This is a genomic window from Alkalibacterium gilvum (assembly GCF_900109085.1).
GTDB lineage: Bacteria > Bacillota > Bacilli > Lactobacillales > Carnobacteriaceae_A > Alkalibacterium > Alkalibacterium gilvum.
This window is the reverse complement of sequence record NZ_FNYW01000016.1, coordinates 1-40,404: the sequence shown is the minus strand read 5'-3', so window position 1 is coordinate 40,404 and position 40,404 is coordinate 1. Positions and strand designations below refer to the sequence as shown.

Genomic DNA, 40,404 nt, shown 5'->3' with positions numbered 1-40,404 from the left:
GACTACTACGATAAAAAGTACAATGAAGTACCAAAAGCCCAGCACAAGCGAGCCCTCGTCTTAACAGCACGAAAATTTGTGCGTCTGGTGTTTGCACTCCTAAGCAATCACCAACTCTATATCGCCAGATCGGAGGCGATAGAGTCTTAAGAAAAGTGTTTTCTTAAGGGCGGATATCCGGAAGTTAAACCGAACGTATTTTCGGATACGTGACGGTTTAGTTGAGTGCGGCTTTTTTTATCGAATATTACTGAAATCTCTTAATCTTTGTTCTTGACTTACCACCATAATGCTTTTAGTAAACAGTTGGCTGTTTGGGTATGATTTCAACATTATCAATTCGATACTCATTATTTCTTTCAATAAGAGTAAATTGATAGAAATAATCAATGACAACAGGGTCATTCTCTTCTACTTGATAACTAACTTCTGATACATATATAAATTGGTCGTCACCTTGCAGGCTTTGATAGACTTGTTCGTTTGAAGTAGAGCTTTGAATAGCAATACTAGGGTCTTCGTCAGTCCCTACTCCCTGCAACAATTCGGTACTTTCGACTGTAAAGTAATTTTCCGCTTCTTCTAACCGTTTGTTGTAAGTTTCGTTTGTGTAATTCAACATATTCTTAAATGCTGTTTGAATGAATTGGACTTTCTCTTCTACATTCGGTACTTCTTGAACTTCTTCACTTTCATAGTCTTGTTGAGTTGTGAGTGCAGACACTTCTTCTTTTAATTCAGTGTTTTCAGAATATAAGCCAACTACTGAAACAACACTTAACAATAGTAAAATTGACAAACCAATCAACCCGATATTCTTATTCAATAATTATCACTTCCCTTTCTTTCAAGGTAAAAGGTCAGTATGATTTTTTACCTTGAAACGTTTAATGCGGGGAAAAATCTACAAAATGACGAGGGTTTACTTGGTTACCTTCTCCGTTATGCACTTCAAAATGCAAGTGAACACCGGTGGAACGTCCAGTTGTTCCTGTCAGGCCTATAATTTGACCTTTATCAACGAGTTCCCCAATATTCACACTTGGCGGTTGTGAAAGGTGCAAATATTGCGTGTGAAGAGTATTTCCACTGTCAGAAACATATTCATCATGGCGTATTCTTACCATAAATCCACCTGTAGGGCTAAACCCTGCATAGACAACTGTTCCTTCGCCTGCTGAAGCAACCGGCAAGTTAGTTGCTCCAAGTGGGGCTAAATCAATACCCTTGTGCATTCTTCCCCAACGCCACCCAATTTCTGACGTCACAACGTATTTGTCCTCTTGACCAAAGTAGGGGTTTTGGAGTTGACCAAATGCCGTATCCTTTCCGAGATTACCTAAAGATTCGCCTAAATATCTCTTTACATGAGCAACATAATTCGGATCGCCGTAAACAGACCATCCCAGTTGAGCTTTCATTTGATTGGAAAATTCTTGTGCAAGTTCACCCGAATGTTTGCCGCCGTTTTGCGCCACGAAGTTAATGTAGCCATTCCCCATGTTATAAGCTTGAATGGCGGTATCGACATCAACCCCTGCATTTTCTGCTTGTGTCATGACTTCATCAAAATACCGCACCCCTACTTCAATACTAAAGAGAGGATCTTGAATGGTATTCGGTGGCAATCCTAAACTTTCACTTGCCTGCATAATATCTAAAGAAGCTGTTCCGCCACTTTCTTGTGTGGTAATGGCCAACAAGACATGTAGATTGTCTGCTCGGCCATATTTGGCAAGTTCTTGTTCAATGTAAGGTTGCCACTGTAATACGGATTCTGGTACTTCTCCTGCACCATATGAGCCTAGATTATCTTGTCTTTGCTCTTCACGTTGAAAAAGTAGCGTGACGATAATGAGGAAAAAGAGAAAAAGAACCACAATTCCTATGCCTATCCATTTTCCAAAACGTGATAAGAAAGTGAGTTTTTTCATGAAATCAAACTCCTTTCTTTACTCTTCTTCATTAGTCAATTCATTTAGTTGCTTGTTTAGTTCGTCTATTCGTTTATTGATTTCATCAATTCTGTCTGTATCATCTTCTTCGTTCAGTCCGTCTTTTTCTTTGTTCAAATCATCAATTTCTTGTTGTAAGTCTTTTCTTTTTTTGTCTGCTTCTTCGCCTTGAGTTACTGCTTCAGCAATTACTGTGAGTTATTATGTATTCAGCATGTAATTGTGCGCTTCGGACAGTTCTCGATAGGATTATGGGCGCAGTGGTCGAAGTTTGCCGTCTTCGACACTTTCAAGTCATTTAATCTTGGGCAACCGTCGAACACGGGGGTAGTTCGGACAGTTCCCGATAGGATTATGGGCGTAGTGGTCGAAGTTTGCCGTCTTCGACACTTTCGAGTCATTTAATCTTGGGCAACCGTCGAACACGGGGGTAGTTCGGACAGTTCCCGATAGGATTACGGGCGTAGTGGTCGAAGTTTGCTGTCTTCGACACTTTCTGCTTTCCAAAACAATCAAATTGGCCGAACTTCTCATATTTTTAGATAAGCGTCTTAACTCCGAATATACTTAATGAGAAGATGTGAGTTTTAAACGACTCTTCTAAGTTAATCATTTTCTATCTGCCTTTAATGTTCGTGTTTTGGCGCATCCAAACAATGACAAAGCTCTTATAACTAGTTAAAGACCTATAAAAACTAACAATGAAAACAAAAACTTTTATTATATTTAGATTAGATTTTATAGGTCTATCTTTTAAAAACAATACTAAAAAAATGTCATTCTACATTAACATGTTAGCTTTTGTTTGCGCTATCTCTTTTTTTAAAAACAAAAAAATCTTTTCATTTAAATCTAATAATTGAAAAACACTAAAATATCCTTTGACCCCCATCGTTCGGTTTGATAGACTAATCCTTAAAATCAAATACCGATTCGATGTAAACCTTAAGGAGGACGATCACTAATGTCTAAATGGGAAACAAAATTTGCTAAAAAAGGACTTACCTTTGACGATGTCTTATTACTACCGCAAGAAAGTCATGTCTTACCGAATAATGTTGATTTAAGTGTTCAACTTACGGACAAAATAAAACTTTCAATGCCTATTCTTAGCGCTAGTATGGATACTGTGACAGATTCACGTATGGCTATAGCTATGGCCCGCCAAGGTGGTCTAGGAACCATCCACAAAAATATGTCCATCGAAGAACAAGCTATGGAAGTGCGTAAAGTAAAACGTTCAGAAAACGGCGTTATTATTGATCCCTTCTACTTAACACCAGAACATTTGATATCAGATGCAGAAGAATTAATGTCTCGTTACCGTATAAGTGGTGTTCCTCTAGTCAACTCCATGGATGACCGCGTTCTCGTTGGTATATTGACGAACCGTGATCTGCGCTTCTTAACTGATCACACACAGAAAATTAGTACTGAAATGACTGATACAAATCTCGTCACAGCGCCCGTAGGTACTTCTTTAGAAGAAGCTGAAAAAATTCTCCAAAAGCATAAAATTGAAAAATTGCCACTCGTTGATAAAGACGGCCGATTAAGTGGCTTGATTACAATAAAGGATATTGAAAAAGTTGTACAATTCCCAAATGCAGCTAAAGATGAACATGGACGTTTACTCGTTGGCGCAGCTATCGGTGTAACGAGTGATTCCTTCGAACGTGCGCAGGCACTCGTAGATGCTGAAGTGGATGCGATTATTATCGATACTGCTCACGGGCACAGCGCAGGTGTTATAAGAAAAATCAAAGAGCTACGTGAAACCTTCCCAGATGTTGCCTTGATAGCTGGAAATGTTGCGACGGGCGAAGGAACACGTGCTTTATTTGAAACAGGTGTGGATATGGTAAAAGTCGGGATCGGTCCTGGCTCTATCTGTACCACCCGCGTTGTTGCTGGTGTTGGTGTCCCACAAATCACAGCTATATACGATGCTGCAACAGTTGCTAAAGAATTCAATAAACCCATCATTGCAGACGGTGGAATCAAATATTCTGGCGATATCGTCAAAGCTCTTGCGGCAGGCGGACATGCTGTTATGCTTGGAAGCCTCTTAGCCGGTACAGACGAATCACCTGGCGAATTCGAACTTTTCCAAGGACGTCGCTTCAAAACGTACCGTGGCATGGGTAGCTTAGGCTCCATGCAAAAAGGGTCTAGTGACCGTTACTTCCAAACGTCAGTAAACGAAGCCAACAAACTTGTTCCAGAAGGTATCGAAGGTCGCATCGAATATAAAGGAAGCCTTCAAGAAGTTATTTTCCAGATGCTAGGTGGTCTACGTTCAGGCATGGGCTATGTTGGCGCAAAAGACATCAAAGCTTTACGTGAAGAAACGCAATTCGTTAAAATGAGCGGTGCCGGCCTTAAGGAATCGCATCCTCATGATGTCCAGATTACAAAAGAAGCACCCAACTATACTATGCGTTAAGCATTGATCGACTATCTGAAAGGTGGAAAACGAGTGGCTTCAATTATTGATACAACAACATTAGAAAAATTAGTGGTTTTAGATTTTGGAAGTCAATACAACCAACTGATCACACGTCGCATTCGAGAATTCGGCGTGTACTCGGAATTACTTCCGCATACAACAACAGCAGAAGAACTGAAAAATATGAACGTTAAAGGTATTATTTTTTCCGGTGGACCCATGAGTGTTTACGACGAGAACTCTTTCTCTGTTGACCCAGAAATATTTAATTTAGGTATTCCAATTTTAGGGATTTGCTACGGCATGCAGCTGATGACTTACATGCTTGGTGGCGAAGTGAAGCCAAGTAAGAACCGCGAATATGGGAAAGCAGAAATTTCAATTAGTGATCGCACCGCAGATTTATTTACATCTCTTGAAGCAGAAGAAAATGTCTGGATGAGTCATGGGGATTATGTGACTACTCCACCAGAAGGCTTTACAGTCACTGCATCCAATGATTACTGCCCCATCAGTGCGATAGAAAATAAAAACAAGAACTTTCATGCCGTTCAGTTTCATCCAGAAGTGCGTCATACTGAACACGGCAACGAACTACTGCGTAACTTTGCCTTCAACGTCTGTGAGTGTTCAGGCAACTGGAGCATGCAAAACTTTATCGATATGGAAGTTGAAAAAATCAGAGACTTAGTCGGCGATAAAAAGGTTTTACTTGGCTTGTCCGGTGGCGTTGATTCTAGCGTAGTCGGGGTACTCTTAAATAAAGCCATTGGCGACCAGTTGACGTGTATCTTCGTTGATCACGGCCTTCTCCGTAAAAATGAAGGCGATCAGGTCATGAAAAGTTTAGAAGGGAAATTCGGACTAAATATTATCCGTGTTGATGCCAAAGACCGCTTTTTAAGCAAACTGGAAGGTATTTCTGACCCTGAGCAAAAACGTAAAATTATCGGAAACGAGTTTATCTACGTCTTCAATGATGAAGCAGCCAAACTTGATGGCATCGACTATCTGGCTCAAGGAACCCTTTATACCGACGTCATCGAAAGCGGCACAGCGACTGCTCAAACGATCAAGTCCCACCACAACGTTGGCGGGTTACCAGAAGATATGACTTTCGAGCTCATTGAACCGTTGAACGCTTTATTCAAAGATGAAGTACGTGAACTGGGCCTCGAACTCGATATGCCTGAGTCCCTCGTTTGGCGCCAGCCTTTCCCGGGACCAGGCCTTGGCATCCGCGTCATTGGTGAAATCACTGAAGATAAACTGGAAATCGTCAGAGAAAGTGACGCAATTTTGCGCGACGAAATCAAAAAAGCCGGCTTAGACCGCGACATCTGGCAATACTTCACGGTCTTACCTGGCTTCAAGAGTGTGGGTGTGATGGGTGATGCGAGGACTTATGACTATACTATAGGTATCCGAGCTATCACCTCGATTGATGGCATGACTGCAGACTTTGCCCGCATACCGTGGGACATCCTGCAGAAGATCTCGGTCCGCATCGTCAACGAAGTCGAACACGTCAACCGAATCGTGTACGATATAACCAGTAAGCCACCTTCCACAGTGGAGTGGGAGTAGATTCATAAAACCTTACTCTTTATTAAGGATAATCTATAAATACAACTATCGCTATGCTATGCTTATCTATAAATAGGAGGTATTAGCGTGGCGATTATTCTAAAAAGAAGTTCAGATTTTTTTGCTTCATTTTTTAAATTAAGCGTAAGATTAAATGAGAATAAGGTAGGAAAAATAGCTCAAGGCGAGGAGAAAGAATTTCCTCTTACGAATGGCCGTTCCACCCTGCAAGTTAAACAACTTGGTAGTAAAAGTAACAAGCTGACTGTTACCGATGGCGACTATATTAAAATTAATTTAGCTTCTTGGGTGTTTTGGGAGTTCATCAGTTTATTTATCTTAGGTGTCATAGTGGGTAACCTTACCGGACCAAGTCAATGGATCAGCTTTTCTCTCATTATTATAGGCTTTTTCATATTCAATTATTTCGTTGATACTTTCAAGTTAACTAAAATTGATAACGACTAAAAAGAGACATCCTCTAAATTGAGGGATGTCTCTTTTTCACTATACATAATATCTCTAAAGTAGAATGATTAGTAAGTATCTTTTTCGGTAATACCTTTTAATCCTGTTTGAAAAATATGCTGAGCATGCATTACGCTTTTAAATATAATCTTTCTTCATTAAACGGAGTCATTAGAATCTTGTATCAAACGCAAGCGATCAGGAAAATCCGTGATAATTCCGTGGAGCCCTAGAGCGTTTGCTTTCTCTAAATCTTTCTGCTCGTTTACCGTCCAAGTATTGATACACAGGCCATGAGTATTGGCCGTTTCTATAATTTCCTCTGTAAGATTGTTGGCTTTTAAATGGACATAATCAAAACCCATTTCTTTTGCCATTTTGATGGAATCTTCATCATACTTAGAAAGAAGTAGACCTGTTTTTATTTCTGGGGCCAATATTTTCATACGATTCAAACTATTTTCAAGAAAAGAAGAAATGATTATTTGTTCACCAACTTTATGCGTCTGAATAAGTTCAGCTACACGAAGCTCCAACTGATAATTTTTTTTAATACTTTTAAGCTCGATATTTGTTATGATTGGTTTGTCTTTTGCCCATTCAAAGTATTCTAATAGGGTTGGAATAATTGTTTGTTCAGTCTTTCTTTCTAGGGTGTTATCACGCATTGGATAAGTTTTCAACTCTTCAAGCGTGTAATCATGAAGATTTCCTTTTGCACCAGTCATTCTTTTTAGTTTAGAATCGTGAAAAATAACGACTTCTCCATCTTTAGCCAAGCGAACATCCAACTCTATCCCATCGGCTCCTGCTTCATAAGCTTCTTTAAAAGCCCTCATTGTATTTTCTGTGTATAATGCGCTAAACCCTCTATGTGCAATATTTAAACTTTTCATATTATTCCCACCCTTCTACTCACTTAGCACTATATCAAACTTACAGATAAGTTTCACTTCATTTCACAGAAGATTTCTTAAGTAATTAAACGGGTCTTATTCATAAATGAAATTAGACACGCGTTGATCGGCTTTTCAAATAACGCGTAATCACTTCTTTGTCTGAATTCGGACAGTCCTGTGATTCCAACAGCTTTAACATGACGAACTTGGGCTTCTTCGGACACATTCTACCTTCACCAATGCTAATTAACGTCGAACATTAGCCACCTTCGGACAGTCCTGTGATTCCAACAGCTTTAACGTACCGAACTTGGGCTTCTTCGGACACATTCTACCTTCACCAATGCTAATTGACGTCAAACATTAGCCTCCTTCGGACAGTCCTACGATTCCAGCAGCTTTAACGTGCCGAACCTGTGTATCTTCGCTTAAAGGTAGACTTGACCTTAAATCACAAAACAGATTAAAAAAACTCTTGATTCATCATAATTTGATGAACCAAGAGTTTGACTATTTTTATTTTATTTGCGTGGTTTTAAATCTTCAACGGAGTCGATATCCATATATGCAGGGACAATAATAGTATTGGCAACACCTGACATGTTTGGTCCGAGATCTTCAAATTGGCCTTCAAATTTTTCGTAGTAAGCACCAAAACTTGTTGGTAACCAAGGTGAGAGACTGGCATCTCCTTCATCTTCAGAAATAGCCTGGAACATTACGACTGGGTCTACGTTTGTGAGATCCACTTCATAGCCTAAGTCTTGTAAAACGATTGCCATAACATTTGATGACGCACGTTCAGTATCCCAAGGTGTAGAAATCAGATGAAAGCTTTCACCGTCAACTTCTTCACTGCCTTCTGTCCATTCCGCAATTTTATCACCATTATCGTCTACCCAATTTTGAGCCGCTTCTTCAAAAGGTATCTCCTGGGCGTCAAGCATGACTTCCTGCATATCTTCTATATCCCAGTTGAATCGGTCCAAGATTTTGTATGCATTCGGCTTATCTTCTTCTAAGCCTTGACGAGCGATTGTTTTAATTGTTTCTTCTTCACCTAACGAATTCTTAGGGTCATCCAGTATTTTTAAATCGTGTTCCGCAAAAATATAATGAGGACTCCAGGCTGTAGCGATGATCGGCTCTTCATTTTCGATTGCACGATCAAGTGCTGTAATCATTCCTGCTGTAGAACTCTTATTAATTTCCCAGCCCTCTAAATTATCATAATCTTCAATCATACCGAGAGTTAATTCTGTTATTCCCGATCCTGCTTCAATTCCTGTAAAGGTGTATTCAACGGCTTCAGAAGCATTCTCTGCCTCATCTTGCGTTTCATCTCCTGATTCACACCCTAACAAAATGAATGAGATGGGTAACACAGTTAGTAATCTACGATATTTTGACTTCTTCATTCTTGACCTCCTAGTAATATCGCACGTTATAAGTTCAATAGACATATATTATTGAGTCATTTTTCATTTCGAAAAATGTTTACTTAAGACATGCACACGCATGATACTAACACATGTAAAATGTGCATTCAAATATTATTTTCTATTATTTAATATTAATTTTATGCACATTAAAAAGCTTCAGAATCAATATATATATACATATAAAACGCATACATGCATGTTCATTTTTTTTGTTTTTAATAATAAAAAACAGCCTCTCTCTATCATTTGAGAAGGCTGATTTCGTTCTTTATCTTTTACTATTATTAAAATAGCCACTTACATACATTTTTACAGTTGCTTCGTTAATGTCACACACGGTTCCCCGTCTTCTTCATAAACATCTGAGCTTACTGTATATCCCAATTTTTCATAAAATTTAGCCGCTGAAAGTTCACCATGTATCACTGATTTGCTGCATCCATTACTCTTCCCACGCGACTCAAGCTCCTTAACGATAACTTTCCCAAGTCCTCTTTTACGGTATTCTTTTAGTACTGCGATTCTCCCAGGACGTATAGTTTCAGTATTGATCTGGTGATACCGCCCTGTCGCTATGGGCTTTTCATCATCGTAAACAACTACATAAATTGTTTCATCTTGATCCAAAGAATCAAATTCTTCTTTTAGAGATATATTTCGTTCAATAACAAAGACTTGCATGCGTACATATAAAGCAGCTGCCTGATTCCAATTTTCACTTCCAACATGAGTATTCACTACCCCACACCCTTTTTTAGAAAATAGACTTCTTATTTTACCTGTACTCCCTCTTAAAATAGTATATCATAGAGGGCAGAAGGAATTACTTAAAAAGAATAGTTACAATAATAAGAAACAATAAAAAAAGTTAAAAGAGGGATACTATGCGAAATATAAAAATGACGATCGAATACGATGGTAGCCGCTATTTAGGCTGGCAGCGTCTGGGAGATTCAGATAAAACAATTCAGGGGAAAATTGAAAAGGTCCTTTCACAGTTACTTGGTACGGAGATTGAAATCGTGGGTTCAGGACGTACAGACGCCGGCACGCATGCAAGAGCACAGATCGCTAATTTTAAAACAGATAACACTTTGGGATTAAAAGCTATGCAGGAAGTCCTGATCAAAAACCTTCCCCAGGATATTATCGTAAAAAAACTGGAAGAAGTACCCGAACGCTTTCACTCCCGCTATCATACCAGCGGAAAACAGTACAGTTATTATGTCTGGAACCAGAGCATACCTTCAGCCTTTGAGCGCAACTATAGCTTTCACTATAGTGAAAAACTGGATATAGAAAAAATGCGAAAAGCTGCTAAAAAATTAACTGGACGACATGATTTCCTAGGTTTTTCAGCGCTTAGAAAGACAAAGAAATCAACCGTTCGTGCTCTAGAGAAAATCACGATCGAACAGGAAGAGGATTTGCTGCATTTTACCTTTATCGGCGAAGGTTTCTTGCATAAAATGGTCAGAATTTTGATTGGGACACTTTTGGAAATCGGTACCGGTACATTAGAGATGGATGCGATCGACGATATATTTCAAAGTGGTAAAAGACAAGATGCCGGTATGGCTGTCCCCGCACAAGGTTTATTTTTAGATGAAGTGTATTATGATTAACTTTTCTATTTGCATTCACACTATTTAGTGGTTGATAACAAAATGATATATATACAGTATTTACATTGCGTTTATGTATACACTAAGGTATAATATATCTACACAATGAGAAAAGAGGGATAATAATGCTTAATAAAGACGATATCAATACTATAGGATCCTATAAAATCAGAAAATCGGGAAACAGTGATATCACTACTGTACCAAAGGATGTAAAGGAAACCTTAGACCTTGAAACAGGCGATCAAATTGAATACATCATCGATTCAAAAGGATCTGTCTCACTAAGAAAAAAAATAGAAAAGCAAGATATTGATGCTCTTATAGCTGAAAGTGTAGCACAATACCATGAACTATTAGAAGAGCTTGTTGAAAAATGATGAATTATCTTACAGCTGAAGACATTATAAAAATAAATGTGTATGTCATTAAAACCTTTTCCCCCAAAGAACCTATCGGAGTAAAAGACGCCAATGCTCTGAAAATGGCAGTAGCTCAAACTAGACAAGTCGTCTTTGAACAAGAGTTATATCCTTCAGTAATAGAGAAAGCTGCTATCCTGATGATCAATCTAACTAAACGTCATCCTTTTCATAACGGCAATAAGCGAACAGCCTGGGTAGCAATGGATCTTTTTCTGAAAACAAACGGTTACACTACATCATTCCCAGCTAAGATAGGAATAGATTTTATCCTTCAGATCACAACATCTAATGAACCTTTTGAAAAATTAAAAAAAGATACTGTTGATTATTTAAGAAACAGTGGATATGTAAATAAAAACTAGAACTTACTATATAATAAATTCAGGCTATCTTTTAATAAAGATAGCCTTTATAACTATCATTATGTATGATATATTTTACATTAGGTTATATAAATCTTACTGAACGGAGTATGCTTATGGCCAAAAACTTAAAACTTAAAGCGGCCAGAGCCAGACTGGATCTGTCTCAACAGGACTTGGCTGACATGGTGGACGTCACGCGTCAGACAATAAGCGCTATTGAACGTGGAGACTATAATCCCACCATCAATCTATGTAGACGAATATGTAGGGCACTAAACGTCACACTTAACGACTTATTCTGGGAGGATAGTTAATATGAACGATTTTGATGAATATCAGAAATTAATACGCTATCAATACGGTACTTATTCTTTTATACTTTTATTGGTACTCACTTTTGTAAATTATTTCCTGAGTTTTATTTTTGAAATTCAGTGGGCTGAAACGAAAGAACTTGAATTTATGTTACTCGCATTTATTTCAGTATTATACTTCACAGCCATGAGTGTGTATAAAGGTGCTTATTTTCGAAAAAAACAAAGGCCTATTGTAAATGCCTCCTTATTTACTTTGGTTGGCTTGATTAATATCTATATTTCTGTTTCTTCTTCTACACCACTTATTAAAAATGGGCAGGTTACATTTAATAGTATTACTCTAGTAAGTGGCTTATTTTTGATTACTGTACCCATCGCTTATCTTACAAGAATTATCGTTGAAAAAAGAAAAGAAGCAGAATAATTTGACAATAAATAATATTTTTCGGAACATTAATAGGATAAATCAATTAATTTAGCAACCGTTCAAAAACAGAAAACAAACCGGAGGAGAATACTATGACTGAATCGATTTTAGCTATCACCGGACCTACGTCAGGAATCGGGCGTGCGACTGTTAAAGAACTTGTTCATGATTTTGACCGAATACTTTTGTTGGCTCGAAATCTAAAAAAAGCTGCTTGTCTGAAAAAAGAACTTCTTGACGTAAATCCTAAGGTAAAGATAGAACTCATCGAATGTGATTTGAGTATACTCACCTCTGTAAGACAAGCTTCACACACAATCACTTACAAGTATAATCATATAGACTGTCTGATAAACAATGCTGGTATTGTTAAAACATCACGCAGAGAAAGTATGGATGGCTATGAATTAATGATGGCTACTAATTATATTGGTCCTTTCCTTCTTACTCATGAACTTTTGCCAATTATTATGAATAGTGAGCGTAAGCAAATTACTGTGGTATCTTCTGGTGCTTATAAATTCGCGCCTATGAAAAAACCATTTTTCAAACCTAAACACTTTAATCCTATTTCTGGTTACGGAAGATCAAAGTTGGGTACCCTTTATCTCGCTCAAGAACTTTATGAATTCTATTCCCGTAAAGGTCTCAGAGTTACTGCGGTTCATCCAGGTGCCGTTTCCACAAATATAGGTAAGGATAATGTGAGTAAGCAATTAGCTGATACCATCTTTAATTTATTAGATCCTTTCTTTGTAAGTGTTGAAGAAGGAAGCCAATCTGTTATCAAAGCTGTCCGACAACCTGAAAAATACGCAGGCTTTTATTCAGATCAAGGCGAAATCGCAGCAGTCAAGCAATATGGTAGTGACTTCAAAATGCGCCGTGAATTTATCGATGCCACTTTAAAAGAGCTGGATCTACAAGCCCTTTAACTTTATAACTTCGATTATTATTTCCATTTATATATTCAAACAACCCCTTACTGTCGACCAGGAATCACAGTAAGGGGTTATTAGTTTTATACTTTTCAAAGTCATTCATCATGGTTCCCAGTTCGCGTTAAAGTAAGGATGACCTTCTTGTGGTCGATTTACCAGTTATCAAAAGTACCACTTCATGGTCATTTGTACCTGAATGCCTAATAAGACTTTATTTATTAGACATCCACAACGCGATTAAGCTAAAATAAGAGTACAAATAGAAGACTTTCTACTATTAGGAGGAATTATATGTCGCAGTTAGAAAATATCATAACCGATGTTTCCCGACTTTTTATCGGGGAGGCTGTTCCGGATTTCTATTATCATGATACCTATGTAAAAAATATCAAACCGGTCTATGCTGTTGCTTTACCAAAATCTCATGAAGAAGTAAAGGCACTCGTTCGTTTTGCTATTGAAAAAGATTTAGTTATCATTGCGCGTGGTGCTGGTTCGGGTGTTGCTGGAGCTCAAGTTCCGATCAAAGGTAATGAATTGATTATCGATCTACATTTAATGAACAGAATCATTCAACTAGATGAAGAGACATTAACATTAACGGTTGAACCAGGTGTCCTGATTGGTAATATCCATGACTTCGTTGAAAAGAAAGGCTATTTTTACCCACCAGATCCTGCCTCTAAACACTCAACAATCGGTGGAAATGTAGCAACAAATGCCGGCGGTCTTCGTGCAGTAAAGTATGGTACAACACGGGATTACGTCAGGGAGATGACTGTCGTCTTACCTGATGGTGAGGAAATGACTTTAGGTAGCTTGAATATCAAGAGTAGTTCTGGCTACGATTTGAAAGATTTATTTATTGGTTCAGAAGGGACTCTAGGCATCACGACCCACCTCCGTCTCAAACTCATCCCTTTACCAAAAGCTAATGTGACCATCCTTCAAGCTTTAGAAACAGCACAGAAGGCTACCGAAGCGACTTTGGAAATTTTAAAAAGTGGTGTAGATCCTTCAGGCGTCGAACTTTTTGAACGCTCCGCTCTACACTATGCTGAAGAGAACTTGGGTTATCCTTTAAAATCACAAGTCGGTCAGGCATATCTCATGATCAGTCTGGACGGAAATGATCAAAAAGAACTAGACGGACGCATTGATACCGTACAATCTGTAACGAAGCATCTGACGCTGGAAAGTCATGCATTGAATGCTGAGGAAGCAAAGAAAAATTGGGCCCTACGTGATAATATTCTGCTTGGTTTAACTAAGTTTACTGAATTCGAACTTTTAGATGAAGTGGTCCCCATCAATAAATTTGCGGAACTCATCGAGGCTACTAAAGCGATGCAAGAGAAACATGGTCTGAATGTGCTAAACTTTGGACATGCTGGCGATGGAAATGTGCATACGCTTCTAATGAAAGATGATTTAACTGAAGAAGCATGGACTAAAAAAAGAGCAGCTTTGCTTAAAGATCTCTACCATAAAGTGGATACCCTCGGTGGCTTACCTTCTGCAGAACATGGTATTGGAATCGTAAAAAAAGAATACATGGATAATATGACCCAAACTATTAATTTAGAGTATATGCGCCAAATTAAAAAGATTTTCGATCCAGAAAACCGGTTGAATCCAGATAAAATATTTTAATAATAAAGCACCCAATCCATTTTAGATTGGGTGCTTTCGTTTTTACTTATATAAAGGGATACGACTTGTTAATTCACGAACAGATTGCTTTATTTCAGCTAATTTTTCGTCATCGTCTTTATTTTCCAAAGTATCGATAATCAATTGAGCGACCTGTTTGCTTTCTTCTTCTTTAAATCCTCGTGTGGTGATTGCCGGTGTTCCGATGCGGATACCACTGGTTTTGAATGGGCTGAGTGTTTCAAATGGAATTGTATTTTTATTAACTGTGATTCCGACTGTATCAAGTAATGTTTCTGCCTGTTTCCCATTTAATCCAAAATCTGTCACTTCAATGAGCAGTAAGTGATTATCCGAACCACCACTAATCAAACGTCCCTTTGATTCTTTAAATACCTCTGCCATCGCTTTGGTATTTGCCTTGATTTGTTGTATATATGATTTAAATTCCGGCTGTAAAGCTTCTTTAAATGCAACAGCTTTTGCGGCAATAACGTGTTCAAGGGGACCACCTTGCGTTCCTGGAAAGATTGCACTATTTAACTTTTTAGCATATTTTTCTCTAGCTAATATCAATCCGCCTCGTGGCCCGCGTAAGGTTTTATGTGTCGTGCTTGTAATAACATCGGCATAAGGAACAGGGTCTGGATGTTCTCCCGTTGCAATAAGACCAGCGATATGAGCCATATCAACCATCAAAATAGCATCCACTTCATCAGCTATTTTTCTGAATTTTGAAAAATCAATCTCTCTTGAATAAGCGCTATATCCTGTAATAATCAATTTCGGCTTATGCTTCAAAGCTAAGTCTCTAACTTGATTAAAATCAATGGTTTCAGTTTCCTTATCAACCCCATAAGGTATAACATTATATAATTTCCCACTGAAGTTTACCGGAGACCCATGGGTTAAATGACCACCATGACTTAAGTCCATTCCCATGTACGTATCACCTGGCTCAAGAAATGCTTGGAAAACAGCCGTGTTTGCTTGGGAACCTGAGTGTGGCTGAACATTGGCATATTCAGCACCAAATAATTCTTTTACTCGATCGATGGCAAGATTTTCTACCACATCAACAAATTCACATCCACCATAGTATCGTTTTCCAGGATAGCCTTCTGCATATTTATTTGTCAGAATACTACCTTGAGCATCCATAACTTCCTGCGAAACAAAGTTTTCTGATGCTATTAATTCAACATTTTCCTCCTGGCGATTTTTTTCTTTTTCAATTGCTTCAAATATTTCTTTATCGTAAATTTTTTCTGTCATTATTTACCTTCTCCTTCATTTACCTTACTCACCTGATTATAGTACACTTTAACTCACTTACATAATTATTATGCAATCAAACTATCGGAATAATCTATATGTCAATTCTGAATTTCAGCTGTGATCGCTTCGCGAAAATATTTTGGATAACTGGGCATATCTTTTGGAAAATCACTTTTAGTTTTTGCAAAAGATATTGTGTCGCCCGAATCTACTGAAAAATAAACCAAGCCATTCTTTTCTTGTGAATCTGACCATTTTAGCGTTCCTTTATTTTGTTTGATTGCAACATCTTCAATTATAAGGGTCACATTCCCCTCTTTGTCGTGAGCATCTAGCCATCTGTCTTCAAGCGATGAGCGCTCTTCTTCTCTTATTGCCAATCGTTCATTGGAAATTTCCAGTCGCGTCTGGAAGAACATAATTATAACTGCTCCTATCAGCACAATGGCTCCCAATGCTCCAATAGCAATGCTACTATAAGCAAAAAACTTCTTCATTGAATCTAGTGCCTCCAATAACTGTTCAAAAGTCCCAAAAATATTTCCTATTCTATTTTATCACTAATTATTAATGATTCATATCCTGTAAAGAAAGAACTTACTTAAACGTATTGTCTTATAAATATTTAGACATTTTTATTACACGGTTGAAAATCAGATTAAAAAAAGGAGAAACACTCATGTGAGTGCTTCTCCTTAAGTCATTGCGTGAATAGTCATTAAAATTTGAGTGTTGTTCCGATATCTTTTTTGATAGCAGCCTCATATATACGTTGAGCTGTTACTATATCCAGAACAGCATTCCCCGTTGTATTGAAGAAAGTAATTTCCTCTTCTGTTTCTCTTCCTGGAGTCTCATTATTAATCAAGTCACCAAGTTCTCCCGTGACATCTTCTAAATTAAATAGTCCCTTTTCAACAGGTTGGGTGAAATTGCCACTTTCTACAAGAGCATCTCTTGTATCACAGTACACCTTCCCCGCATTTTGTAGAATCGCCGTGTCAATCTCAGCCATTTCTGGAGTAAATGATCCGACACCATTAATATGCGCTCCTGGCTTAACCCATTCACTTTCAAATGTTTTAACTGGTGAAGTTGTCACTGATGTAATCACATCAGACTTTTTAATCGCTTTTTCTATATCAGAGACAGCCTCAACAGTTGTCCCATATTTTTCGCCGTACAGAGTAGTCATTGTTTCAGCAAACTCTTCTGCACGTTCAAAATCGATGTCAAAAACATACACTTTTCTTATAGGTCGTACTGCCAATACAGCTTCAAGTTGCGTTTCAGCTTGTCCACCGGTACCTACTAATGTGAATACAGAGCTATCATTACGTGCCAGTAAATCAGTCGCAGCACCCGCCACAGCTCCTGTGCGTAACTGAGTTAGATATGTCCCATCCATTATTGAACACACTTGACCTGTTTCAGTATCAACAAGCACCATCGTTGCTGGCACACTTGTTAAACCTTTTTCGATATTTTTAGGGTAAACACTCACTATTTTCACACCTAAGGCATGTGCTTTAGCTGCATAGCCAGGCATATAAAGACTTCGGCCTTCTTCTTCTGGAACATCTAGATTGATTCGTAAAGGAATATCGACTTCTTCAGCAGAATAAAGAGCAAGTGCATCTTTGTCAGCTTGAATAGCTTCTTTCATTTCAAAAACGTGTTTCATTTCTTTTTCTTTTAAGACTCTCATTTCCATTGTTTAGTTCCCTTCCTTTTTAAAAGTGATGATTTTTATTTTTTAAACAGTTTTCAAGTTAGCTGCTTTTTCTTTATGCAGATCATGGATCATTGAAATGACACTATATAGAATAACGCCTAGAACAACCCACTGTAAGACATTTGTGTTCAGACCTTTAACCAAGAATGCAGCAACTAATACGCCTATAACACCGAAAGTTGCAGAGAAAAATGTGATTTTACGAGAATAAGAATTCAATTTTACGAATTGAATACTACCTACTGGAACAGAGAATGTACAAGCACCCATCATGATTGGGAATGCTACAGCCGGGTTTAACCCAAATGCATAAACAGTTGCCATAGTTAGTGCATAAGATCCAATACCAATATTATTTAAAGCACCGTAAATCATTGATAATACACCTAACATAATCAAGCTAAATCCTTGAAGAGATGTTTTGTTTCCGCCAGAAGGATAGACACCTAATTTACCAGCTAAAATAAGTCCACCAGCAACGATCAAGCCAGCAATAACAAATTTTTTAATAGTATTTTTAGGTAATTTCACTACGAAACGCGGACTGATATAAGCTCCGACTACTTGTGCAACGATAGGAATAAGTAAAGTAGCGATTCCTACTTCTATAGAAGAGATGTACGCAAGAGCCATAGCTGCAACTGGTACAACACAAGCAGTATTCAACGTCCCTGGTAACTTCTTATCTCCTACCCATTTCGCCTTAGGATAGAGAGAGGCGCCGATAGCAAAGTCCGATATCCCAAAAGTTGAAAGGAAAAAGATGAAGAATTGCGATATAGCCATAAGGATAGGATTACCGGGTTCATTTGCTAACTCACTTCTATTTTTGGTGAAATCTTTCACAATCTGTAATATAAAAGAACCATTTACTAGGACAATAAGTGTAAGAATAATAGGTAATAACATTTTTTGTTCCTCCATTTTTTATAAATTATATTTTAAATTGAAAACAAGTTGCGAAGACCCTTCATGTCTTCACCGTATTGATTTTTTATTTGTTCAGGAAAGTTATCGATTAAACGCAGACAATACGCATCGTGTATAACATACTCACTCGCAAAAAAAGAAAGGATCGGATTTTTTGTATGAATCGCTTTAGGTTTACCCTTAAATGGAACGGTTGCATATAAAACATCTGCCCTATCAGACACGATCGTAATCCACCTATGACCGATTTCGCTTAATTTATCTTGTTCAAAACCATGAGCATAATAATTTGTAAGTGTTGTTTGATATTCTTTGTGACGATCATACAGAACGATGACGACATCGTCTAATTCTTGTTGCTTTTGATTGATCAGAGCAGTTAGCTCATCGTCCAATTCATCTACCCATACTTGAATTAGTAAACTAGACTTAGCTTCTGACACATGCATTTTTATCTTAGAAAGTATACTTCGCCATTCCTCTAATTCCCATATCGTATGATTACTTTTTTCCATAGAAATTAAGGCACTTTCCTCTTTAAATGTGGACAATGTTTCTTTGAACGAACTTTCCAAAAGGGCAGATAGTTGTTCAGGAGAAATCGCCTGATATAAAGAAGAGTTTTCAGCAGTACTTTGTTCGACAACGCCTTGAGACACAAGTGTTTCTAAAATGCGATAAATTTTAGAGCGGGGAACACCAGAAACCTTGCTCAATTTGTAGCCTGTACAAGAACCATTTTCCAGTAACGCTATATACACTTTAGATTCATACTCTGTAAATTTTAATTTCTTTAAAACGTTTATTAAACTTTCCATAATTTAACCCTTTCTAGAAGTTATTTATCCTGAGCTCTTAGGAAAAAACTTTTAAAAATATAGGCGATACCATTAGTAGCTCCTATTAATTCATAGTATAGCCCCACCCTAATAAAGAGTCAATAGCAAATGTGAAACAAAGCACATTTATTTCATTTTTATATAAAATCAATTAATTTAAATATGTTTTTTACCTTAATCAAGAGGAAAAAAAGAACTATATTGCTGGTGCAAAAAAACACAAGCACTCATAAATTAATACATAAATTATAAAGGTACACACTGAATTTATCTTTTATACTACGTTGTAAAAGAAAGTTAAAAACATAAAGAGACTAGGATATATTACTTCCCCAGTCTCTTTGTATCAATCGATTAGTTTTAACGTTTTAACTCGTTTTTCTAAGTAAGTGGCATCATTTAATAGAGTATAAGTCATTATATCTAATACAAAATGAGTTGCCAGCTGACTATTAATGAATTTTTCATCTTGAATCATTGCCTTCTGTGATGTAAATAAAACAATATCAGTGTAGTCAATCAGCGGTGTATAGTCATGATTCGTTATCGCATAGACTGGGATATTTAAATTTTTCGCTACTTCACACGTTTTCAAAACAGCTGGCGTTTTTCCAGAATTCGAGAGAACGATAAGCGCGTCATCCTTATTAAGTAAAGACGTTCGCATCATCATCATATGAGGATCTGTTAGCGCATCTGCATTGATTCCCATTCGTGTTAAGCGATATTTAAATTCGATAGCTGTTAGACCCGAATTTCCAATGCCACAGATTAAGACTTGCTTTGCTTTTTTTATTCCATTAGCGACCTCTGACACATCGTTTATATCAAGAAGTTCAGAAGCTGACTTGGTTAATTGACTGTAGTAGTTAGAGATGATTTCTGTAACATTTTTCTCCGACTTTTCTCCAACCTCTTCATATGTATCCTCTCTGGATATCATTGCTTTGAATTCACCAAAACTACTGTACCCTAGTTTGGTAATCAGTCGTGAAACTGAGGCATTTGACGCTTCTGCTTTTTTTGAGATATCACTTATACCCATTTTACTCATATCTGTTTTATGATTCTTGATAAAATCTGCGATTCGTTTTTCTGTGGTGGATAATAATTCTTCTCTTTGCATTAGTCTATTTATAAATACAAAGTCATTCATCCCATCTCTCCTAACCTATTTTAGTATTAAACGACTTATATTTGCTTACCTGTCTGCTTTTTATATATTCAAAGTAATGTTAATTATAACATTAACCGTTTATTCTTTTCTAGATTACTCTCCCATTTGTATCATATGAAACTTGAAAGACAAAGAGCACACTCAAAGTAGTTTATGACTACAATGACTATGCCCTTACTTTTATTTACTTAACCCGTTTACTCTAGCTATTTACTTGTTTAATTGAGTCAACAAATTGCTTAGCTATAAGCTGAGGTCTTGTGATTGCACTTCCTACAACAACCGAGTGAACGCCAATTTCAAAACATCTTTTAGCTTTTTCAGGTGTATCTATTTTACCTTCTGCAATAACAGGTACAGATACTTTTGAGACTATTTCTTTTAAACGCTCAAAGTCATTATCAGCTATATTATCTCCAGTTGAATATTCTGTGTATCCCATAAGTGTTGTCGAAACACAATCAAACCCCATTCGTTCAGCTGCCAAAACTTCTTCGACAGTAGATGCGTCAGCCATAAGAGGTATCGATGGGTATTTTGCCCTGATTTCGTTGATAAACGCTCCCAGCGATTCTCCATTTGGTCGAGGTCTATCTGTCGCATCCAATGCAATCATGTCACATCCAGATTCAGCTAATTCATTTATTTCTTCCATTGTTGCTGTAATAAACACTTCAGAGTCATCGTAATCTCTTTTTACAATACCAATAACAGGTAAGTCTGTTGTTTTCTTAATAGCCAAAATATCTTGTTTAGAATTTGCACGAATGCCTAGAGCCCCTGCCTGATCCGCAGCTACTGCCATACGTCCCATGATGAACGAGCTGTGGAGTGGTTCATCTTCAAGTGCTTGACAGGACACGACAAGTCCTGATTTTATATTATCTAACATTATTATTCTCCTAACACTTCTTCTATTTCATTTTTTATTACAGATACGTGTGGACCGTAAATAACTTGAACGCCATTACCTTTTTTTACAAGTCCTTTACTTCCTGTACTTTGAAGTCCTTTTTCATCTACTTGCTCAGAATCTTTAACCGTTACCCTTAAACGTGTTGCACAATTATCAACATCGACAAGATTTTTTGTTCCACCAAGCGCTTCAATAATTGCGTTAGCACGGTCGGATCCTTGATTTGTAGTTACTTCCTCCAATTTTTCTTCTCTTCCAGGTGTTTTGAAATTGAATTTTTTGATTAGGAAAGTGAATGTAAAGTAATACAGGAAGAACCAAACGATTCCAATCAAGATGACAACAATCCAGTTTGTACGCTCATTCCCCTGCAAAACACCAAACAACATAAAGTCGATGAATCCGCCTGAGAAGGTCTGGCCAATAGTGATTTCAAAAATATGAGCCAACATAAAGGCAAAGCCATCAAAGACTGCATGGACAACGTAAAGAACAGGAGCAATAAATAGGAAAGAGAACTCTATTGGCTCAGTAATTCCAGTCAAGAATGAAGTTAATGCAGCAGATAGCATTAATCCGCCAACATTTTTTTTGTTTTCAGGTTTTGCTGTACGATAAATAGCTAATGCTGCCCCGATAAGTCCAAACATCATTGTTATAAATCTTCCAGACATGAAGCGTGATGTTCCAATAAAGAATCCTTGAGTAGATGGTTCAGCTAATTGAGCAAAGAAAATATTTTGTGTTCCTTGAACAACTTCCCCAGCAATCTCCACTGAGCCACCCAATGCTGTCTGCCAGAATGGTAGATAGAAAATATGATGTAGCCCTAAAGGTCCAAGCATACGTAAAATAAATCCATATATAAATGTACCAATGTAACCCGTAGCATTTACAAGTTCACCTAGATTAGATATAAACCCTTGGAAGAATGGCCAAACAAAATACATTGCGGTCCCTACGAGAATAGCTGCTATTGAAGTAACAATCGGAATAAAACGTGATCCTCCAAAGAAGCCTAAGAATTGTGGTAACTCAATTTTGTTGTATCGATTTAACAGCCATGATGCAACAATACCTATAATAATACCACCGAAAACTCCCATCTCTAGTGATTGAATCCCAACAGTCATCCCTTGACCAACTGCGGCCAAATTATCTACTGCTAGCTCACCAGTGATGGTTAGAATTGACTGGATTGTTGCGTGCATAACAAAATAACCAATCAAAGCTGCTAATCCCGCTGTTCCTCTATCTGACTTAGCTAATCCTACTGAAACACCAATCGCAAAGATAATAGGTAGATTGGCAAAAACAATCGATCCTGCCCCAGCCATTATTGTAAAGACAGCTTGTAACCAGGCTATATCCAATATTGGATAAGCGTTTACAGTATTCGGATTAGAAAGAGCCCCTCCAATACCCAATAACAATCCAGCAGCAGGCAGTATAGCAATAGGTAACATAAATGACTTACCAAATTGCTGTGCCTTTTCAAAATATTTACTCATTTTATCTCCTCCAAAAGTTTTTTCTTATTCATTGTAATCTTTGAAAATATTTTCGTCAAGTTTTTTTTGATGAAAATATTTTTACTTCAAAAAAACACCACCCTCCAATCTGGAGTGTGGTGTTTTATAACGTGTTTCCCCTTTTTCTACTCTGGTTTTTTATACTATCAATAACATCATTAACTCACTAGGCTTAGATCGTTTGCTTTCCTGCAATAACGGCTATTTCAACTAACGCTTTTGCTGGTAGTGCGGAGACTTCATAGGCGATACGAGCAGGAAAAGGTTCTTTGAAAAAATCTGAATAGACATTGTTCATTTCTTGGAAATTTTCAATGTCACTTAACAGTACCGTTACTTTCAATACATCTGATAAGTCTAATCCCTCTTCGGCCAAAATATATTCTACATTTTTTAGCGCTTGTCTTGTCTGTCCAGCTGCGGTTGTTTCTGTAATCTTACCAACTTTTACATCAATTGGTAACTGCCCTGATAAGTGAAGGGTATCTCCAAATTTGACCGCTTGTGAATAGGGCCCGATAGCTGCTGGAGCTTTTTCTGATTGTACGATTCTTTTTTTCATTTCTGTCATATTAATTTCTCCTTTAGTTTTTATTTAATTATTTATGCCTGAACATAAGCCTGACTTCCCGAGGTGTTTTTCTCAACGATGATATGCGATTGTATTCGTGTCTTTAGCTCCTCAACGTGAGAAATAATTCCAACAAGGCGTCCGTGTTCATGTAAATCAAGCAAGGTTTGAATCGCATTATCCAGAGAATCAGAATCCAGTGTTCCAAAACCTTCATCCACAAAGAGTGTGTCCACACTCACCCCACCATTTTGACTTTGAATAACGTCGCTGAGTCCTAAAGCTAAAGCTAGAGATGCTTTAAATGTTTCTCCACCAGATAAGGTGCTGACTCCACGGGCTTTGCCAGTATGATGATCAAAAACATCGATATCCAATCCTTGAGGTCCGGCTCCTTTAGCTTTTTCTACTTTCTTATGCATTTCGTAACGATTATTGGTCATCTGCGCTAATCGCGTATTCGCTGCATCTAATATTTCTTCAAAATAAATCCCCAAAACATAACGCTCAAAAGAAACATAGTCGGTTTCCTTTGCACCATTTGCCATACGAGAGAGTTCTCCATATAACTGATAATCTTTCTCAATATACTCACTTTGTTTCTGATATTTTTGAATGGTTTCCTGGGCTGACTGATTTTGACTTGTCTTTTGGATATAGCGGTCACGCTTTATCTCCCATTCAGGTATAGTTGCTTCAATCTCAGTCAATCGCGTTTCATGTGCTTCTTTTGAGTCCACACTATCGGCTTTTTCAAGAAAATCAGCGACCTCTTTAACGGCATTCGTATGAATAGCACGCGCTTCTCTATAAGTTTGTATTTCCTTTTTCCTTTTTTCAACCAGTTCCTCTTGAAGGACAGCATCCGCAAAATCATCTTGAAACCCACTTGTTTCCATACGTTCTCTGAATGTCTGTTTTAATTTTTCTTCTGTTTCACTTAATTCCTTGATACGCTTTTCAGTCAGGTTCCTTTCTGTTTCTGCAGTAGCTAAGGTATTTTGTAACCTATTTAGTTCTTCACGCGTTGTCTTTTCTTGTCTCTCTGTTTCTTTAATTGCTCTTTCTTTCGTCACGACAAGTTCTAAGACTTGCTCCTTGGAGTCATAAACCTGTTTTTCTTTCAAATCAGCGATTTCTTTACTGATTTCTATTAGACGCACTTCGCTATTTTCAATTATAGAAACCTGTTTATATAAGCCCTCAGCTGCTTCTCGCTCTTTTTTTTCTAATGTATCAAGCTCTTTAGTAAGTGCTTCTTCTTGCTTAACCGCTGCTTCTTCAGTTTTTATTTCATCTTGCAGTATGTTGATTTTTTCAGTGACTGCTTCAGTATTTTCTTCAACTTTTTCTTTCTCATTTTGTATATCTTTAGGTGAGATTCCTAATTCTTCGCAGCGTTCAGTCACTTGATGTGAGAGATGTTCTGACTGAGTCACTAAACGATTAAAGGTTTTTTCTGCTGTTTCTTTCTTTTTTTCGAATGTATCGACCCGTTCTTTTGTTATGTCTTCCGACTTGGCCTGTGCTTTTGTAGGATGTTCAGTCGATCCACAGACCGGGCAGGGTTTTCCTTCTTCAAGTTCACCTGCTAAAACAACAGATAATTGGCTGAAGTACGTAGATTTAGCCGACTGCCACTCTGCTCTTGCTTTATCAAGGGTTTGTTCAGCAGCTTGAAATGCCTGTTTCAACTCCTCACCTTGTTCACGCCACTGGGATACTTCTTTCAAATTATTTAAGCGTTGATTCAATTGATTTTGTTCGTCTTTTTTTGTACTTAAAACTTTATAGCATGCTGTTAATTTTTCACGTGTCTTCGACAACTCTGTTAATGCTGTTTTCACTGACTGATGTTTATCTTTTAATTGTTTATGTTGTTCAGTTATCTGCTCTTTTTTCACTTGTGATTCATTTTTACGTTTCTCAAGAGCAGAAAGCTGTATCGTCTTGTCTTTTTCAATTTCAAACCGATTGAGCTCTTCATTTAGTTTCAAAACTTCTTTTCTTACATCGTCTAGCTTTTTATACGCTATTGAAATACTTTTATATCGTTCATCAACGGTTGCACGTTCAGTTTTTACTTGCTGGATTTTTTCATTTAATTCCGAAAGTCGTTTTTCACTTGTTTCTTTTTCAGTTTTTGCATCTTGCCTATTTTTTTGTAACTGAACAAGTTTTTCAGCTTTTTCATGGTTCACTAATTGTGTTTTATATTGATCTACTTGCTTTTCCTGTTCATCTAGCTTTACTTTTTCTTCGTTGAGCGCATCACGTTTTCCCAACATTTCAATCAGTCTTACTTGCCTCACTTTTTCTTCTTGAAAATCAGACAAGTGTGTTCGTATCTGTTTTAATTCTTCATTTTCATTTTTAATAATCTGGTCCAATTCGCTTAAGACTGTTTTAACGTCAAGTTGTGCGATGGCTTTATCTAACGTTTCATTTTCTTCAGAATCTATACGCTTGAAAGCTTCTTGTAAAGCCAATTCATATTTTTTACGCTGGTCAGAAAGAGTTTTTGCCTTTTTCTTAAGTTCTTCTTGAAAATAGCCGTAAATATCTGTTTCAAATATATTCCTGAAAATTTCTTCTTTTTGACGGCTGTTAGACTCCAGCATTTTTTTGAAGGCGCCTTGGGGAAGCATCACAATTTGACGGAACTGCTCATAGGTTAAGCCTATCAATTCTTGTATCTCCTGATTGGCTTCCAAAATTTTTGTTGTGACCGAATTTTCTGTGTGAAATTCTACACTCGATTTTATTTTCCTGGTCTTGGTACGCGTACCCGGCCCAGTCTGATCTGGCGTTCTGTGAACTTTATAGACTTTTTTCCCTAATTCAAACTCCAATTCAACATAGCACAAATCTAAATCCGTTGCGTGATCAGATTTAAATGAATTTTTATCTCGATCATCTCCACTCGCTGAATCGAACAAGGCATAGGCAATGGCATCAAATATAGTTGTTTTTCCTGCGCCAGTTGGCCCACTAATTAAAAAGAGTGAAGACTGATTAAATTGAGTGAAATCAATTTCTACTTTATCCTTATAAGGTCCAAAGGCATTCATTACTAATTTTAAAGGACGCATCTACTTCTCCCCTTTCAATGCATCTTCCCATGTTTTATTGATGGCTTTTTTTTGATTACTATCTAATGAGGTTTGCTTGTATTCAGAATAGAAGTCATCGAAAAGTTCCAGTAAACCCTTTTTTTCAAGGGCTTCCTGCTTCGTTTTTTTGCTCGACTCTTTCCGTTCTTTCTGTGCAGTGTACTCAAGTCCCATCGCATAGGGATAGCGTCTGCGGAGCTGATTCATTGCATCCATGACATAGTTATTGTCTTCCAACTCAAAAAATATATAGTCTTCTGATTCATCCGCCATCAACTCGTTGAATGTTCCTTTTAAAACCTTCATATCTCGTTCAGTCTTGATTTCAATCATTTCTACATTAAATGTGTCTTTATCTATATCTAAAAGGACAAACTGTTTTTTATGTCGGACTTCTGATTTAGAATACTTTAAAGGCGAACCGCTATAACGTACATTTTCCGACTTCACCTTTTGTGCTTTGTGCAGGTGACCCAAAGCGACATAGTCGAAGTCATCAAATATATTTACATCAACATATTCGGCTGTTCCAATACTCAATGGTCGTTCAGAATCAGAGGCTTCAACCGACTCTTTTACACCGTTTACGATATAACCGTGCGCGATCAAAACATTTACTTCATCTAGGTTCATTTCAGAAGTTATCGACTCGACTTGTTTACGCGTCGCATCCTTTAGATCTCTAATTTCTTTGTCTTCAAACAATTGTCTAATCGTGACATGGTCTGCGAATGGCAGAAGATAAAAGTTCACATTGTCGATAGTTACTTTTCGTACATCTTTTTTTACCGTTCCTTCAATGAACAATTGACTCCCCGCAAGTAGTTCCGCACCATATTCCAGTCTTTCATTACTGTCATGATTTCCAGCAATGACTAAAACGGGTATGCCAGCTTCTTTTATGAGTCTATTAAAGATAGAGTTAGCTAACGTTACTGCTTCTTTTGGAGGAATGGCACGGTCATAGAGATCCCCTGCCATAATCAGTACATCGACCTCAAGTTCCTTAACTTTATCGACCAATGCATGAAGCACCGCCTTTTGATCCTCTAACATCGAGAATTCATTGACAATTTTTCCTATGTGCCAATCTGCTGTATGTAAGATTCTCATTATTGTCCTCCTGTTCATATTCTTATGGCTTTAGTATATCAAAATAACTTCTTGTTGTAATCAATGTAAATAACAAGCGCTGGCTAGGCGTCTGACTTTTTACTTTTCCTTTTACTCACAAAGGGCGTGCATTAAACATTTAAATGATTTCTTTCGCTTATACCCCCTAACGAAGGGCATGCGCTTTACTTTTTACAAGATAAAAAACTCTTTTAAAAAAGACGAATGTATAGCTGCCTTTTCAAAAAGAGTTTTCATTTTATTCAGTTATTTTAATTTACTCGATTTTTAGTGTCGCCAGTTTTTATGACCTCAAGCGTTGAATCTAAACCTATAGTCATAATATTCCTTACAGATACGTTTGTATAATAAGCGATATGTGGTGTGTACATTATTTTGTCATGATTTAAAACTGCTTTGAATAAATCATCACTAATGCCCGTTTCTCTATTATCTCGAGGAACGTAGGCACCTTCACGCTCATATGTGTCCAAAGCAGCGCCAGCAAGTAGATTATCATCCAATGCACTCATCAAATCTTTAGTATCTACAATAGATCCTCTTGCGTTATTTATCAGATAAGCTGTTGCTTTGAATTGTTTAAACATTTCGTAATTAAATTGGTGGAAATTATCTTCAGTTGCCGGCATATGCAAGCTCACAATATCAGAATGTTTGATGACATCTTCTATGCTCTCTTTATATTCCAAGTACTCCTCAGCTTTATCATTCGGATAGATATCATACCCTAAAACTTTAGCTCCGAGAGCATTGAACAATTTTGCAGCTGAACGACCAATATGGCCTGTGCCGATAATCCCTACAGTCATTTCTGCTAGTAGACGTCCTTGAATTTCTGGCTGCCAACTAAAGTTTTCTTCGTTTGTTCTTTCTTCAATCTCTTTTACTTTTCTTATAAGCATCAACGCTTGAGTTAATGTAAATTCAGCAATTGATTCAGGAGAGTAAACCGCAACATTACTTATAATAATATTATTCTTACTTGCAGCTTTTAGATCATAAATATCATAGCCCGCACTTCTTTGGGATATTTGTTTTATTCCATATGAATTTAGCTTTTCATAAATGTCATTGGGAATGGGTTTATTTTGACTCGTTGTTAAACCGTCGAATCCCTTTGCTAAATGAACATTTTCTGAAGATAACTGGTCTTTCACAATCTTCACATCTACATTGTGTTCTTTTTCCCATTTTTCTACTATTTCTAATTCTTCATCACGAACATGATAGGCAATAATTTTCATCATTACACACCTTACCTTCCTATACAAGCTATTACTTTCTATTGTTTTTTTATTCCATCACCTTTAAAAAATAACTATTTTAATTTTATTTAGAGTGATTTATTGTTGAATTTCGTTCATATACTTTGACAAAGATACTCTGTATAATTGTAATAAGGAAACATCTAAAGCTTTAATTCAATATATAATAGCTTATTTACTGATGTTAAAATTTATACGGAGGAGATCCACATGGAAATTCGTCAACTTAAATATTTCATCGCTATCGTCGAAGCCAAAAGCTATTCAAGAGCAGCAGAAAGTCTTTTTGTTACGCAACCCACTCTCAGTCTCTCTATGCAGAAACTTGAAAAGGAATTCGATATCAAATTATTCAACCAGTCTCAAAATGGTTTGCAATTAACGGATTCGGGTATGTTCCTATATGAAAATGGTATGGATATCGTTCACGATTTTGATTATCTCGTAAACCATATGCATAGTCAAAAACAACACACCAAAGAATCGATACGTATCGGTTTAACAGTTCTGTCTGCCATGCAATTTATGAAGCATATTTCACAATTTATAGCGAATAATCAAAACGTAGAAGTCCGTCTGATTCAAAATGGCTCACATAAACTGCAGAAAATGCTTGCTGATGGTGAAATCGATTTCGGTATTCTGTCGTTTCCTTTAGTCGAGCCTTCCATTGAATTGCTTCCTTTAAAAAATACCAGTATTGAAGGGTATAACGTTTCAGTCGTTATGCCGTCTTCAAATCCTCTTTCTGACCGAGACTCTGTTTCGTTCAAAGATTTGAAAAATGAAACATTTATTTCATTGAGCAATGATTATATGCTTGGTAATTTAACCGAAGAACAAAGTTTCAAATTCGGCTTTAATGATCAGATCGTTTTTATAGAAGATGACTGGAAAGTCCTTTTACACAGCCTGGAAAATTTCAATGCTGTTGTTCTTCTGCCTTCAGAATTTAAAGAATATGATGATACACCCAACTTATCCTGGGTCCCGCTTGAGGACAGAAGCAATTACTATCCTATCGGCATTGCCAGACGTAAAGATATGATTGTTACGGATACCTATCATCAGTTTATCGAAGCGATAAAGAAAAATTAACTTTGAAAGTTATTTGCTGTTTCCTTATTGTTTATTACTCGTTCTCCGCCTTTAGCTAAAGCGATCAATTCAAATTCACCAGGATACCGCTTAACTGGTGCAACATAATTTATATAAGATTTTACTTGATTGAAGACGCGGTCACTGTGTGCCATCCCACCTGTCAAGCAGATATAATCAACGTCTCCTTTTAAAGTAGTCGATAGTGTTGCGATTGTTTTAGCTATTTGTAAAGACAAGGCAGAAATAACTTGTTCAGCATAATGATCGCCGGCTTCAATACATTCTTCTATTTCCATTAAATCTTTTGTACCCAGTAAGGATTGTAAGCCCGCTTCGCTTCTCAATCTTCTTGACATATCTTTAACTGATGTTTCTTTCATTAAAGGAAGAAGCTCTTTTAAAGGTAGGCCGCCAGAACGTTCAGCGGAAAACATGATCTCGTCATCGGATACGAAGTCGACTATTTTCCCTTTTCTATGGGCACTTGCCGTACTTCCGCCTCCAAGATGGGCAACCACAATATTGCTTCGTTCATAGGTGGTATCGTGATCTTCAGCGACTTTAATTGCGACGGCACGCATATTTAAATGATGACCTATACTTTTTCTTTGCACTTCTTTTAAGCCTGTAATCCGTGCAATATCGATCATCTCGTCAACTGTTACGGGGTCATAAATATAAGCTTGTGCTTTCTCGGTTCCATATTTTTTCAATACGTTGTAGGCGATTTTAGCACCTAAGTTAGAGGCATGTTCAAGCACGGGATCGAATTCCAGTTTATCAAGAAGTGCCTGGTCAATAATATATGCTCCTGATTTCACAGGCCCAACCAATCCTCCGCGTGAGACCACTGCATCTAATTTTTCTATGTTTTTTTCCTTTAACACTGACAGGATATCATTTAAACGGAATTCAAACTGATCAAAAAGTACATTGTATTTTTTTATTTCATCACTATTATATTTAATTTCTTTTGTCCATTCTTCTTGGGCGTCAACAAAGTAACCAAACTTTGTTGACGTTGCGCCCGGATTGATAACGATTATTTTCCCCATATGATTCCCTCACTTATCCATTTTCTTTTTGATTCATGACATGTTGTGCTAACAAAATTGACGCATATTTTTCGTCACTTGATGACGCACGAGACGTTAAAATGATCGGCACAGTCGCTCCTATGATCAGTCCTGCCATTTCAGCGCCACCAAATAGTGTGAGTGATTTTGACAGTGAGTTTCCAGATACTATATCTGGGGTAACAATTATATCTGCGTCACCTTGAATTTTCCCTCTATAATTCTTTTCTTCGACAATATCTGGTATCAAGGACAAATCCAGAGAAATGGGTCCTTCTACTACGTAATCGTCACTTCTCATCTCTTCTGTCAATTCACTTGCCCATACCGAGGCATTATTTTTTGACATGACATTTTCCGAAGCTGAAAGAATAGCTGCCTTTGATTCTTTTACATCAATACTCTTCATCACTTCTACACCATGTTCGATGATTGTTTTAAGTTGCTCTTTATTTGGCTCGACAACCATTCCACCATCTGTGATAGCGACAAAACGGTTTAATTTTGGTACAAAGATAACGGCGACGTGCGATAATAGAGTACTTGAGCGAATTCCTGTTTCTTTATTGACAACCGGACGTAAAATGTCTCCCGTTCCAATAAACCCCTTCATCAAAGCATCCACTTTTTTATCTCGGGCAAGTTCTACCCCTTTTTCAGCTGCCTTTTTATCATCTGCCTGGTCGATAATTTCCACTTTTTCCAAATCAATGGATAGTTGTTTCAATAATCCTGTTAGTTTGCCTTCATCATCGATAAGTACAGGTTCTATAATATCTTCTTCTATTCCTCTTTTAATCGATTTCAAAACATCTTCGTTAGCTGCTTTCACCACAGCGATCTTTAATTTCTTGGAATCAACTGATTGACGAATTGACTGAAGGTTTGTAACCAATCCCATATTTCATCCCTGCTTTCTTATATAATTTCTGTTTATTTAATATCCAGTCGATAATCCTCAGGAGATACGATCGGCCATACTTTCATAAAGACATATTTTGATATAAATCCAAAAGTAATCGGTGCGACGACAAAAACTAGAATCGTAATTAGAATATTTGTAACAGTCCAGCCATTTTCAGTTAGATTCAAGTGATTGATTGGTCCTACTAGTCCACTGAATCCAAATCCTGCACTCATCGGTGTTCCTTGAATATTAAATACCACAGCTAACAATGCAGTAAGTGCTGCGCTCGCTAAGATAGGAACCATAATTAATGGTTTTTTAACGACGTTTGGCATTTGAATTTTAGGTGAACCAATAAAGTGAGCCAGGTTCGTACCCATATCATTAACAGACCAGCCCATAATAGCTAAACCGAAACCAGTTGCGGTTATCCCCAAGTTGGCTGCTCCTGAACCTACTCCAGCTAATGAAATGGCAACAGCTATTCCGACTGATGTGATTGGTGAAACAATAAGAAGTGAGAATATCATTCCAAGTAACACTGCTAAAATAATCGGCTGTAACGTTAGTAATTGTTCAATACCTAAACCGATAACTTCAGTTATTTTTGCGATATATGGGAGAGTAAAGTAACCGATCCCGCCGGCTACAGCCAAAATAACAGGAGGAATAACAATGATAGAATAGGCTTTCAAGCTTTTTCCTAACAGCATAACAAGCAATACCCCTGCAGAAGCGGTTACACCCATATTTATAATATCTCCCGTTCCAGCTAGGACAATTGCTCCATCGATCATTTTAACGGCGCCCGAACCAAACAAAGTAGCTAGTCCTATAGACATCGATTGAATAGGCGTAAATTTAAAACTTTGACCTATCAAAATACCACTAAGTAGTCCTATCATTGAATTAGACATAGATAATGCTGTACCCAGATAAGCTAGCCAGGGGGCACTGTCGCTCAATGCTTTAACGATTTCTCCAAGTAAAGCGCCTGAAATGAGTGCGATAACTGTACCTAAAGCAATACCATTCAAAACGTTCATTATAAATTTTTTTGCGTTCATATCTTTTTCCAATTTATTCACCCTCTTAAATTATTTTAATGAAAGATAAACCAACAACCTTTATCTATTGTTGGTTTATTTTTCCGTTTGAGATTACTGATGCGTTGGTTCACCTAATAATATTTCACTTACATCTAAAATACCTTCTGATAATGAGGGATGACTGTGGATCGTTAATGAAACATCTTCAACCGTTAGTAGGTTTTCAATTGCCAGTGTAATGTTATTAACTAATTCATCAACATGTGCACCTACCAGTTGAGCACCAACAATACGTTTTGAATCTGCATCCATAACCATTCTTATAAAACCATCTGTTTTTCCCATCGATAAGGCTCTTCCATTATTTTTAAAATTATATGTTGCTTTCTCTGCATTGATCCCCTGCTCTTTGGCTTGATCATATGTTAGACCAACTGTGGCTACTTCTGGGGAGGTATAACAGACTGCAGGAACTGCTAAATAGTCGATAGCCGCTCCTTCGTTTCCGCTCATTTTATCCACAACCATTTTCGCCTCATAACTGGCTTTGTGGGCTAATGCCGGTCCATCAACGACATCACCTATAGCAAAAATATGCTCTGTTGTCGTCTGGCCGAATTCATTGGTTTCAATATGACCGGCTGCTGTCTTTTTAACACCAGCCATTGAAAGTGATAATTCCTCTGTGTTCGGTCTTCTTCCGACCATTACCGCGATTTTTTCTGTTTCAATCTCGTTAGTTTTACCATCTTTCTCATAAGATAAAACAAGATTATTTTTATCCTTTTTATAGGAAGTTGCTTTAGCATTAGTAATAATTTCTATATTTTTCTTTTTTGCAGCGTTTAATACTGGCTTTATCAAGTCTTTTTCAAAGCCATTCATGACTCTGTCCAAACTTTCAATTACGGTCACTTTACTACCTAAATCTGAAAAAGCAAAAGCAAGTTCCATACCAATATATCCACCACCAATTATCGTTAAAGATTCAGGTAATTCATCAATATTCAATAAGCCTGTTGAATCTAATATATCTTCATTGAATTCAAAACCCGGTATTTCAATAGGACTACTTCCGGTTGCTATGATGGCATTTTCAAATTCATAGCCAAAATACTCATCCCCATTTACCACAGAGACTCTATTTTTCGAACTGAAATTGGCTACACCTTTTATAATTTTAACTTTATATTTTTTAAGGAGTGCTTCTATTCCAGATGTTAATTTATTTACGACTTCTTGATTTTTCCATTGCTGTGTTTTAGAGAAATCAAGCGTTGAGCCTTTATAATCCAAACCGAATGGTGTTTCATTGCGAGATTTATAGGCCTCTTTCCCTACAGATATAAGTGCTTTAGAAGGAATACAACCGACATTTAGGCATACTCCGCCAATTTCTGATTTCTCAATTACAACAACATCATGACCTTTCTGGGCAGCGTGGATAGCTGCTACATACCCACCAGGCCCAGATCCAATCACTACAGTATCAACTTCTTCAACAAAACTTCCAACAACCATTGTGTTTCATCATCCTTCCGATAATAACAAGTTTGGATTATTCAAGTATTTTTTCAGTAAGTTTATTGCTTCCTGAGCATATACCCCGTCAACCACTCTATGATCAAATGCAAACGAAATTTTAAGTACCGGTTTGAGTACTGGATTTCCTTCTTCATCCGGTAAAAACTCGTTTTCGATTCTTCCCATTCCTACTATTGCAACTTCAGGCTGATTAATAATAGGCGTAGACCATACCCCGCCAGTAGCTGCTCCACCAACGTTTGTAACAGTCATTGAGCCATTACTCATTTCATCTGAATTCAATTTACCTTCAGTTGCTTTTTCTGCTAAAACGCCCACTTCACTAGCTATTTCAAATAGGCTCAATCGTTCAGCATTTTTGACCACCGGAACAACTAACCCTTGAGGTGTATTAGCGGCAACACCAATATTGTAATACTGGTGATAATAAATTTCCCCTTTATCTAAATTCATTGATGCATTCAATTCAGGGAATTTCTTTAATACTGCAACTAAGGCTTTTACAAAATAGGCAGTATAGGTTAAACGAATCTCGTTATTAGCTGCAATGGTTTTCATTTCATCACGATGTTTAACAAGAGCTGAAACCTCTACTTTATCGAAGACAGTGACGTGTGGTGATGTCATTTTACTGTTTACCATAGCTTGAGAGATAGCGCGTCTCATAGGTGTTATTTTTTCAACGCGATCCGCTTTTGAAGTTCCTTCGGTTTCAGAAGGTTCGTAAGGTTTGACGTCTGATTTAGGCATGGAAACTTGAGAACGCTCCTCATCACGAGCTTCAGTTTTTTCTTCACTCGTCGATCCTGATTTTTGTGCTTCTGGATTTGCCATAAAGCGATCAATATCTTCGATCGTTACTTTTCCGTGATTCCCCGTACCCTCAACTTGAGTTAAATCCACATTATTGTTTCGAGCGTAAATTCGAACGCGCGGAACTGCAAGTGTACGCCAGTCATCTGAAACGGCTTTATCTTTACTTTCTGTTTCTGACGACTTGGCTGCTTTTGTTTCAGTAGCTTTTTCTTGAGCCTTTTTATCGTCTTTTTCTTCGGCTACCAGCACTTCTGCAGTTTCTTCTTTTTCTTCAGTGCTACCTCCGGCTGAACCTTCTAATTCAATTGTAGCCACCGGTTCGCCTACTTGAGCAAGTTCGCCTACATCATAGTGTTTCTTTTTTAATATGCCACTCTTAGGACTTGGCAGTTCTACAACAGCTTTATCGCTCTGCATTTCCAATAAGATATCATCTTCTTTGACTTCATCACCTTCATCAAAAAACCATGAGACGATTTCGCTTTCAACAGTTCCTTCACCGGCATCTGGCAATATTACATCGTACATTTAAATACCTCCTAAAAATTAATAGTTTCTTTTGTTTTCTCGACTATGGCGTCTGGTCCAGGTAACCATTCGTTCTCAATTTGTACGAAAGGATAAACACTGTCTGGAGCTGTGACACGAGAAACGGGTGCATCTAATTCCATAAAGCAGCGCTCACCAATTTCTGACATAAGATTACCACCTACACCAGCAACTCTTTGAGATTCCTGAACGACTACTGCACGATGTGTTTTTTCGACTGATTTTCTAATTGTCTCCATGTCGATCGGAGCAATGGTTCTTAAGTCAATAACTTCTGCACTTATACCTTCTTTTTCCAGTTTGTCTGCAGCTTTCATTGATTCATGTACCATGAAGCCGGAAGTCACAATCGTTACATCTGTTCCTTCTTTCACTACAGCTGCTTTATCAAGCGGAACAGTATAGTACTCTTCAGGGACTTCACCTTTAACTGATCGATATAATTTCAAATGTTCCAAGAAAATTACTGGATCGTTTGATTCTATAGCTGATAATAAAAGTCCTTTAGCATCATAAGGATTTGTAGGGACAACAACGCGTAAGCCAGGTATGCCGCCGAATAATCCTTCCATACTGTCTGAGTGTAATTCAGGTGTTCCTACTCCTCCGCCAAAAGGTGTACGAATAGTTATCGGCAAGTTTCTTGTGCCACCATAACGGTAACGATATCTGGAAATTTGGCCCATTATAGGACTGATAGCTTCTGTACTGAACGCACTGAACTGTAATTCAGGTAAAGCTCGGAATCCTTCATGGCCTAAACCGAGTGTCATTCCTAAAATTCCTGATTCAGCTAAGGGTGTATCAAAAACGCGTTTATCTCCAAACTCATCTTGAAGGCCATCTGTTATTCTAAATACACCACCATTTGGTCCAACATCTTGTCCAAAAATCATCGTATCGTCAAATTTATTTAGTGCATTTTTTAATCCATCTGTAATAGCTCCTGCAAATGTTAAATTAGCCATGTTTACTTCTGCTCCTTTGCTTTGTATTTTTCAATTTGTTCTTGAATGTTCTGAGGTTTCACTTCATACATATTTTCAAGTAAATCGACAATCTTCATGTCTGGTTCTTGATTCATTTTTTCAATCGCTTGTTGCGCTTCTTTGGTTACTTCTTTTTTAATTTCTTCTTCTCGGCTTTCTTCCCACAGACCTTTTTCTGTCAAATAGGCTCTCAAACGTACGATTGGATCTTTTTTCTTCCACTCATTTAATTCTTCTTCTGTACGATATTTCTTAGGATCATCTGACATCGTATGTGGTCCGAAACGGTAAGTCATTGTTTCAATCAAAACAGGTTTATTTTCTTTTAAAGCATACTCTCTTGCTTTTCGAGTCGCTGCATAGGTTGCAACAGGGTCCATACCATCAACCTGAATTGATGCCACACCAGCTGCTACACCTTTTTGAGCAAGTGTTTCTGCCGCAGTCTGTTCATGTACGGGTACTGAAATACCATAACCATTGTTTTGAACAACAACGATAAGTGGTACACCAAAAGCACCGGCGAAGTTGATTCCTTCATAGAAATCTCCTTCAGATGTCGCTGAGTCGCCAGTAAATGCTAGAACAACATTCTCTTCATTCCGACGTTTCTTAGCAAAGGCTACACCCATTGCATGGGTAATTCCGCCTGCGACAACAACTTGTGGCACCATCATTTGAAAGTCTTTATCGTATTTATTCCCACCTACATGACCTCTATACCACATGAACGCTTGTTCCATAGGCAGACCATGTTTGATGGATACGCCAATATCTCTGTATCCCGGAACAAGGAAGTCTCCCTTTTCTAAACCTTTTAGCGTTCCGAACTGACTTGCTTCTTGTCCACCAGCAGTTGCATAGTTAGCTAGCGCGCCTTGTCTGTTTAAAATAATTGTACGTTCATCCAAAGCTCTTCCCCAGACAATATCCTCCATTAAATCAACTAATTCTTCATCAGTGAATTCTTTCATCGTCTTATCATCGACAACTTTCCCCTTCTCATCCAAAACCTGATACATTTTGAAGTCGTCCTTATAACCCTCTACAAGTTTATTGAAATTTAGCTTGCTTAATTTTTCTACCAATGTTCAAACCTCCTATTTTTTGTAAACGTTTTCTTGCTACAGTTAAATATTATCACTGGTTATATTGCTTAGCCAATTAGCTTTTCCTATTTAGTTATAAATAATATTTATAACATTGCAACAATAAGGAAAACGCTTACTTGTTTTAGTATTTTTATTTCTTTTTTCCTTTTAAAAACTTCTTTATGCTTTTTAGCGAATAAATATTTTCAATACAAAATGATATTGATTATCTTTTAAATTTTTTTGCTCTATACTGTAAGGTAGAAAGGTGGTTATAACATGAATAAAATATTAGTTTTAGGTGGAACTGGATTTTTAGGTTATTACACAACAAAGGAGCTGTTAAGTAAGGGATACGAGGTCAAGGCGCTTTCCTTACCTCCTATGCCAGACGACGATATGTTTTCAAGTGATAATGTTGAAAACATGCTGGCGAACGTCAACGAATTGAGTGATGAGGAAGTTCTTGATATCTTAAGTGATGTTGATGGTGTTATTTACGCTATTGGAGCAGATGAACGAACTATTCCTGATGCCCCTGCATTCTCATTTTTCTATGAAGCCAATGTCCGTCCAACTCAACGTCTCGCACGTTTGTCTGTGAAGGCAGGCGTAGAGAGCTTTGTAATCTTTGGTTCTTATTTTGCTGAATTTGCTGAAAGAATTACTGATGTGGACCTTAAGAGCGAAGCATATCCTGCGACGCGTTTACTACAGGAACAGATCGGTTTTGCTGAAGGCGAAGGAAAAATGCGTGTAAGTAGTCTGCGTCTTCCATATATATTTGGAACGATGCCTGGCCGTACACCGCTTTGGAAAATGTTTACGGATCAAATCAAAGATAAAGAAGTCTTCCCTGCATTAGGTGGCAGTACTGCTGCTGTGACAGCTAAGCAAGTTGCTCATGCAGCTGTCGGAGCATTGGAAAAAGGCGAACACCGTGGCACTTATCCACTTGGTGGAATCAATTTATCTCACAAAGAATTTACTGAAATGATGGTAAATGCTTTGGGCCAAGAAGGCAAAACTGACGTACCTGTTGTAGACCTGGAGACCGTCTTACCACCCTACAAGGCTATTGACGAAAAAACAGCTGCAGCAGGTAAAGAACACGGTATTCATATGGTATTAAATGCAGATATGAAAGCTCGTGATTTGGGTATCGATCCTAAAATCTCAATGGATCCACTAGGCTATGAAGAAGATGACGTCTACGCTAGTGTCAAAGAAACGCTTGAAGCATGCGTAAAAGCTTCTGACAAATAATATTGAATCGTTTATCTTTTGAATTATCGTGAAGTCTAGCTGACGAAAAATGGCTATGCTCCTTTCAATAAGAAAGACTCCTGTCGGATTTTAAAAATCCGACAGGAGTCTTTTAGTCTTTAATACTATCCTGAATAATTCATAGCTCTATAATTTAAGCTGGTTTCTTGAATAAATTAATCGTTCTTGGAAAAATTGGGAATTTTTCTACAAAATAGTGCGTTCTCGAAGTAGATTTTAACTAAATGAACCTTCTTACGATTCTCTTGTTTGTTTGAAGGCATACTTCTCCCTTGTAGACGATTGATTCAAAAAATTAACGTGATGACTGATTTAAATCCATTGACTGGATCGCCGTAGGCGCTCGAAGACCCTATAGAATTCAGTTTGATACACATGATAACTCGACAATTTTAGATAGGCTCGTCTGCCTGTTTGCACAAGTTTGCCAGCGACTTTAAGGAATGTTAGTCGGATGGAATGAATAGTCATCCCTTGGTTCTTTTTATCAAAGCCGATAGTCTTTAGACAGTTGATGAGGTTGTATGCAAGCAGACTAATCATCATTCTGACATGATTTTCTAAGAAGCGTGGACTATCTGTTTTATCGAAATAAAAGCCACCTTTCGCTTCTTTGATGAAATTCTCCATTGTCCCTCGCTTGCCGTAAAGAGAGAATATGACTTCAGGTGAGACATTATCGGATAGATTAGTCACAATGAATGCGTGTTGAAAGAGGAGTTCTCCTGCTTCACGGATTGATCGTATACAGACTCGACGGGGTTTCGACCATGATTGTGCTTGATAAGGCATTGAAAAATACTGAACTTCCCGATCTTCCCATTTTTGGTTATCCCCGTAAAGTACGGATTGCTCAGCTAATTGACTTAACCTCCGATTGTTCTTTAATCGGATCACATACTGACTTTCATTTTCTTCACAAGACTCATACACCTCTGGTGTTGCGAAGCC

At 37.5% G+C, this 40,404-nt stretch carries 37 protein-coding genes and 1 pseudogene; 13 read left to right on the top strand and 25 right to left on the bottom strand.

Going from position 1 to position 40,404, the window contains the following annotated elements; all coding sequences use genetic code 11:
• Window positions 1-150: pseudogene (locus BMX83_RS10745) on the top strand (IS110 family transposase); the annotation flags it as partial.
• Between the two features lie 145 nt (window positions 151-295).
• Here the strand turns inward: BMX83_RS10745 and BMX83_RS05565 are convergent.
• Together BMX83_RS05565 and BMX83_RS05560 are read right to left on the bottom strand one after the other, a co-directional pair.
• The gene (locus tag BMX83_RS05565) at window positions 296-826 is read right to left on the bottom strand and encodes a hypothetical protein (protein WP_091634490.1); all 531 of its coding nucleotides are present in this window, start codon (window positions 824-826) and stop codon (window positions 296-298) included.
• 61 nt (window positions 827-887) lie between these two features.
• Window positions 888-1,934 carry a lysozyme family protein gene (locus BMX83_RS05560; protein WP_091634487.1) on the bottom strand — a complete coding sequence of 349 codons (1,047 nt, stop codon included), beginning with the start codon at window positions 1,932-1,934 and terminating at the stop codon, window positions 888-890.
• Window positions 1,935-2,919: 985 nt separating this feature from the next.
• Between BMX83_RS05560 and guaB the strand changes: the two genes are divergently transcribed.
• The 3 genes from guaB (at window position 2,920) to BMX83_RS05545 (ending at window position 6,459) form a co-directional block, all read left to right on the top strand.
• Window positions 2,920-4,401, top strand: coding sequence for an IMP dehydrogenase (gene guaB / locus BMX83_RS05555; RefSeq protein WP_091634484.1), 1,482 nt, complete (start codon window positions 2,920-2,922; stop codon window positions 4,399-4,401).
• 33 nt (window positions 4,402-4,434) lie between these two features.
• A complete protein-coding gene (gene guaA, locus BMX83_RS05550) occupies window positions 4,435-5,991 on the top strand; it encodes a glutamine-hydrolyzing GMP synthase (RefSeq protein ID WP_091634480.1) in 1,557 nt (518 codons plus the stop codon).
• Between the two features lie 87 nt (window positions 5,992-6,078).
• A complete protein-coding gene (locus tag BMX83_RS05545) occupies window positions 6,079-6,459 on the top strand; it encodes a hypothetical protein (protein ID WP_091634477.1) in 381 nt (126 codons plus the stop codon).
• Between the two features lie 158 nt (window positions 6,460-6,617).
• Here BMX83_RS05545 and BMX83_RS05540 read toward each other — a convergent pair whose 3' ends face one another.
• The 3 genes from BMX83_RS05540 to BMX83_RS05530 form a co-directional block, all read right to left on the bottom strand.
• Window positions 6,618-7,355: a glycerophosphodiester phosphodiesterase gene (locus BMX83_RS05540; RefSeq protein ID WP_091634474.1), complete on the bottom strand. Its 738-nt coding sequence runs from the start codon at window positions 7,353-7,355 to the stop codon at window positions 6,618-6,620.
• Between the two features lie 524 nt (window positions 7,356-7,879).
• Window positions 7,880-8,776: a glycine betaine ABC transporter substrate-binding protein gene (locus BMX83_RS05535; RefSeq protein WP_091634471.1), complete on the bottom strand. Its 897-nt coding sequence runs from the start codon at window positions 8,774-8,776 to the stop codon at window positions 7,880-7,882.
• A gap of 333 nt (window positions 8,777-9,109) precedes the next feature.
• Window positions 9,110-9,538, bottom strand: a complete 429-nt coding sequence (locus BMX83_RS05530; RefSeq protein WP_091634468.1) for a GNAT family N-acetyltransferase — start codon at window positions 9,536-9,538, stop codon at window positions 9,110-9,112.
• Window positions 9,539-9,684: 146 nt separating this feature from the next.
• On the opposite strand from BMX83_RS05530, the gene truA reads away from it, so the two are divergent.
• The 7 genes from truA to BMX83_RS05495 all read left to right on the top strand — a co-directional run bounded on the left by truA (window position 9,685) and on the right by BMX83_RS05495 (window position 14,553).
• A complete protein-coding gene (gene truA, locus BMX83_RS05525) occupies window positions 9,685-10,425 on the top strand; it encodes a tRNA pseudouridine(38-40) synthase TruA (RefSeq protein WP_091634466.1) in 741 nt (246 codons plus the stop codon).
• A gap of 125 nt (window positions 10,426-10,550) precedes the next feature.
• Window positions 10,551-10,805 (top strand): AbrB/MazE/SpoVT family DNA-binding domain-containing protein, encoded by a 255-nt coding sequence (locus BMX83_RS05520; RefSeq protein ID WP_091634463.1) that lies wholly within the window; start codon window positions 10,551-10,553, stop codon window positions 10,803-10,805.
• The gene (locus BMX83_RS05515) at window positions 10,805-11,212 is read left to right on the top strand and encodes a type II toxin-antitoxin system death-on-curing family toxin (RefSeq protein ID WP_091634500.1); all 408 of its coding nucleotides are present in this window, start codon (window positions 10,805-10,807) and stop codon (window positions 11,210-11,212) included. The genes BMX83_RS05520 and BMX83_RS05515 overlap by 1 nt, the downstream gene beginning before the upstream one ends.
• Window positions 11,213-11,328: 116 nt before the next feature.
• Entirely contained in the window at window positions 11,329-11,529 is a 201-nt protein-coding gene (locus BMX83_RS05510) for a helix-turn-helix transcriptional regulator (RefSeq protein ID WP_091634460.1), read from the top strand.
• A 1-nt stretch (window position 11,530) separates the two neighbouring features.
• Entirely contained in the window at window positions 11,531-11,956 is a 426-nt protein-coding gene (locus BMX83_RS05505) for a hypothetical protein (RefSeq protein ID WP_091634458.1), read from the top strand.
• Between the two features lie 95 nt (window positions 11,957-12,051).
• On the top strand, window positions 12,052-12,894 hold the full coding sequence (locus BMX83_RS05500; protein ID WP_091634455.1) for an SDR family NAD(P)-dependent oxidoreductase: 843 nt from the start codon (window positions 12,052-12,054) through the stop codon (window positions 12,892-12,894).
• A 297-nt stretch (window positions 12,895-13,191) separates the two neighbouring features.
• Complete coding sequence (locus BMX83_RS05495) at window positions 13,192-14,553, top strand: FAD-binding oxidoreductase (RefSeq protein WP_091634452.1); 1,362 nt, start codon at window positions 13,192-13,194, stop codon at window positions 14,551-14,553.
• 42 nt (window positions 14,554-14,595) lie between these two features.
• On the opposite strand, the gene glyA is transcribed toward BMX83_RS05495, so the two are convergent.
• The 12 genes from glyA to BMX83_RS05435 form a co-directional block, all read right to left on the bottom strand.
• Window positions 14,596-15,831, bottom strand: a complete 1,236-nt coding sequence (gene glyA, locus BMX83_RS05490) for a serine hydroxymethyltransferase (protein ID WP_281242058.1) — start codon at window positions 15,829-15,831, stop codon at window positions 14,596-14,598.
• A 98-nt stretch (window positions 15,832-15,929) separates the two neighbouring features.
• Complete coding sequence (locus tag BMX83_RS05485; RefSeq protein WP_091634447.1) at window positions 15,930-16,328, bottom strand: hypothetical protein; 399 nt, start codon at window positions 16,326-16,328, stop codon at window positions 15,930-15,932.
• A gap of 221 nt (window positions 16,329-16,549) precedes the next feature.
• Complete coding sequence (locus tag BMX83_RS05480; RefSeq protein WP_177170510.1) at window positions 16,550-17,539, bottom strand: ornithine cyclodeaminase family protein; 990 nt, start codon at window positions 17,537-17,539, stop codon at window positions 16,550-16,552.
• A 48-nt stretch (window positions 17,540-17,587) separates the two neighbouring features.
• The gene (locus BMX83_RS05475) at window positions 17,588-18,475 is read right to left on the bottom strand and encodes a sulfite exporter TauE/SafE family protein (RefSeq protein ID WP_091634440.1); all 888 of its coding nucleotides are present in this window, start codon (window positions 18,473-18,475) and stop codon (window positions 17,588-17,590) included.
• Between the two features lie 32 nt (window positions 18,476-18,507).
• On the bottom strand, window positions 18,508-19,314 hold the full coding sequence (locus tag BMX83_RS05470) for a TrmB family transcriptional regulator (protein ID WP_091634437.1): 807 nt from the start codon (window positions 19,312-19,314) through the stop codon (window positions 18,508-18,510).
• A gap of 367 nt (window positions 19,315-19,681) precedes the next feature.
• Entirely contained in the window at window positions 19,682-20,491 is an 810-nt protein-coding gene (locus tag BMX83_RS05465; protein WP_091634434.1) for a MurR/RpiR family transcriptional regulator, read from the bottom strand.
• A 223-nt stretch (window positions 20,492-20,714) separates the two neighbouring features.
• Window positions 20,715-21,404: an N-acetylmannosamine-6-phosphate 2-epimerase gene (locus BMX83_RS05460; protein ID WP_091634431.1), complete on the bottom strand. Its 690-nt coding sequence runs from the start codon at window positions 21,402-21,404 to the stop codon at window positions 20,715-20,717.
• A 2-nt stretch (window positions 21,405-21,406) separates the two neighbouring features.
• Window positions 21,407-22,939, bottom strand: a complete 1,533-nt coding sequence (gene ptsG, locus BMX83_RS05455; RefSeq protein ID WP_091634428.1) for a glucose-specific PTS transporter subunit IIBC — start codon at window positions 22,937-22,939, stop codon at window positions 21,407-21,409.
• A gap of 193 nt (window positions 22,940-23,132) precedes the next feature.
• Entirely contained in the window at window positions 23,133-23,531 is a 399-nt protein-coding gene (locus BMX83_RS05450; protein WP_336622031.1) for a Rid family detoxifying hydrolase, read from the bottom strand.
• 32 nt (window positions 23,532-23,563) lie between these two features.
• Entirely contained in the window at window positions 23,564-26,623 is a 3,060-nt protein-coding gene (locus BMX83_RS05445) for an AAA family ATPase (protein WP_091634426.1), read from the bottom strand.
• Entirely contained in the window at window positions 26,624-27,757 is a 1,134-nt protein-coding gene (locus BMX83_RS05440) for an exonuclease SbcCD subunit D (protein ID WP_091634421.1), read from the bottom strand.
• A 272-nt stretch (window positions 27,758-28,029) separates the two neighbouring features.
• Window positions 28,030-29,025, bottom strand: a complete 996-nt coding sequence (locus BMX83_RS05435) for a D-2-hydroxyacid dehydrogenase (RefSeq protein WP_091634418.1) — start codon at window positions 29,023-29,025, stop codon at window positions 28,030-28,032.
• Between the two features lie 228 nt (window positions 29,026-29,253).
• On the opposite strand from BMX83_RS05435, the gene BMX83_RS05430 reads away from it, so the two are divergent.
• Window positions 29,254-30,141, top strand: a complete 888-nt coding sequence (locus BMX83_RS05430; RefSeq protein WP_091634416.1) for a LysR family transcriptional regulator — start codon at window positions 29,254-29,256, stop codon at window positions 30,139-30,141.
• Here BMX83_RS05430 and buk read toward each other — a convergent pair.
• From buk to pdhA, 7 genes are all read right to left on the bottom strand, one after another.
• Window positions 30,138-31,199, bottom strand: a complete 1,062-nt coding sequence (gene buk / locus BMX83_RS05425; protein ID WP_091634413.1) for a butyrate kinase — start codon at window positions 31,197-31,199, stop codon at window positions 30,138-30,140. The two genes, BMX83_RS05430 and buk, sit on opposite strands and share 4 nt — an antisense overlap.
• Before the next feature lie 13 nt (window positions 31,200-31,212).
• On the bottom strand, window positions 31,213-32,121 hold the full coding sequence (locus BMX83_RS05420; protein ID WP_091634411.1) for a phosphate acyltransferase: 909 nt from the start codon (window positions 32,119-32,121) through the stop codon (window positions 31,213-31,215).
• Window positions 32,122-32,153: 32 nt separating this feature from the next.
• Window positions 32,154-33,215: a PTS sugar transporter subunit IIC gene (locus tag BMX83_RS05415; RefSeq protein ID WP_425425834.1), complete on the bottom strand. Its 1,062-nt coding sequence runs from the start codon at window positions 33,213-33,215 to the stop codon at window positions 32,154-32,156.
• A 72-nt stretch (window positions 33,216-33,287) separates the two neighbouring features.
• Window positions 33,288-34,697: a dihydrolipoyl dehydrogenase gene (gene lpdA / locus BMX83_RS05410; RefSeq protein WP_091634408.1), complete on the bottom strand. Its 1,410-nt coding sequence runs from the start codon at window positions 34,695-34,697 to the stop codon at window positions 33,288-33,290.
• Window positions 34,698-34,706: 9 nt separating this feature from the next.
• Window positions 34,707-36,065 (bottom strand): dihydrolipoamide acetyltransferase family protein, encoded by a 1,359-nt coding sequence (locus tag BMX83_RS05405; protein ID WP_091634405.1) that lies wholly within the window; start codon window positions 36,063-36,065, stop codon window positions 34,707-34,709.
• Window positions 36,066-36,076: 11 nt separating this feature from the next.
• Window positions 36,077-37,054 (bottom strand): alpha-ketoacid dehydrogenase subunit beta, encoded by a 978-nt coding sequence (locus BMX83_RS05400; protein WP_091634401.1) that lies wholly within the window; start codon window positions 37,052-37,054, stop codon window positions 36,077-36,079.
• A 2-nt stretch (window positions 37,055-37,056) separates the two neighbouring features.
• Entirely contained in the window at window positions 37,057-38,163 is a 1,107-nt protein-coding gene (gene pdhA / locus BMX83_RS05395) for a pyruvate dehydrogenase (acetyl-transferring) E1 component subunit alpha (RefSeq protein ID WP_425425832.1), read from the bottom strand.
• Window positions 38,164-38,445: 282 nt separating this feature from the next.
• Here pdhA and BMX83_RS05390 point away from each other — a divergent pair, with 282 nt between their 5' ends.
• Window positions 38,446-39,432, top strand: coding sequence for an NAD-dependent epimerase/dehydratase family protein (locus BMX83_RS05390; protein ID WP_091634398.1), 987 nt, complete (start codon window positions 38,446-38,448; stop codon window positions 39,430-39,432).
• Between the two features lie 333 nt (window positions 39,433-39,765).
• Here BMX83_RS05390 and BMX83_RS05385 read toward each other — a convergent pair.
• The coding region (locus BMX83_RS05385; protein ID WP_143059492.1) for an IS1380 family transposase at window positions 39,766-40,404 on the bottom strand (639 nt) is incomplete at its 5' end.

Excerpts from the sequence above, each read along its gene's own strand:
- BMX83_RS05435 (WP_091634418.1), bottom strand. The coding sequence starts at position 29,025 with ATGATGAAAATTATTGCCTATCATGTTCGTGATGAAGAATTAGAAATA.
- buk (WP_091634413.1), bottom strand. The coding sequence starts at position 31,199 with ATGGGGAAAATAATCGTTATCAATCCGGGCGCAACGTCAACAAAGTTT.
- BMX83_RS05465 (WP_091634434.1), bottom strand. The coding sequence starts at position 20,491 with ATGAATGACTTTGTATTTATAAATAGACTAATGCAAAGAGAAGAATTA.
- BMX83_RS05430 (WP_091634416.1), top strand. The coding sequence starts at position 29,254 with ATGGAAATTCGTCAACTTAAATATTTCATCGCTATCGTCGAAGCCAAA.
- BMX83_RS05560 (WP_091634487.1), bottom strand. The coding sequence starts at position 1,934 with ATGAAAAAACTCACTTTCTTATCACGTTTTGGAAAATGGATAGGCATA.
- BMX83_RS05520 (WP_091634463.1), top strand. The coding sequence starts at position 10,551 with ATGCTTAATAAAGACGATATCAATACTATAGGATCCTATAAAATCAGA.
- BMX83_RS05510 (WP_091634460.1), top strand. The coding sequence starts at position 11,329 with ATGGCCAAAAACTTAAAACTTAAAGCGGCCAGAGCCAGACTGGATCTG.
- truA (WP_091634466.1), top strand. The coding sequence starts at position 9,685 with ATGCGAAATATAAAAATGACGATCGAATACGATGGTAGCCGCTATTTA.
- BMX83_RS05505 (WP_091634458.1), top strand. The coding sequence starts at position 11,531 with ATGAACGATTTTGATGAATATCAGAAATTAATACGCTATCAATACGGT.
- BMX83_RS05500 (WP_091634455.1), top strand. The coding sequence starts at position 12,052 with ATGACTGAATCGATTTTAGCTATCACCGGACCTACGTCAGGAATCGGG.
- ptsG (WP_091634428.1), bottom strand. The coding sequence starts at position 22,939 with ATGAGTAAATATTTTGAAAAGGCACAGCAATTTGGTAAGTCATTTATG.
- BMX83_RS05515 (WP_091634500.1), top strand. The coding sequence starts at position 10,805 with ATGAATTATCTTACAGCTGAAGACATTATAAAAATAAATGTGTATGTC.
- BMX83_RS05450 (WP_336622031.1), bottom strand. The coding sequence starts at position 23,531 with ATGACAGAAATGAAAAAAAGAATCGTACAATCAGAAAAAGCTCCAGCA.
- guaB (WP_091634484.1), top strand. The coding sequence starts at position 2,920 with ATGTCTAAATGGGAAACAAAATTTGCTAAAAAAGGACTTACCTTTGAC.
- BMX83_RS05390 (WP_091634398.1), top strand. The coding sequence starts at position 38,446 with ATGAATAAAATATTAGTTTTAGGTGGAACTGGATTTTTAGGTTATTAC.
- BMX83_RS05480 (WP_177170510.1), bottom strand. The coding sequence starts at position 17,539 with ATGAGAGTCTTAAAAGAAAAAGAAATGAAACACGTTTTTGAAATGAAA.
- BMX83_RS05495 (WP_091634452.1), top strand. The coding sequence starts at position 13,192 with ATGTCGCAGTTAGAAAATATCATAACCGATGTTTCCCGACTTTTTATC.
- BMX83_RS05400 (WP_091634401.1), bottom strand. The coding sequence starts at position 37,054 with ATGGCTAATTTAACATTTGCAGGAGCTATTACAGATGGATTAAAAAAT.
- lpdA (WP_091634408.1), bottom strand. The coding sequence starts at position 34,697 with ATGGTTGTTGGAAGTTTTGTTGAAGAAGTTGATACTGTAGTGATTGGA.
- BMX83_RS05460 (WP_091634431.1), bottom strand. The coding sequence starts at position 21,404 with ATGTTAGATAATATAAAATCAGGACTTGTCGTGTCCTGTCAAGCACTT.
- BMX83_RS05535 (WP_091634471.1), bottom strand. The coding sequence starts at position 8,776 with ATGAAGAAGTCAAAATATCGTAGATTACTAACTGTGTTACCCATCTCA.
- BMX83_RS05485 (WP_091634447.1), bottom strand. The coding sequence starts at position 16,328 with ATGAAGAAGTTTTTTGCTTATAGTAGCATTGCTATTGGAGCATTGGGA.
- BMX83_RS05405 (WP_091634405.1), bottom strand. The coding sequence starts at position 36,065 with ATGTACGATGTAATATTGCCAGATGCCGGTGAAGGAACTGTTGAAAGC.
- BMX83_RS05540 (WP_091634474.1), bottom strand. The coding sequence starts at position 7,355 with ATGAAAAGTTTAAATATTGCACATAGAGGGTTTAGCGCATTATACACA.
- BMX83_RS05475 (WP_091634440.1), bottom strand. The coding sequence starts at position 18,475 with ATGTTATTACCTATTATTCTTACACTTATTGTCCTAGTAAATGGTTCT.
- BMX83_RS05440 (WP_091634421.1), bottom strand. The coding sequence starts at position 27,757 with ATGAGAATCTTACATACAGCAGATTGGCACATAGGAAAAATTGTCAAT.
- BMX83_RS05420 (WP_091634411.1), bottom strand. The coding sequence starts at position 32,121 with ATGGGATTGGTTACAAACCTTCAGTCAATTCGTCAATCAGTTGATTCC.
- BMX83_RS05445 (WP_091634426.1), bottom strand. The coding sequence starts at position 26,623 with ATGCGTCCTTTAAAATTAGTAATGAATGCCTTTGGACCTTATAAGGAT.
- BMX83_RS05470 (WP_091634437.1), bottom strand. The coding sequence starts at position 19,314 with ATGGAAAGTTTAATAAACGTTTTAAAGAAATTAAAATTTACAGAGTAT.